Source organism: Streptomyces sp. SYSU D01066-1 (assembly GCF_054956795.1).
On sequence record NZ_JBUDHV010000041.1, the window covers coordinates 1 to 56,985 of the forward strand.

General features: G+C 71.4%; 49 protein-coding genes and 2 pseudogenes (1 of these 51 only partly in view). 18 read left to right on the top strand and 33 right to left on the bottom strand.

From position 1 onward, the window contains the following. Positions 1-293 precede the first annotated feature (293 nt). Positions 294-1,907, top strand: a complete 1,614-nt coding sequence (locus ACY1JF_RS27400; protein WP_462707944.1) for an IS1182 family transposase — start codon at positions 294-296, stop codon at positions 1,905-1,907. A gap of 584 nt (positions 1,908-2,491) precedes the next feature. Here the strand turns inward: ACY1JF_RS27400 and ACY1JF_RS27405 are convergent. The 4 genes from ACY1JF_RS27405 to ACY1JF_RS27420 all read right to left on the bottom strand — a co-directional run bounded on the left by ACY1JF_RS27405 (position 2,492) and on the right by ACY1JF_RS27420 (position 9,405). After that, a complete protein-coding gene (locus tag ACY1JF_RS27405) occupies positions 2,492-4,264 on the bottom strand; it encodes a DUF5605 domain-containing protein (protein ID WP_462707945.1) in 1,773 nt (590 codons plus the stop codon). Positions 4,265-4,397: 133 nt separating this feature from the next. Beyond that, positions 4,398-6,668, bottom strand: coding sequence for a family 78 glycoside hydrolase catalytic domain (locus ACY1JF_RS27410; RefSeq protein WP_462707946.1), 2,271 nt, complete (start codon positions 6,666-6,668; stop codon positions 4,398-4,400). Positions 6,669-6,787: 119 nt separating this feature from the next. After that, entirely contained in the window at positions 6,788-8,068 is a 1,281-nt protein-coding gene (locus ACY1JF_RS27415) for a glycoside hydrolase family 1 protein (protein WP_462707947.1), read from the bottom strand. 20 nt (positions 8,069-8,088) lie between these two features. Beyond that, complete coding sequence (locus tag ACY1JF_RS27420; protein WP_462707948.1) at positions 8,089-9,405, bottom strand: MFS transporter; 1,317 nt, start codon at positions 9,403-9,405, stop codon at positions 8,089-8,091. Positions 9,406-9,595: 190 nt separating this feature from the next. Between ACY1JF_RS27420 and ACY1JF_RS27425 the strand changes: the two genes are divergently transcribed. Next, the gene (locus ACY1JF_RS27425; protein WP_462707949.1) at positions 9,596-10,249 is read left to right on the top strand and encodes a TetR/AcrR family transcriptional regulator; all 654 of its coding nucleotides are present in this window, start codon (positions 9,596-9,598) and stop codon (positions 10,247-10,249) included. 29 nt (positions 10,250-10,278) lie between these two features. Here ACY1JF_RS27425 and ACY1JF_RS27430 read toward each other — a convergent pair whose 3' ends face one another. From ACY1JF_RS27430 to ACY1JF_RS27470, 9 genes are all read right to left on the bottom strand, one after another. Then, the gene (locus ACY1JF_RS27430; protein ID WP_462707950.1) at positions 10,279-10,560 is read right to left on the bottom strand and encodes a transposase; all 282 of its coding nucleotides are present in this window, start codon (positions 10,558-10,560) and stop codon (positions 10,279-10,281) included. A gap of 927 nt (positions 10,561-11,487) precedes the next feature. Beyond that, a complete protein-coding gene (locus ACY1JF_RS27435) occupies positions 11,488-12,627 on the bottom strand; it encodes a phosphotransferase enzyme family protein (protein ID WP_462707951.1) in 1,140 nt (379 codons plus the stop codon). Then, a complete protein-coding gene (locus tag ACY1JF_RS27440; RefSeq protein ID WP_462707952.1) occupies positions 12,624-13,415 on the bottom strand; it encodes an ABC transporter ATP-binding protein in 792 nt (263 codons plus the stop codon). The genes ACY1JF_RS27435 and ACY1JF_RS27440 overlap by 4 nt, the downstream gene beginning before the upstream one ends. Continuing rightward, complete coding sequence (locus ACY1JF_RS27445) at positions 13,412-14,392, bottom strand: ABC transporter permease (RefSeq protein ID WP_462707953.1); 981 nt, start codon at positions 14,390-14,392, stop codon at positions 13,412-13,414. The genes ACY1JF_RS27440 and ACY1JF_RS27445 overlap by 4 nt, the downstream gene beginning before the upstream one ends. After that, positions 14,389-15,474, bottom strand: coding sequence for an ABC transporter substrate-binding protein (locus tag ACY1JF_RS27450; RefSeq protein WP_462707954.1), 1,086 nt, complete (start codon positions 15,472-15,474; stop codon positions 14,389-14,391). Before ACY1JF_RS27450 ends, ACY1JF_RS27445 begins: the two co-directional genes overlap by 4 nt. A 56-nt stretch (positions 15,475-15,530) precedes the next feature. Continuing rightward, positions 15,531-16,487 (bottom strand): ABC transporter substrate-binding protein, encoded by a 957-nt coding sequence (locus ACY1JF_RS27455; protein WP_462707955.1) that lies wholly within the window; start codon positions 16,485-16,487, stop codon positions 15,531-15,533. A 48-nt stretch (positions 16,488-16,535) separates the two neighbouring features. After that, positions 16,536-17,912, bottom strand: coding sequence for an LLM class flavin-dependent oxidoreductase (locus ACY1JF_RS27460; protein WP_462707956.1), 1,377 nt, complete (start codon positions 17,910-17,912; stop codon positions 16,536-16,538). A 194-nt stretch (positions 17,913-18,106) separates the two neighbouring features. After that, entirely contained in the window at positions 18,107-18,253 is a 147-nt protein-coding gene (locus tag ACY1JF_RS27465) for a hypothetical protein (protein WP_462707957.1), read from the bottom strand. A 321-nt stretch (positions 18,254-18,574) separates the two neighbouring features. After that, positions 18,575-19,285 (bottom strand): GntR family transcriptional regulator, encoded by a 711-nt coding sequence (locus ACY1JF_RS27470; protein WP_462707958.1) that lies wholly within the window; start codon positions 19,283-19,285, stop codon positions 18,575-18,577. 255 nt (positions 19,286-19,540) lie between these two features. Here ACY1JF_RS27470 and ACY1JF_RS27475 point away from each other — a divergent pair, with 255 nt between their 5' ends. Then, entirely contained in the window at positions 19,541-20,545 is a 1,005-nt protein-coding gene (locus tag ACY1JF_RS27475; RefSeq protein ID WP_462707959.1) for a sulfurtransferase, read from the top strand. Between the two features lie 285 nt (positions 20,546-20,830). After that, a pseudogene (locus tag ACY1JF_RS27480) lies at positions 20,831-21,283 on the top strand (IS110 family transposase); the annotation flags it as partial. Positions 21,284-21,590: 307 nt separating this feature from the next. Here ACY1JF_RS27480 and ACY1JF_RS27485 read toward each other — a convergent pair. Further along, entirely contained in the window at positions 21,591-22,499 is a 909-nt protein-coding gene (locus tag ACY1JF_RS27485) for a LysR family transcriptional regulator (protein WP_462707960.1), read from the bottom strand. A 136-nt stretch (positions 22,500-22,635) separates the two neighbouring features. Between ACY1JF_RS27485 and ACY1JF_RS27490 the strand changes: the two genes are divergently transcribed. The 6 genes from ACY1JF_RS27490 (at position 22,636) to ACY1JF_RS27515 (ending at position 28,371) form a co-directional block, all read left to right on the top strand. Then, complete coding sequence (locus ACY1JF_RS27490) at positions 22,636-22,719, top strand: putative leader peptide (RefSeq protein WP_462707996.1); 84 nt, start codon at positions 22,636-22,638, stop codon at positions 22,717-22,719. Positions 22,720-22,928: 209 nt separating this feature from the next. Beyond that, entirely contained in the window at positions 22,929-24,047 is a 1,119-nt protein-coding gene (gene sfnG, locus ACY1JF_RS27495) for a dimethylsulfone monooxygenase SfnG (RefSeq protein ID WP_462707961.1), read from the top strand. 101 nt (positions 24,048-24,148) lie between these two features. Next, positions 24,149-25,366: an acyl-CoA dehydrogenase family protein gene (locus ACY1JF_RS27500; RefSeq protein ID WP_462707962.1), complete on the top strand. Its 1,218-nt coding sequence runs from the start codon at positions 24,149-24,151 to the stop codon at positions 25,364-25,366. Between the two features lie 57 nt (positions 25,367-25,423). Further along, positions 25,424-25,978, top strand: a complete 555-nt coding sequence (gene ssuE, locus ACY1JF_RS27505; protein WP_462707963.1) for an NADPH-dependent FMN reductase — start codon at positions 25,424-25,426, stop codon at positions 25,976-25,978. A gap of 3 nt (positions 25,979-25,981) precedes the next feature. After that, complete coding sequence (locus ACY1JF_RS27510) at positions 25,982-27,166, top strand: SfnB family sulfur acquisition oxidoreductase (RefSeq protein ID WP_462707964.1); 1,185 nt, start codon at positions 25,982-25,984, stop codon at positions 27,164-27,166. Positions 27,167-27,228: 62 nt separating this feature from the next. Continuing rightward, entirely contained in the window at positions 27,229-28,371 is a 1,143-nt protein-coding gene (locus tag ACY1JF_RS27515; protein ID WP_462707965.1) for an LLM class flavin-dependent oxidoreductase, read from the top strand. Positions 28,372-28,558: 187 nt separating this feature from the next. On the opposite strand, the pseudogene ACY1JF_RS27520 reads toward ACY1JF_RS27515, so the two are convergent. Together ACY1JF_RS27520 and ACY1JF_RS27525 are read right to left on the bottom strand one after the other, a co-directional pair. Beyond that, positions 28,559-29,210 (bottom strand): annotated as a pseudogene (locus ACY1JF_RS27520) (zinc-binding dehydrogenase); the annotation flags it as partial. A gap of 237 nt (positions 29,211-29,447) precedes the next feature. Then, on the bottom strand, positions 29,448-30,524 hold the full coding sequence (locus ACY1JF_RS27525) for a LacI family DNA-binding transcriptional regulator (RefSeq protein WP_462707966.1): 1,077 nt from the start codon (positions 30,522-30,524) through the stop codon (positions 29,448-29,450). A 593-nt stretch (positions 30,525-31,117) separates the two neighbouring features. Here ACY1JF_RS27525 and ACY1JF_RS27530 point away from each other — a divergent pair. The 5 genes from ACY1JF_RS27530 to ACY1JF_RS27550 all read left to right on the top strand — a co-directional run bounded on the left by ACY1JF_RS27530 (position 31,118) and on the right by ACY1JF_RS27550 (position 37,829). Beyond that, positions 31,118-32,062: a carbohydrate ABC transporter permease gene (locus tag ACY1JF_RS27530; RefSeq protein ID WP_462707967.1), complete on the top strand. Its 945-nt coding sequence runs from the start codon at positions 31,118-31,120 to the stop codon at positions 32,060-32,062. Beyond that, positions 32,052-33,146 (top strand): carbohydrate ABC transporter permease, encoded by a 1,095-nt coding sequence (locus ACY1JF_RS27535; protein WP_462707968.1) that lies wholly within the window; start codon positions 32,052-32,054, stop codon positions 33,144-33,146. The genes ACY1JF_RS27530 and ACY1JF_RS27535 overlap by 11 nt, the downstream gene beginning before the upstream one ends. Next, positions 33,127-34,314, top strand: coding sequence for an ABC transporter substrate-binding protein (locus tag ACY1JF_RS27540; RefSeq protein WP_462707997.1), 1,188 nt, complete (start codon positions 33,127-33,129; stop codon positions 34,312-34,314). Before ACY1JF_RS27535 ends, ACY1JF_RS27540 begins: the two co-directional genes overlap by 20 nt. Positions 34,315-34,386: 72 nt before the next feature. Continuing rightward, positions 34,387-35,811 (top strand): Gfo/Idh/MocA family protein, encoded by a 1,425-nt coding sequence (locus tag ACY1JF_RS27545; protein ID WP_462707969.1) that lies wholly within the window; start codon positions 34,387-34,389, stop codon positions 35,809-35,811. A 47-nt stretch (positions 35,812-35,858) separates the two neighbouring features. After that, positions 35,859-37,829 carry a right-handed parallel beta-helix repeat-containing protein gene (locus ACY1JF_RS27550; protein WP_462707970.1) on the top strand — a complete coding sequence of 657 codons (1,971 nt, stop codon included), beginning with the start codon at positions 35,859-35,861 and terminating at the stop codon, positions 37,827-37,829. 398 nt (positions 37,830-38,227) lie between these two features. On the opposite strand, the gene ACY1JF_RS27555 is transcribed toward ACY1JF_RS27550, so the two are convergent. From ACY1JF_RS27555 to ACY1JF_RS27600, 10 genes are all read right to left on the bottom strand, one after another. Beyond that, positions 38,228-38,878, bottom strand: coding sequence for a CoA transferase subunit B (locus ACY1JF_RS27555; protein WP_462707971.1), 651 nt, complete (start codon positions 38,876-38,878; stop codon positions 38,228-38,230). Further along, positions 38,875-39,633, bottom strand: coding sequence for a CoA transferase subunit A (locus ACY1JF_RS27560; protein WP_462707972.1), 759 nt, complete (start codon positions 39,631-39,633; stop codon positions 38,875-38,877). The genes ACY1JF_RS27555 and ACY1JF_RS27560 overlap by 4 nt, the downstream gene beginning before the upstream one ends. Before the next feature lie 14 nt (positions 39,634-39,647). Continuing rightward, complete coding sequence (locus ACY1JF_RS27565) at positions 39,648-40,427, bottom strand: SDR family NAD(P)-dependent oxidoreductase (RefSeq protein WP_462707973.1); 780 nt, start codon at positions 40,425-40,427, stop codon at positions 39,648-39,650. Next, on the bottom strand, positions 40,424-41,179 hold the full coding sequence (locus tag ACY1JF_RS27570; RefSeq protein WP_462707974.1) for an SDR family NAD(P)-dependent oxidoreductase: 756 nt from the start codon (positions 41,177-41,179) through the stop codon (positions 40,424-40,426). The genes ACY1JF_RS27565 and ACY1JF_RS27570 overlap by 4 nt, the downstream gene beginning before the upstream one ends. Next, on the bottom strand, positions 41,176-42,147 hold the full coding sequence (locus tag ACY1JF_RS27575; protein ID WP_462707975.1) for a fumarylacetoacetate hydrolase family protein: 972 nt from the start codon (positions 42,145-42,147) through the stop codon (positions 41,176-41,178). Before ACY1JF_RS27575 ends, ACY1JF_RS27570 begins: the two co-directional genes overlap by 4 nt. A gap of 252 nt (positions 42,148-42,399) precedes the next feature. Beyond that, on the bottom strand, positions 42,400-43,332 hold the full coding sequence (locus tag ACY1JF_RS27580; protein ID WP_462707976.1) for a VOC family protein: 933 nt from the start codon (positions 43,330-43,332) through the stop codon (positions 42,400-42,402). A gap of 5 nt (positions 43,333-43,337) precedes the next feature. Next, positions 43,338-44,336, bottom strand: a complete 999-nt coding sequence (locus ACY1JF_RS27585; protein ID WP_462707998.1) for an amidohydrolase family protein — start codon at positions 44,334-44,336, stop codon at positions 43,338-43,340. Between the two features lie 5 nt (positions 44,337-44,341). Next, positions 44,342-45,466, bottom strand: a complete 1,125-nt coding sequence (locus ACY1JF_RS27590; RefSeq protein ID WP_462707977.1) for an FAD-dependent oxidoreductase — start codon at positions 45,464-45,466, stop codon at positions 44,342-44,344. 23 nt (positions 45,467-45,489) lie between these two features. Beyond that, positions 45,490-46,452 (bottom strand): cyclase family protein, encoded by a 963-nt coding sequence (locus tag ACY1JF_RS27595; protein ID WP_462707978.1) that lies wholly within the window; start codon positions 46,450-46,452, stop codon positions 45,490-45,492. Then, positions 46,449-47,450, bottom strand: coding sequence for a fumarylacetoacetate hydrolase family protein (locus tag ACY1JF_RS27600; protein ID WP_462707979.1), 1,002 nt, complete (start codon positions 47,448-47,450; stop codon positions 46,449-46,451). The genes ACY1JF_RS27595 and ACY1JF_RS27600 overlap by 4 nt, the downstream gene beginning before the upstream one ends. A gap of 127 nt (positions 47,451-47,577) precedes the next feature. Between ACY1JF_RS27600 and ACY1JF_RS27605 the strand changes: the two genes are divergently transcribed. Next, on the top strand, positions 47,578-48,495 hold the full coding sequence (locus tag ACY1JF_RS27605; RefSeq protein WP_462707980.1) for a LysR family transcriptional regulator: 918 nt from the start codon (positions 47,578-47,580) through the stop codon (positions 48,493-48,495). A gap of 595 nt (positions 48,496-49,090) precedes the next feature. On the opposite strand, the gene ACY1JF_RS27610 is transcribed toward ACY1JF_RS27605, so the two are convergent. Further along, the gene (locus ACY1JF_RS27610) at positions 49,091-49,552 is read right to left on the bottom strand and encodes a nuclear transport factor 2 family protein (RefSeq protein WP_462707981.1); all 462 of its coding nucleotides are present in this window, start codon (positions 49,550-49,552) and stop codon (positions 49,091-49,093) included. Between the two features lie 730 nt (positions 49,553-50,282). Here ACY1JF_RS27610 and ACY1JF_RS27615 point away from each other — a divergent pair. Next, positions 50,283-50,963: a TetR/AcrR family transcriptional regulator gene (locus ACY1JF_RS27615; RefSeq protein WP_462707982.1), complete on the top strand. Its 681-nt coding sequence runs from the start codon at positions 50,283-50,285 to the stop codon at positions 50,961-50,963. An 84-nt stretch (positions 50,964-51,047) separates the two neighbouring features. On the opposite strand, the gene ACY1JF_RS27620 is transcribed toward ACY1JF_RS27615, so the two are convergent. Further along, positions 51,048-51,302: a hypothetical protein gene (locus tag ACY1JF_RS27620; protein ID WP_462707983.1), complete on the bottom strand. Its 255-nt coding sequence runs from the start codon at positions 51,300-51,302 to the stop codon at positions 51,048-51,050. 46 nt (positions 51,303-51,348) lie between these two features. On the opposite strand from ACY1JF_RS27620, the gene ACY1JF_RS27625 reads away from it, so the two are divergent. Continuing rightward, complete coding sequence (locus tag ACY1JF_RS27625) at positions 51,349-51,789, top strand: hypothetical protein (RefSeq protein ID WP_462707984.1); 441 nt, start codon at positions 51,349-51,351, stop codon at positions 51,787-51,789. A 185-nt stretch (positions 51,790-51,974) separates the two neighbouring features. On the opposite strand, the gene ACY1JF_RS27630 is transcribed toward ACY1JF_RS27625, so the two are convergent. The 5 genes in view from ACY1JF_RS27630 to ACY1JF_RS27650 are tightly spaced (at most 49 nt apart) and all read right to left on the bottom strand, a layout consistent with a single transcriptional unit that may run on beyond the window. Then, the gene (locus ACY1JF_RS27630) at positions 51,975-52,853 is read right to left on the bottom strand and encodes a sugar phosphate isomerase/epimerase family protein (RefSeq protein WP_462707985.1); all 879 of its coding nucleotides are present in this window, start codon (positions 52,851-52,853) and stop codon (positions 51,975-51,977) included. Further along, on the bottom strand, positions 52,850-53,869 hold the full coding sequence (locus tag ACY1JF_RS27635; protein ID WP_462707986.1) for a Gfo/Idh/MocA family oxidoreductase: 1,020 nt from the start codon (positions 53,867-53,869) through the stop codon (positions 52,850-52,852). The genes ACY1JF_RS27630 and ACY1JF_RS27635 overlap by 4 nt, the downstream gene beginning before the upstream one ends. A 49-nt stretch (positions 53,870-53,918) precedes the next feature. After that, positions 53,919-55,343 carry a sugar porter family MFS transporter gene (locus ACY1JF_RS27640; protein WP_462707987.1) on the bottom strand — a complete coding sequence of 475 codons (1,425 nt, stop codon included), beginning with the start codon at positions 55,341-55,343 and terminating at the stop codon, positions 53,919-53,921. 9 nt (positions 55,344-55,352) lie between these two features. Next, a complete protein-coding gene (locus ACY1JF_RS27645) occupies positions 55,353-56,300 on the bottom strand; it encodes a TIM barrel protein (protein ID WP_462707988.1) in 948 nt (315 codons plus the stop codon). A gap of 25 nt (positions 56,301-56,325) precedes the next feature. Continuing rightward, positions 56,326-56,985, bottom strand: the 3' portion of a protein-coding gene (locus ACY1JF_RS27650) for a CoA-acylating methylmalonate-semialdehyde dehydrogenase (protein ID WP_462707989.1). It continues 834 nt past the right edge of the window; 660 of the gene's 1,494 nt are visible here — the last part of the coding sequence; the start codon falls outside the window, past its right edge; it ends in the stop codon at positions 56,326-56,328.

The window sequence follows — 56,985 nt, forward strand, 5'->3', positions numbered from 1 at the left end:
ATCTCGGCCAGCAACGTAGCGAGACTCCCGCGATAACCGCGGTCTCATGCCTGACCAGCAGAAATCACACATGAGGTTCGGAAAGAGAACGGCCTCTGAGCTTGACTCTGTCGGGGATCTTGGAGTTTCCCGGTGCGGCAGCATGGTCGACGGGATGATCGGGGGAGTTCCGCCGACCGTTGCAGCTGTCGAGGTGCCCGTTGTCCCTGCGCCCCCGTTCCGGTGAGCACGTTCCGCCTCTGACCGCGCGGGTCGCGCGGGCGAGCAACCCGGGTGGGACGACGGCGATATGGGTGCGGGACCGGCTGGATGGGCTGTGGTGCGACGAGGACTTCGCGGACTGGTACCCCAGGGACGGGCGGCCGGGTCTCTCGCCCGCTCAGCTGGCCACCGTCTGTGTGCTGCAGTTCCTGCTCGGTCTGTCGGACCGGCAGGCCGCCGAGGCGGTCCGCTGCCGCATCGACTTCAAGTACGCGATGGCCATGGAGCTGGACGATCCCGGCTTCCACCACAGTGTGCTGGGCGACTTCCGCGATCGTCTCGCCGAGGATGGCCGTGCCGACCGCCTCCTCGACCTCGCACTGGCCCGCCTGAAGGAGGCCGGTCTGGTGCGCGAGCGCACCACGCAGCGCACCGACTCCACGCACGTCTTGGCCGCGGTGCGTGACCTGACCCGCTTGGAACTGGTCACCGAGTCGGTTCGCGCCGCACTCGAAGAGGTCGCAGGCATCTCTCCTCATCTGCTGGACGAGCTGGTCGACGAGGGCTGGGGGCTGCGCTACGGCCGGCCGGTCCGCCTGGGGAAGAACCCCACCAAGCCCATGACCAGGATTCTTGCCACCGGCAACGACGCCGTCCGGCTTCTGGAACACCTCTACCGGCACGGAGCGGACCGCATGTCCGGTCCTCGCATCCAGGCATTGCGGCAGATCATGGTGCAGAACTATCACCGTGATGCCGCGGGACACCTGCGCTGGCGCACCGCCGAGAAAGAAGGCGGGGCGGGTCTGCCGCCGTCGTCGCGGGCGATCGTCTCGCCTTACGACACCTCGGCTCGCTACGCGAGGCACGGACACATCATCAGCTGGAAGGGGTTCGCCGCTCATCTGACCGAGACCTGTGCCCCCGACGGCCCCAACGTGATCACGGATGTCGCCACCACCGCGGCCACCACCCACGACAGCCAGGTCCTGCCCGGCATCCACACCCGCCTGGCGCGTCGCGGACTGCTGCCCGCCGAGCACCTGGTCGACGCCGGCTACACCTCCCTGCCCCACCTGGAACAAGCTGCCCGTGAACACCAGGTCACCGTCTCCGGGCCGCTGAAGAGCAACCCCACCCGCCAGCACCGCCGCGACGAGGGCTTCGCCCGGGACGACTTCCACATCGACTACGACAAGCAGCAGGTCACCTGCCCCCAGGGACAGGTCAGCGCGGGCTGGCACGGCCCCTACCCGACCTCCTCGCCCACCGCCGCCCCGCTGATCGTGGCCAGGTTCACCAAGAGCCAGTGCCGCCCCTGCCCGGCACGCACGCAGTGCACCAGCACCGCCGACAGCGCCCGCACCGTGGGATTTCCCCCGCGCGAGCTCCGTGACCTGCAACTCCGCGTCCGCGCCGAACAGCAGACGCCCGAGTGGAAGACCCGATACGCGGTCCGCTCCGGAGTGGAGAGCACGGTCAACGAGTTCGCCCACGGACACGGCATGCGGCGCTGCCGCTACCGAGGACAGGGAAAGGCCCACATCCAGCACGTCCTGACGGCCATCGCCGTCAACATCGAACGCCTCGGCGGACTGTCACCCGCTGAGGAAGCCCCCATACCCCGCCAGCCGACTGCCTTCCAGAACTACCTCGACCAGCGCGAGATCCCTCGCCTGAAGTCCTGGCGCACCCTGGGCAGTTGACTCCGACCGGCCCAAGATCCCCGACAGAGTCAAGCTCAGGCACCCGCCCAGTTTGACATCTCGCAGGCATGGGCTGACATCCGACGGGCCTGATCAAAGCTGTACGCATGGCCGGAGGGCGTCATCAGCGGGCGCAGATAGCGGCACATTCGTGGGGCACGGATGACGGCCGTCGCGGCGTACGCACGGTAAGTGATCTTGGGATGGATCACCCGTACACGCTCACCGACCGGACCCGTCAAGTGCCGGTAGCCGCCCCGCATATGGGTCCGGCCCCACCCCCGGCCCCTCCCCCACCACCGCCCTCTCATAGAGGTTCTCAGTCTAGATGCAGCAGTCTTATCCAACCTGCAAGACCGCAGGTCAAACAGCCCGTCGTGTCTCTAGAACCCGTCGCGATGTATGTGCGGTACCGCAGGTCAACGACAGACGGTCACAGCAACATCAATGAGACCTCACACCCGGTCCTCGCGTCGATGCGCTGCTGCCTTCGATCAGCACAGCTGCCGGCCGGTCCGAGCCGATCACGCACGTGATGCGTTCTCGGCCCGTCCGGACACTGCCCCTTTCGCGTATCCCTGCGGTCAGCCCTCGGCTCGGGACGTCACGCGCCTCAGCCGTACGGCCATGTACTCGCGACCGGGCAGATTCGCCTTGATCCGGCCTCGCGCCAGGCCCGGCTGGGTCTGGACGGTCATGTTCCAGGTGTCGATGACGTCGACCTCCCACCGCGAGTCCTGCGGGAGTTGGATCCAGCGGAAGGCGGAGCAGCCGAGGCCGAGATAGATGATGCGGTGATCCTCGTCGCCGCCGCACGGAACATCCCAGGGAGGGGAAGGCAGGGCCTCGATCCGGCCGCTGGGCACCTCGGCGGTGATGCGCGCCAAGAAGCGGATGCGCTCGGCCGACTCACCGCGCAGTACGCCTCCCTTCGCCCACCAGATGACTTCCTCTTCGTCGTAGTAGGTCTCCCCGTGGTTGACGTAGCCACCGCGCACGGCGCCCTCCCAGCATCGGCGCACGAGTTCACGTGCGCTGAGGTTCCCCCAGGTCGCGTCGGTGTCACCCTCGTAGCCGCACTCGTCGATGACGACCGGCTTGCCGTATTCCTCCCGCCACTGGGTGGTGTTCTCCGCGGTCCGGTAGGTGTCGACCCGCTGGATACTGCAGTGCGTGACCCAGGGGCGAGTGTGGTCGTAGAACCGCAGCCCGTTGTGGATGGAGGTGAGGTGACCGACGTGGTCCTCCCGCCCCACGACGTCCGCGATCCGCTCCCAGTCCTCATCGGTCTTGTGCGACAGCAGATCGTACTCATTGGCCAGTGCCCACCACACGTTCCGGTGCGCGGCCAGACGTCGCACCACGTATTGCACGAGGAGGTCGTCCGCCCAGGCCGGCATCGCGGAGAAACCCCACCGGTCGTAGGGGTGGAAGAGGATCAGATCCGCTTCCACTCCGATCTCCTGAAGTTGCTCGACGCGCCGCTCCAGGTGCTGGAAGAAGGCGGGGTCGAACCGGCTGAAGTCGAACGCTCCGTCGGAGTCGGGCACGTACGGGAAGAGTGACGGCTCGTTGGTGTTGTAGAAGTACGACTTTGGGAACACACACATCCGGAGTTTTGTGAATGGTGCGTCGGCAAGCGTGCGAAGTGTGGTCTCCTGCAGTTCCAGCGGCTGGTGGGTCCAGGCGTACGCCGTCGTACCGAGCGGGAGATACGGGGTCCCGTCCTGGTAGGCGAAGTGATAGGTGTCGCGTACGACGACCTTGCCCCGGTTGCCCGTCGACGGTGCGCCTGCCTCTACCGATCCGGTCAGTCCGTCCAAGGAGCGGGCGTTGGAGCGGGTTTCGAACGTCCAGGTGCCGGCGTCGGAGGGCTGGAACCGGATGCGGTAGGTTCCTCCGCCGTCGTAGAAGCCGCCGACCCGCACCTTTTCCGCGCCCGGGCGCTGGAAGACGGCGTCCAGCTCCACCTCGGTGAAGGGGTTGCCGTGGCTGGGGCCTTCCACCACCACCTCGGCGATTCCCCATTGCTCGGCATCGGACACGCTGGTCACCTTCGCCGAGGCCCGGGCGACGTCGGATGCTTCGTAGTCCGTGCCGGGTCGGCGGGGAGCCTCTTGGGGAACGCGCACCGGCGGGTTCGACGGCAGTGCCGCGAGGTCCCGCCACAACTCCTCCAGGGACGCGGGAGTCTCGCCGAGCGGAGTGTGGAAGGCCAGCATCTTCCCGAGGGGGACGGAGGGGAAGATCGTGAAATCGGGAGCATCGAGAATGCCTGGGATGTGGCGCTGCAGAACGGTGGCAGCCTCCTGCGCGGCCAGCAGGTCGGCCAGTGGCGTATCGGGGCCGAAGGGCATCGGTTTCTCCTGTCGGATGAACGGCAGATCGGCTGGGTTCGGCGATCTCTCGTAAGGAGACCTGTCCTGACCTCGCGGTTTCGGACACCGGGTCAGCGTCCGGAACTGTTTGACAAGCTTTAGCCAGGGCTTGTCATGCGGAGGTCGTCGGGGTGCGGCGCTCGTGTCGGCCCGCGCCGACGACCTCCTCCGCCGCGCCCGGCAGGCGCAGCACCGCCTCGGTGCCCTCCGGGACCGTGACGTCGACCGTGAGGGTCCCGTCGGTCATCGTCCACCGGACGGCTGCGGTGCCGTACGGCGTCTCCAGGCTGGTCATGGCCTGGTCTAGGCCGCCGCCCGGCCGGGGGGCGACCAGAATGCGCCGGTAACCCGGTTCGAGGGGGGCGAGGCCGCCGATCACCCGGTGCATCCAGTCGACGACGGCGCCCAGCGCGTAGTGGTTGAAGCTGGTCATCTCGCCGGGGTTGATGCTCCCGTCGGGAAGGATCGAGTCCCAGCGCTCCCAGATGGTCGTGGCGCCCATGGTCACCGGGTACAGCCACGACGGGCTTTCGGTCTGGAGCAGCAGCCGGTAGGCGGTGTCGAGGTGGCCGGTCAGGGAGAGCGCGTCGGTGACGAAGGGGGTGCCGGCGAACCCGGTGGAGATCCGGTGCCCGAACTTTTCGACCAGTTCGGCGAGGCGTCGGCCGGCGAACTCCTGGTCGGCTTCGTCCAGTACGCCGAAGACGATGGCCAGCGCGTACACGGTGGTGCAGTCGCTTTTGATGACGCCCTCGGTCACGTAGTGCCGGTTGACGGCGTCGCGCAGACCGTCGGCCATCGCCCGGAACTCGTCGGCCGCGGCGTGCTCGCCGAGCACCTCCGCGGTGCGGGCGACCAGGTCGGCCGTCCGGTAGGCGCACAGGGTGGCCACCACGTACCGGTCGGCCTTGGCCGCCCACGGCTGGTCCGGTGCGGCGTCGGGGTCGAGCCAGTCACCGAACTGCATGCCGGTGTCCCACAGTCCGTTCGGTGAGAGCTTGCCGCGGACTCGGCGGGTGTGGGCGAGCATCGAGGGGAACGCCTCGCGCAGCACCTGCGCGTCGCCGTACGCCATCCACAGGGCCCAGGGGACCCAGACGCTGGCGTCGCTCCACAGGGCGGAGGTGTCCGGTTCGCCGATGCCCTCCGGCGGGTCGATGTACTTCAGTACGTCGGGTACGACGTTGGGGACCAGGCCGTCCTGGGCCTGCTGTTCCAGGGCCAGGTCGCGCAGCCAGTCGCGCAGGAAGTCACGGGTGTCGAAGAGGAAGGCGGCGCTTGGTGCGAACGCGGAGAGGTCGCCGGTCCAGCCGAGGCGTTCGTCGCGCTGGGGGCAGTCGGTGGGGACGTCGAGGAAGTTGCCGAGCATGCCCCACACGGCGTTCTCGTGCAGCCGGTCGAGCAGTGGGTGGGAGGTCTCGAAGCGGCCGGTGCGGCGCAGGTCGGAGGAGACGACGACCGCGGTGAGCCCGCCGTGCTCGCGCAGCGCGTCCGCGCCGCCGGGCCAGCCCTCGATCTCGGCGTAGCGGAAGCCGTGGAAGGTGAGGGTCGGTTCGAAGACGTCCACGCCGCCGGAGAGGGTGAAGCGGTCGGTGGCCTTCGCCGTGCGCAGCGGACGCACCCCCAGTTCGCCGTCCTCCAGCACCTCCGCGTGGCGCAGGGTCACCACCTGTCCGGCCTCGCCGCGGACCTCGGCGCGGACCCAGCCGACCAGGTTCTGCCCGAAGTCCACCAGTACCTTGCCGCTCGGGGAGGTGAACACCTCCCGCGGGGCCAGCTCCGCGTGGCGGCGCACCGGCGGGCCGATGTAGGGCTCCAGGCGGGCGAGGTCGTCGTCCAGTACGCGCACTCCCGCCCATGTGTCGGAGGCGAATCCGGCCGACAGCCAGCCGTCGTCGTAGCGGCGGGCGTCGATGTCCTGCCCGTCGTAGAGGTCGTTGGCGGTGGTCGCCGACGGTCCCGCCGTCCAGGTCGCGTCGGTACCGGTGACCTGCTCGTGGCCGTCGGCGAACCGTACCCGTAGCTCGGCGAAGCCGGCCAGTTCGTCGCCGTAGAACGCCGAACCGCCGTTCCAGGTCAGTCGGCCCCGGTACCAGCCGTTGCCCAGGGCGAGGCCCAGGACGGTGGTGGGGGCCACCAGGGAGGTCACGTCCAGTTCCGCGTACCGCACCCGCCACTCGTAGCTGGACCAGCCGGGGGTGAGCAGGTCCTGTGAGGCCCGCCGGCCGTTGACCCATGCCTCGACGACTCCGAGGGCGGACAGGTACAGGGTCGCCGAGACGACCTCGCCGTGGCCTTCGTCCAGCCGGACCTCGCCGCGCAGCAGGGGGGCTCCGCCGAAGTCATCGTGGGGGGTGATCAGTCGGGCGTGCCAAGGGGACATGGGGGGCTCCGGGGTGGGGCGGGCGAGGGGTTGGGTGGGTGGTGGGGCGGTCAGGGGGGCCGGCGCTCCGGGATCCCGGTCAGGTGGGTCCGTGGGCGTCGGCTCCCGGTTCGGGGGCCTCAGGCGGGCTGAGCGGCCGGGGCGGCGGCTTCGGCGCCGTTGGTCCGCGCGGTGCCGCCGAGCCAGTACGCGCTCGGCTTCGGGGTGCGGAGCTGGGTGTCGCGGTCGACGGCGACGAGGCCGAACTTGGGGCGGTAGCCGAAGACCCACTCGTAGTTGTCGAACGCGGTCCAGGCGATGTAGCCGCGGACGTCGATGCCGTCGGCGAGGCATGCCGCGACGCCGGCGACCGCGGTGCGCAGGTAGGCGAGGCGCTGGGTGTCGTCCTCGGTGGCGAGGCCGTTCTCGGTGACGAGGACCGGGATCCCGGCGACGGCCGCCGCCTGGCGGATCGTGGCCTCCAGTGCCTGGGGGTAGATCTCCTCGCCCAGCTGGTTCACGGGCACGCCGTCCGGTACGGGGGCCGGCCCGTCGACGTCGAAGACGTGCCGGCCGTAGGTCTGCACGCCGACGAAGTCGTCGTCCCGGGAGGCCAGCAGGTACCGCTCGTTGACCTCGCGTCGCACCCGCTCGGCACGCTCCTCGCCGCCGGGGGCCGCCTGGATGTCGGAGTTGGCGAGCGTCCAGCCGACCGGGAGGCCGGGGCGGCGCGACTTGACGGCGGCGGTGCCCGCGCGGTGGGCGGCGAGTTTCACCTCGAAGGCTGCCTCGGTGGCCGTGAGCTGGAACGGTGCCACCCGCCGCGCCTCGATGCCGAGCCGTTCGGCCGCCGCCGCCCACATCGGCGTCGACGCCCGCTCCTCGGGAACCTCGCCGCCGATGCCGACGGCCGCCAGCAGCGCCGGCAGGTTGGGTTCGTTGAGGGTGCAGACGACGTCGACGAGATCGCCGAGGTGTTCGGTGACGACTTCGCAGTAGCGGGCGAAGCGCGCGGGCGTGCCGGGGTCCTCCCAGCCGCCGGCGGCGAGCAGCCAGCGGGGTGAGGCGAAGTGGTGGTAGGTCACCACGGTCCGCAGTCCGTGCTCCCGGCAGGTCTCCAGGACCCGGCGGTAGTGGGCGAGCGCCGCCGCCGAGAACTGTCCTTCCACCGGCTCGATCCGCGCCCACTCCAGTGAGAACCGGTAGCTGGTGAGGCCGAGGGAGGCGAGCAGCGCGATGTCCTCGCGGTAGTGGTGGTAGTGGTCGACCGCGTCGCCGGACGGTTCGGTGAAGATCGAACCGGGGAGTTGCTCCAGGAACCAGACGTCGCTGTTGACGTTGTTGCCTTCGACCTGGTGGCCGGCGGTGGCGACGCCCCAGTGGAAGTCGTCGGGGAAGGGGGAGTGGGGGGTGGTGTTCATGGTGTCCTTCCGCGGGACGTTCAGCGGACGCCCTTGACGAGGGTGACGGTGAAGCTGCCCACCAGGCACAGGGCGGCTGCCCCGAACCACAGGGCCTGGTAGTTGTGGCCCGCGCCGAGCGCCAGGACGGTCGGTGCGACGGCGGGCACGAGGATGTTGGGGATGTTGAGGGCGAGGCCGAAGACGGCCATGTCCTTGCCGGTGTCGCGGGCGTCGGGCAGGACCGCCGCGCAGAGCGCCAGGTCGGCGGTGAGGTACATGGCCTGGCCCATGGCGAAGACCACCCAGGCGACGATGAACTGCGCGTACGTGGTGGAGGTGCCGCCGGTGACCAGGGCGACCGACATCAGCACGGCGGCGAGCGCGACCAGCGGTTTGCGGCGGCCGGTCTTGTCGGACAGCCAGCCGGAGCCGATGAAGAACAGCACGCTGACCGGGGCGGAGATGAGGGAGAGCGTGCCCGCCTTGGCGCCCGCCTCGGCGATGGGCATGTGCAGGCCGTCCATCATGAAGTAGACGAAGTACGAGAACAGCGCCGTCATCGCGATGCCCGCGAGGAACCGGGAGAACCAGACCCAGCCGAAGTTGGGGTGCCGGCGCGGGTTGACCACGAAGGTGCGGGCGAGTGCCTTGAGGTCCAGCGGGGGCACCTCGCTGCGGAGCTTGACCGGGTCCTTGTAGAGGAGGAGCAGCGGCAGGCTGAGTACCAGGGCGAACAGGACCGGGGCCGTCATCATGAGCAGCGGGGTGCCGAGGAGGGCGGAGGCCAGGTAGGAGCCGGCCGACAGGGCGAGCGCGCCGAACATGCCCATGACGCCCATGACCCGGCCGCGCTTGTGCTCCGGCAGTCCTTCGACGGGGATCACGGCGTAGGCGTTGAAGCCGATCTGCGCGCCGAGGATGGCGACCAGGTAGGCCACGACGACGACGGCGGCGGAGGTCGTCGTGCCGATCACGGCGGTGCCGAGCAGCGCGACCAGGAGGCAGCCGACGATCCAGGGGCGCCGTCGGCCGAAACGGCTGGTGGTCCGGTCGGACAGGGCGCCGGCCAGGGGCGCGGCGATGAGCAGGCCGAGGGCGCTGATCGAGACGGCCGTGCTGTATGTGGCGTCCTTGGAGACCGGGTCGATGTCCGCCAGGCGCAGGGACAGGGCGGTGCTCAGGGTGAGCGACATGATGTACATGCCGACCGCCGCCACCATGATCATGGCCATGAGCCTGCGGGGTGAACCGCCGGCCGTAGTCGCCGGGGTGTCGGTGGGGTCCGTCGTGGTTGCGGGCACCGGCTCGCGGGGTGCTGGATCGTCGGCCTTCATCGCGGTGGTGAGGTCACTCATGTGGATCTCCTTCGGACCGGAGCCGCCATTGGCTCGGGGTGACCGCTGAGGCACCTGCCTCGGAGCAGGAACGTAAACTAAAGTTCACCGCAATGGAATATGTTCAACCGGTTTCTTTGACCGTTGTGGCAAACAATGTGGTGCGCTATCGTCTGGAGAACCCAGGTGGGGGCGTGGAGGAGTGGGCCGCATGAGTCAGCAGACGCGGGTGCCTGCCCGCCGGGGCAGGCGCGCGCCGTACGCGAACGGCGAGCGCAAGCGGGCGGAGTTGGTGAACGCGGCTTTCCAGGCGTTCGCGGAAAAGGGCTACCAAGGGCTCTCCATCCGGCAGATCGCCGAGAGCATCGGCACCAGCCACACCCTGCTGCTGCACCACTTCGGCAGCAAGGAAGCCTTGCTGGAGGCCGTGCTCAGACGCCGCGAGGAGATCGAGCGGCCCTGGCGGGACACGCTGATCGAGAAGCGGGGCCTGCTGCGGGCCGTCCCCGAGGTCATGCGCCACCACGAAGCGATCCGCGGCGTCATCCGGCTCGACCTGACCCTGCGGGCGGAAGCCGACGACCCGGGCCATCCGGCCCACGCGTTCATCCGCCGCCGGGACGCGGAGTTCGTCGAATCGGTCCGCGAGGAACTGAAACACGAACGCGCCGAGGGCCGGCTCAAGCCAGACCTCGACGTGAGCGTGCTGGCCCGCCAGATCACCTCCCTCATCGAAGGCGTCCAGGCCGCCTGGCTCTACGACGAGTCCATCGACATGGCCGGTCACCTGGAAGCGTTCATGGCACTCATCTCCCTCCCCGCAAGGAACCGAACGGCACCAGATCCATCAGATCAACGGCCCTGACCCGCAGCCGGTGATGACAGAGAGCGCCGCTACCCGAGGAGGATGCGGTGGCGAAGCAGGAGGAATCCTGCTCCTCCGTACACCTGGCGCGCGATCCGCTTGGTCTTGGTGTGGACTCCCTCGGCGGGACCGTTGCTGTACGGAAGCGTGAGCGCGGCGGTCACGGCATCGCGGTCACGCTCCAGACCCCGGGCGAAGAGATACGGATGGGACAGGTCGACGCCGCGGACCTGGACGATCCAGCACGAGAGCGCGTCGGCAATGCCAGCGTGTCGGCAATGCCGGCATGGGACACAAGGAGCGAGGCACAATCACTGATGCCTGCGACAAGTTGGATTACCTCGGAGCAGGCACCGATGAGCTTGGACAGGAACTCGTCCTCCTCCGCCTTGAGGCCGCCACGCATAGTCAGCAGCACCCGAGTAAGCCGGCGGTGGGAGATGTTCCTCAGCAGGTGAACGACACAGGTCTGGGCAATCGTCGGATCCGCCGATCATTGAACACTCCCGTCTCGGGCTCGTGTGGGCGGCCACGGAAGAAGCAGCGTGATGACCGCGCCGGAGGAGGAGCGGCGCGTGCAGGAAGCCGCGCGGCGGCATGCCCGCACCAGCGCCTTCACGGAGACGGAGATAGGTGGTCCCGGTTCTGTTGTCCGCCTCCTGGGACGCAGCAGGCACGGGAGCGGGTGGAGGCGGCGAAGACGCAGCTCGGCATGGAGCTGTGCGCCCGCATCCGCTCCAGAACCGCCACGGCCGGGCCGTTTGTGACGGCTCTTGGACGGTGTCGCAGAGCCAGATGACGATCGCGGTGACGGTCAGGGTGGCGTCGAAGACGTCGTCGCGCTTGCCGTGACGGGTGACCACCACGCGGAACTGTCTCCCCTTGTCCACGCACCGCTCGACCGCGTTGCGGCGGTGCCGGGCCTTCTCCCGCGCTGCCGGGCGACGGGTATCCGCCTCGCCGAGGAGACCGACGGCCGCTTCGGCCCGGCCCCGGCCTCGGCCGACGACGGTCAGGACCGGGGCATCGGGACGCGCGTCCTCCCGATGGTCACGCAGGTGGCACGGCTGCCGGACAGAACGAGGATCCTCCTGCGGGGGGCGCGGCCGCAGACCGTCACCAGGGCCATCCGCTCCTGCGGCAGGAATGGCCTGCGACGGGCCGGTGCGTCCGCCGGGACGGATAGGCGCGGTCGCCGGGCGTGGTGCTGGATGCGGGTTCTGGGCCCGGGTCTCCCGTCACCTCCTGGCCAGCCCGTCGGCCGTCTCGCGCAGTCGGCTCAGGGCCGCCCGTCCCGGTTCCGTCGTGAACCAGCGGGTGTGGTTCGTGAAGTACGCGCGGGCCAGAGCCGTGTTGGCGGCCGAGCGGGTGACCTCGTGGAAGTAGTGCATCTCGGACAGCGCGTACTCCGCGTTGACCAAGGGCAGCATCAGCGGCAGGGCCTCGGCCTCGGCGTTTGTGAGGGGGCGGGTCGCGGCGTAGCCCTTCAGCAGGGCCGTCATGTGCGCGTGGTGGACGGGGACCTGGCCGCCGGGCAGCTCCAGCCAGCCGAAGACGTTGCGTTCCAGGGCCACCGCGAGGTCGTGGACGGCCGTGGTGCGGTCGCTGAGGTTGAAGTCGAGCACCGTGGCGACGGTGTCCGTGCCGCCGGCGGTGCCCCACAGCAGGTTGGAGGCGTGCCAGTCGTTGTGCGTCCACAGCGGTTCCAGCTCGTGCAGGACGGGGGCGAGTTCGGCGTGGAAGGGGAGGTGCCAGCGGAGCAGGTCGGCGTCGACCGGGTCCGCTCGCAGCGCTTCCCCCAGGGCCGGCCGCGCGGCCGTGTAATCGGCCAGGGCTCCCCTGGGATCGGGGGCGGCGAAGATGCCGAAGGAGGACACCAAGGGCTTCGGGCGGCGCGCCGGGGCGTCGTAGCCCTCCGAAGCCAGGTGCAGGCGTGCCAGGGCCCTGCCCGCCTCGTGTGCGTGGCGGGGCGAGGTGAACGGGGTCCAGGACAGGGCGTCCTGGTAGAGGTCCCTCCCCTGGCCCATGGAGTGCGCCTCGTAGGTCCACTCGCCGCGGGAGGCACTCGTGAGGACCTCCACCACCGGGGCGCCGTTCGCCCGCAGGTGGCGCAGGAACGCGTGCTCCTCCGCCAGGTCCTGCGGCGTCCGGACGCTCACGTGGTGGCGTTTGAGGAAGACCTCGTGGCCCTCGTGCTCGACCACGGCCGCCGCCGACAGCGGGCGGGGGCTGTGCCAGCGCAGCCGTACGGGTCCGCCGCCCAGGACGTCCGCCGCCTCCTGGGCGGTCAGCGGGGCCCAGTCGGGTTCCACCCGGTCGTAGCCGAGGCCGTGGGTGGCCGGGGCGGCGGGGGCCGTGTCGTCGCGGACGCCGGTCACCGTGCGGCTTCCGCGGGGGCGGCGAGGGCCGCGAGGACGCATGCCTCGACCGTGGCGGCCGTGGCCGGGTCCAGGACGCGCGGCCCGTCACCGGTGTGCGGCGGGCGGGGCACCTCGATGCGCGCGGTGACCGAGGCCGGTCGCGGGGACAGAACGTGCACGGTATCGGCCAGCAGGACCGCCTCGCGGATGTCATGGGTGACGAGTACGACCGTCCAGCGGTAGGTGTGCCACATACGGGCCAGCCAGCGCTGGAGGTCGTGGCGAGTGAGGGAGTCCAGCGCGCCGAACGGCTCGTCGAGCAGCAGCAGCGGCCGCTCCAGCACGACGGTGCGCAGCAGCGCCGCGCGCTGGCGCATACCGCCGCTGAGTTGGTGGGGATAGCTGCCCTCGAAGCCGTCCAGGCCGAACGCCTCGAACAGGCCGGCGGCACGGCGCCGGGCCTGCGCCTTCCGTATCCCCTGAGCCTCCAGTCCCAGCGCGGTGTTGGCCAGGATCGTCCGCCAGGGAAACAGCAGGTCCTTCTGCGGCATGTACGCCACCCGCCCGGAACGGGTGCGCGGCGGCTCCCCGTCGACCAGGATCTCGCCGGCCGTCGGCGCCTGCAGGCCGGCGATCAGATTGAGCAGGGTGCTCTTGCCGCTGCCGCTCGGTCCGATCACGGCAGCGAACTCGCCCGGTGCCACGGACAGTTCGAGACCGCGCAGGACGTCCAGGCCGTCGTAGCGCTTGCCGACGCCGCGCAAGCGCAGCCGGGGCTCCGGTGCGGGGCCGGGTGGGGTGGTCATGGGTGTTCCTTTCGCCGGGCCGTCCGCTCCCAGGGCAGGACGAGGCGTTGGAGGAGGTACGTCGCAGCGAACAGGACGATGCTCAAAACCGCGGTCACGGCCACCGCCGCGAAGACCAAGTCGGTGCGGAAGGCGCTCTTTTGCGCCTGCATGTAGATGCCGAGCCCGTTCTCCGCGCCTGCGTACTCGGCGAACACCGCGCCGACCACGGCGTAGGTGACGCTCACGCGCAGTCCCGCGAAGAAGTACGGCATCGCGCTGGGCACCCGCACCATCACGAACGCCCGCACCCGGCCCGCGCCCAGCGAACGCAGCAGCCGCATGGCCTCCGGATCGGCGGAAGCGAAACCGGCAGCCAGGTTCGCGGTGAGCGGGAAGAACGTGGCGAGCGTGACCACCAGCATTTTCGGGAAGAGACCGAACCCGAACCAGATGATCAGCAGCGGTGCCACCGCCACGATCGGGATGGTCTGGGAGGCGACCAGCAGCGGGTACAGGCCGCGGCGGGCCCAGACAGAGAAGTCCAGCAGGACCGCCACCACCCAGGCGGCGGCGAACGACATCCCAAAGCCGGCGATCGTCTCCTGGAGGGTGGGCAGCGTGGCGTCCCACAGGGCCTGCCGGTTCTCCCAGCCCTGGGTGAGGACCCGCCAGGGGCCGGGCAGCACAGTCGGGTCCACGGCCGCGGTGGTGGTGTAGAGCTGCCAGACGGTGAGGAGCGCGGTGACGACGAGCAGCGGGGGCAGGACGACGGAGGGCGAGCGTGTCCCGGCGCGGGCGGCGGGCGCGGCGCCGGGCGGGCGGGTGCCGCCCCGGCCCGGCGCCCCCGCTTCCGTCCCCGGCCCCGGCCCCGGCCCTGTCCCGGTCCCGGTTCCGGTCTCGGTCTCGGTTCCGGTCCCGGTCCCGGTCTCGGTTCCGGTCCCGGTTCCGGTCCCGGTCTTGGTTCCGGTCCCGGTCTCGGTGGGGGGCGCGGTCATGACTTCTCCGGCAGGTAGTCGTTGGTGAACCAGGACGACGTGTCGGGCTTGGCGGTCAGCTTCTTGCCATTGGCGTCGCTGAGCAGATCGGACTCGTATTCGAAGTCGGCGAAGGCCTGCCAGCGGTCGGCGGACTGGGTGCCGAGGCTGCCGTCGGCGTCCTCGTAGTAGGAGTCGGCGAGCATCTTTTCGCTCTCCCGTACCAGTTCGGTGTTGGTCAGGACGCTCTTGTTGGCCTTGATCAGCAGGTCGGCGGCCTTGGAGGGGCTGTCGACGGCGTAGGCGTACCCGCGTTCCACCACGCCGAGGAACTTCTTCGCCGTGGCGGTGTTCGCCTTGAGGTACTGGTCGGAGGAGGCGATGAGGGTGGAGTAGATGTCCGGGAAACCGTAGTCGCCGAGTTCGAAGTTCTTCAGCGGCTTGCCCTTGAGCTTCGCCTCCAGCCCCTCCCAGGTGGGCATCGGCATCGCGAAGTCGGCCTTGCCCGCGTACAGCGCCGAGTAAGCGGAGGTGCTGAGCGTGACGGACGTGAAGTCGCCCTTGCCGCCGTCGTTCCTGATGACCGACTGCAGCAGCGGCTTCTCGTAGGCGGCGCCGAATCCGGCGTACGTCCTGCCGTCCAGGTCCCTGGGGGAGTCGATGTCGTCACGTTCGGCGGAGACCGCGATGGTGACGTTGGTCTTCTGCGTCACCGCGTAGACGGAGGTGATGTCCTGGCCGGCGGACCGGGCAGCGGTGATGCCCTCCTGGTAGGAGATGCCGAAGTCGGCTTTGTGGCCGGCGAGGAGTGTCTCGGGGGACGTCGAGCCGTAGGGCACGATCTTCAGGTCGATGCCGGCGTCCTTGAACCAGCCGAGCTGCTGGGCGACGTAGATGCCGGTGTGGTTGGTGTTCGGCGTCCAGTCCAGGGCGACGGTGACCTCGGTGAGCTTCCTGCCGCCGTCGTCGGAGGTGGAGGAGGAGCCGGAGGAGCAGGCGGTGGTGGCGAACAGGGTGCCGGCGGCGGTGGTCGTCAGTACGAGACGAAGGGCTCTGCGCGGGACGCGAAAGGGGTACGGGGAGTGGAGGCGAAAGGGGTTCACTGGCCGGGCTCGTTTCTGTGACGGGAGGATGGTGGTGCCGGGAGGGGGCGGTGGCGTCACGCGCCGGTGCGAAGGACCGGGGCGGGAGCCGGGGCCGCGGTGTTCCACGGCAGCAGGCCGGTGAGGTAGGCGTCGCGCCAGCCGTCGGCGGTGGGCAGGACACCGCGGTCGGCGAGCCAGTGGGCGTAGGGGCCCATGCGGTGCTCGGCGATGACGCCCCAGCGGCCGTCGGGGTCGGTCCAGGTCGGTGCCACGAGCGCCAGCGAGCGGGCGATCAGGGGGCGCGGGAAGTAGGGGATGACGCGTTCGAGGAGGGCGAGGGTGGCGGGCTGGTCGGCGGCAGCCTCGGCGTAACCGCGGGCGGTGGCGGCGAGGAACCGGCCGACCGCCCCGGGGTCCGCGCGGACCGTCTCCTCGTGGGCCCCCAGCAGGTAGCTGTGGTAGCGAGGAGCGCCGATCTCGTCCACGGGCCAGGTCAGGCGGCGTTCCTCGGGAAGGTCGCCACGCAGCGCGTCCCAGGACCAGTAGACGCCGAAGGTGGCGTCGGCCTCGCCCGCCTCCAGGTCATCGACGGTGAGTTCACGGTATCCGGCGTCGACGGTGATCACGGCATCGGGGTCGCCGCCGTCCGCGGCGACCAGGTGCCGGACCAGGGCCCGGCCGCGCGGGGTCGGGTTGTACGCCAGGCGCCGTCCGGCCAGGTCGCGGGGGCGGGTTATGCCGCGGCCGGTGACGGTCTGCACGGCTTCCAGGGCACGGTGATTGACGGCGGCGACGGCGACCAGGGGCTGTCCATGGGCACGGCGCACCAGGAGCCGGTTGGGCGGGAAGAGACCGAAGTCGGCCCGGCGGCGGGCGAGGTACTCCAGGGTGTCGCCACGCCCGGGGTCCTGCACGGACAGTTCGACGTCGAGTCCGGCCTCCCTGTACCAGCCGCGTTCGCGGGCGACGAAGAGGCCGGCCGAGTTGGGCCAGGGGTGGAAGTAGTCGAGCATGACGCGGATGTGGGACACGACGGCTCCGGGGATGGGACGGGGTGAAAAGGGGTGCGGCGGGGCGGGTCAGGAACGGCGGTGGCGGGCGCCCGGGTGGTCAGCGGGCAGCCGGGTGCGGCCGGCGCCGAGGGTGTGCTCGCGCAGGGTGGTGCCTTCGTACTCGGTCCACACCCGGCCGCGGCGCTGGAGTTCGGGGACGACGAGGTCGACGAAGTCGCGCAGGGTGACGGGCGGTACGGGGTCGGCGATGTTGAAGCCGTCGAGGTCGGCCTCCTCCGCCCACCGCTCCAGTTCGTCGGCGACGGTGCCGGGTGAGCCGACGAGGACCGGTCCGCCGCCGCCCACTCCGACGAACTCGGCGATCTCGCGCGGGGTCCAGGTGCGGTCGGGGTCGAGGCGGGTGAACACTTCCAGCAGGCCCCGGATGCCCTCGGTGTCGGCGTACTGCAGGGGGGTGTCGGGGTCCAGTCGCGACAGGTCGATGCCGAGGAGGGCGCTGTAGCGGGCGAGGCTGCCCTCCAGGGAGGAGTAGGAGCGGTACTCCTCGTACTTGGCGCGGGCCTCGGCGTCGGTGGGTGCCGTGATGACCGTGGCGATGGCGAAGAAGCGGACCCTGCGGGGATCGCGCCCGGCGTCGGCGGCGGCGGTGCGGACGGCGTCCACGAGGGTGCGGGCCAGGGCGGGACTGTACGCGGACAGGAACACGCCCTCGGCGTGGCGTCCGGCGAAGGCCCGTCCGGCGGGTGAGGTGCCGGCCTGGTACAGCACCGGGGTGCGCTGCACGGACGGCTCCGACAGCGCGATGTCCGGGACGGTGAACCAGCGGCCCTTGTGGTCGACGGGATGCACCTTGGCCGGGTCGGCGAACACCCCCGAGGCCGCGTCGCGCACCACGGCGTCGTCCTCCCAGCTGCCCTCCCACAGCTTGTAGACGACCTCCATGAACTCCTCGGCGATCTCGTACCGTTCGTCGTGCGGGATCTGCCGGGTCAGTCCGAGGTTGCGGGCGGCGCTGTCCAGGGCGGAGGTGACGATGTTCCAGCCGATCCGCCCGTTGCTGAGGTGGTCGAGGGTGGTCATCTTCCGGGCGAACGCATAGGGCAGTTCGTAGGTGGAGGAGACGGTGACCGCGAATCCCAGGTGGGTGGTGGCGGCAGCGAGTGCGCTGATCAGGAGCAGCGGGTCGTCGGTAGGGGTGTTGATGCCGTCGCGCAGGGCGGCGTCGGTGGACCCCCGGTAGACGTCGAGGGGGCCGAGGGCGTCGGCGATGAACAGGGCGTCGAAACAGCCGCGTTCGAGGATTCGTGCGGTCTCCGTCCAGTGTCCGAGGTCTCGGTAGCGGTGTGCCTGGCTGTCGGGGTGACGCCACAGGCCCATCGCGGTGTGTCCGACGGTCGACTGGCGCAGGCCGTTGAGGCGTATACGGCGCGGGGAAGAGGTCACGGGAGGCTCCGGTTCAGCGGAAGTCGCGAGGGGAAGAACGGACGAGGGCGCGCGGGAGGGCGCGCGGGAGGGGGCGCGGGAGGGGGCGCGGGACAGGCGGGAGGGGCGGGGCCGGGGGCCTCGTACGGCCGGGGCTCGCGGATGTGCGCCCGCGCGGGCGGGGCGTGCGGCGGGAGGGCGGCGGCGGGCGCGGATCAGCCGGCGGTACAGAAGGCGCTGGCGCAGCGTCCGTGGTCGATGTGACGGCGCAGCGTGAGGAGACGGCCGCGGCCGTCGAGGGGAGAACGGGAGGAATGGGAGCGGTGGGTGGACGGCGCACCGCGCGGCGGCTGCTGGGTCATCCGTGGCTCCTTTCCTGATTCCGGACGGCCGGTTGCCGGACGGCGGGGCGACGGTCCTCCGGGGACGGCCGCGGTGGGGGATGACGGTGGTCCGCGCCCGGCGCGGAAGTCTCGGTGGCCGCGTCGATCGCGGGGGCTCGGGGCCCTGTGGCCCCGTGGTCTCGTGGTCGAGACGCGCGAGGAATGCGAGGGACGCGGGGAGTTCTGGTTGTGTTTGTCAGTGAATCCTCTGCCGAGTGGCGGTGATCCTAACACCCCTTCGTGCAGGCTCCACCGGGCGTCCGCATCCCGGCGCACCGTCCCCGCGGACGGGGCCGCCGCTCACAGCGGCACGTCCGCGTCGTCCTTGACCAGTGCGCTGATCCGCTGTTCCAGGCTCCGGCGCAGGTGTGCGCGGGCGGCTTCGCGGGCGCGGTCGGGGTCGTGGTCGTGCAGAGCGCGCAGGATCGCGTCGTGTTCCCGCTGCTGCTCCTCGACGCCGCCGAACGGGGACGGCGGGCCGCTGTCGTAGATGCGGAGCCTGGCGGTGAGCCGGACCAGGAGTTCGGTGACGGTGGCGTTGTGCCCCGCCTGCCAGAGCAGTTCGTGGAAGCGAAAGCTCGCCGTGCGGGCCGTCGCTGTCCCGTCACCGGCCTCGGCGGAGAGGATCACCTCGTGCTGGCGGCGCAGCCGGGCGAGGTCCAGTTCGGTGGCGCGCAGGGCGGCACTGCCGGCGGCCTCGGCCTCCAGCGCGATGCGTGCCTCGTAGATCTCCACGACGTCCTCGGCCGTACCGGAGCGGACCCGGAACCCGCGCTGGGCGCGTTCCAGCAGACCGTCGTGCTCCAACAACGCGAGGGCTTCGCGCATGGGGGTCCGCGAGACGCCGTAGTCGCTGCTCAGCACGGTCTCCATCAGCGCCGAACCGGGAGGGAACCGGCCCTCCATGACGTCCCGGCGCAGCCGCCAGTACAGCTCCGAACCCGAGGGCGGGACCTCGGCGGGGGCGGTCTGCGTCTCGGGTGCGGACGCGGACGGGGTGTGTCGCGGCATGGCGGTCCTCGACCGGTCGACGGGACCCGGCCCGGCGGCCGGGCGGCAACCGGAACCGGGGGTGCGGATACGGACAGGAAAGACAGTACAGGAAACGTATTCATACGTATACGCTCTTGTCTCGTCGCCTCGATGTGAGCGGGCGACGATCTGCCCCGGGCGGGCGCACGGTCACGCGCGACCGCCACGGGATCCCCTCCCCCGGCCCCCCGGTCTGCCGGTCTTCGGCACCGGGCCTGTACGAAAGGCGGCGGCATGACGCAGGGCACGCCCGGCACCCACGGCGGAGACGTGCACGGCGGGGGCCCGTTGATCGGCGCCGGTGAACTCGCCCGCCTGCTTGCGGGAGATGCGGCGTCCCCGGCAGGAGAGGCCGGCCGCCGCGTACTGCTTCTCGATGCGAGCGTCGCGCTCGCGCAGCCCGAGCACGACGGCGACTACCGGGCCGACTCGGGTGCCGCCGCCTGGGCCGAGGGCCACATACCGGGTTCACGGCACGTGGACCTGCTGACCCGGTTCACGGACAGGACGGCGCGCTACCACTTCGCCCACCCCTCCCGCGAGGCGGTCCGGCGGGAACTCGCCTCGCTGGGCGCCACCGAGGACACCACCGTCGTCCTCTACGACCAGGGTCCGCTGCAGTGGGCGGCCCGGCTGTGGTGGGTCCTGCGGGATGCCGGGGTGACGGCGCGCGTCCTGGACGGCGGACTGCCGGCCTGGGCGGGGGCCGGCTTCCCCGTGACCCCGGCGGCCGGCCAGGACACCACGGAGCCGGCCACAGGCACCGCGGCCGCGGCAACCACCCCCTTGATCCCACCAGGCGACCCCTTCCCCCGCGCGTCGGCAGGCGACGCCGGCCGGCCGTCACTGTGGATCGGCAAGGAAGACGTCCGCGCCGTCAGCGAGGGACACGCCCCCGGCACGCTCGTGTGCGCGCTGGGCACCGCGCACTTCGAGGGCACCACCCCGACCCGCTACAGCAGGCGGGGCCGCATCCCCGGCAGTGTGAGCCTGCCCGCCCAGGACGCCGTGGCCTGCGACGGACGGCTGCTGGACGGCGCCGGACTCGGCGCCTACGCGGAGCGGCTGGCGCACGGCGCCGCGGGCCCGGTCGTCCTGTACTGCGGCGGCGGCATCTCCGCCTCCCTCACCGCGCTCGCCCTCACCCTGGCCGGGCGGGAAGAAGTGGTCATGTACGACGGCTCACTGGAGGAATGGACCGTCGATCCAGAACGCCCTGTACTGACCGGCCCCCACTGACCGGCACCACCGACCGGGGCGAGGCCCGTCATCTTTTCCCCGGTCCTGCAGGAGGGCCGCTGGCCTCCGGGCCCGGCATGGCTGTTGCCCCCTGTCGACGAGATGACCTGGGGGTGGTGTCACCGGGTCCGAGCGGCGCCGTCACAGACGCTGATCACAGGTCCGGCCACCGCCCGGCCGGGCGCAATGCCAGGCCGCTCACGGGCGGCAGGTCTGCATGACGTGGACGCGCGAGAACGCCCCCGACCGCCGAGGCCGGCACGCACCGACGCATGTGGGGACACGGTGATCAGCATCGACGGGGTGGGCGTCTTCCTGGGGCTGGACGTCGGCAAGCAGACGCATCACGGCCACGGCCTGACCCCGGCCGGGAAGAAGGTGTCCGACAAGCAGCTGCCGAACAGCGAACCGAAGCCGCGGGCTGTCTTCGACAAGCTCACGGCCAAATCCGGCACCGTCCTGGTGGTCGTGGACCAGCCCGCCTCCATCGGCGCCCTCCCACTGACCGTCGCCCGCCACACCGGCTGCCAGGTCGCCCACCTGCCCGGACTGGCGATACGACGGATCGCCGGCCTCTACCCGGGCGAGGCCAAGACCGACGCGAAGAACACTGTGGTCATCACGGACGCTGCCCGCACCATGCCCCACACCCTGCGCACCCTCGACCTGACCGATGAGGTCACCGCGGAACTGGCCATGCTGGCCGGCTTCGACCAGGACCTCACAGGCTCGGTCACCGTCTTCTCCGAGGACAATGCCAGCGCGACCGCGTCCCGCTTGAACTCGGCCGTGTACCGCTTGCTCGTGTCGCTCTTCGTGCTCACTTACCCGGACTGCTTCCTCCAGGACCCGACATCCCAGCAAGCGGCTGTCCAACTCAAAGGAGGGACTTCACCCGCAGCCCAACAGGCGTGCCACTCACAAGTGAAGCTGACCGAGCCCCAGCCTACGCCCATCGTGCGCACGGGTGCGGTCCGCCGCGCGGCTGTCGAGACGGTCCTGGAGAAGCTACCCGCGCTGCCCCTTCGTTCCGCGTGTTCAAGTGTCAAGCGGCGCCGTCCAGTTCGCGGGCCCGGTGAACGAACGCCTCGTGCAGGTCCTGCGCGGCCTGTGGCACGGAGTCCGCCTTGCGGCGCTGGAGCGTGAGCAGAACCCGGGGGACGTCACCGGCGAGCGGACGGTAGGTGATGGTGCCGATCCGCTGCAAGGGGTCGCCGACCACGCTGAAGTCCGGCAGGACGGTCACCCCGAGCCCTTCGGCCACCATCAGCTTGCCCATCTCCGCGCCGTCCGTCGAGTAGGAGAAGGCCGGGACCGCGCCGCCCAGCAGCCGGTGTACCAGGCGGTGCATGACGTAACCGGAGCGCATCGCGACCAGCGGCTCCGCCAACAGGTCCGGGACGGTCACGACGGAGCGCGAGGCGAGCGGACTGTCGGGCCGCATGCACACCACGGGCCGGCCCCGCAGCAGCCGGGTGGAGTCCAGGCCGGCGGGTATGTCGTCGCCCTCGAGGTGGTTGACGAGTCCGAGGTCGAAGGCACCCTCGGACAGGGCCCGCTGGATCTCCATCTGCTGCGCCCCCACCACCTCGACCTGGGTCAACGGATGCTCCGCCCGGAACGTCCGCACCGCCGGCACGAGCAGCGACACGGTGGCCGCGTTCACCGTGCCGACCCGCACCATGCGGCTGATCCGGTGCTGCTCCCCGGCCGCGGCGCGCAGCCGGTCCACCGCCTCCAGCACCCGCACGATGTGCGGCAGCAGCTCCCTGCCCTCCGCGCTCATCGTCGCCCCGGACCGCTTGCGGTCCAGGAGGTCGACTCCCAGCTCCCGTTCCAGGTTCCGGACGGTCTCGCTCAGTGCGGGCTGCGAAAGACGCAATTCCTCCGCCGCCCGGCGCAGCGAACCGAGCCGGGTCACCGCGGCTATGTATTCGAGCTGTTCGGTTCGCATTCCGTCATCGTGCGTGCGAATTGACGGGCCGTTCAAGGGTTTCCCTGTCACAGGTTCGTGAAATCCCATGGTCAGCGGCCTGGAATGAGTTGGGTTTCCCTTGACGGCCCGTGCGGTGGCCTGCCACCATCGACGCATGAAGAAGCGACTGGGACTCACGCGGCGACGCCATGTCGACCTCGCACGCGTCTCCAGCGCCTCCTGTCGCGCCGCGGCCTGATCTGCGATCCGCCGCCTTCTTCCACCACGTTCGTACCGGCTGACCGGCTCACCCGCCCGCTGAGCGACCGGCCCGGCCCCGGCGCGGCGTGCCGTCACAGGCCGGCCCGGCTCCCCTGGTGGATCCGCGCCATAAGCCCTGCCCCGCGCTCTGCCCCGAGCCCACGCATATCACCCGTGCATTCTCATGTACCGTAACAGGAGTTCCACATGCCCGCGCCCGTGAAATTCGCCTACTGGGTACCCAATGTCAGCGGCGGTCTGGTCACCAGCACCATCGAACAGCGCACCGACTGGGGATACGAATACAATCGGGAACTCGCCGTGCTCGCCGAGAACAACGGATTCGAGTACGCCCTCAGTCAGGTCCGGTACATGGCCAGTTACGGCGCCGAGTACCAGCACGAGTCGACCAGCTTCAGCCTGGCCCTGCTGCTCGCCACCGAGCGGCTGAAGGTCATCGCCGCCGTGCACCCCGGTCTGTGGCATCCCGGCGTCCTCGCCAAGCTCGGCGCCACCGCCGACCACCTCTCCCGGGGCCGCTTCGCCGTGAACGTCGTCAGCGGCTGGTTCAAGGGGGAGTTCACGGCGCTCGGTGAGCCCTGGCTGGAGCACGACGAACGCTACCGGCGCGCCGAGGAGTTCATCCAAGCCCTGCGCCAGATCTGGACGGAGGACCACACCGAGCTGGCCGGCGACTTCTACCGGCTGCGCGACTTCTCCCTCAAGCCCAAACCGCTCAACACCCCCGAGCGTCCGCACCCCGAGATCTTCCAGGGCGGCAACTCCACCGCGGCCCGTGCCATGGCCGGACGGGTCTCCGACTGGTACTTCTCCAACGGCAGGGACTTCGACGGCGTCGTCGAGCAGCTCAACGACGTCCGCGCCGCCGCCCTCCAGGCCGGACGCACCGCACCGAGGTTCGGCCTGAACGGCTTCCTCATCGCCCGGGACACCGAGGCCGAGGCCCGCGACACGCTGCGCGAGATCGTCGCCAAGGCGGACCGGGAGGCCGTGGACGGCTTCGGCGCCGCGGTCAAGCAGGCCGGGCGGTCCACCGCCGACGGCAAGGGTATGTGGGAGGACTCCGCCTTCGAGGACCTCGTCCAGTACAACGACGGTTTCCGCACCGGTCTGATCGGCACCCCCGAGCAGGTCGCCGAGCGGATCGTCGCGTACCGCAGGCTCGGCGTCGACCTGCTGCTGCTCGGCTTCCTCCACTACCACGAGGAGGTCGCCTACTTCGGCGAGCGGGTGCTGCCGCTGGTGCGCGAGCTGGAGGCGCAGCTCGGCGACGACGAGCCGGAGCCCGTGACCGTATCCGCCTGACCGTCCGTACCCGAACCACGTCCGCCAGCCATCTCCACCGCCCGCCTACACCGACCACGCCCACCCGCCGCAACAACGCGCACCACGAAAGAGGTCACCGCATGAGCACCTCCGTCCTCCCCGACTGGGCGACCCGTCCCGTCCCGCGAAACGCCGAGGAGTGGATCGCCCGCGCCACCGAGGTCGCCTCGGTCCTCGCCACCGACGCCGCCGCCCGCGACCGGGCCGGTGCCACCCCCTACGCCGAGGTCCAGCTGTTGAAGGACTCCGGCCTGGTCACCCTGCTGGGCCCGGTCGAACACGGAGGCGCGGGGGAGAACTGGATCACCGCCTACCGGGTGGTCCGCGAGGTCGCCAAGGCCGACGGCTCCATCGGCCAGCTCCTGGGCTACCACTACCTGTGGAACTGGGCGGCCCGGCTGGTCGGCACGCGTGAGCAGTGGGAGCACGTCGAGGCCGAGGCCGCCCGCAACCGTTGGTTCTTCGGCGGGGCCGTCAACCCGCGGGACACGGACGTCGTCGTGACCGAGGACGGCGACGAGCTGGTGTTCACCGGCCGCAAGACGTTCTCCACGGGCAGCAAGGTCTCCGACGTCACCGTCCTGGAAGGTGTCTTCGAGGGCACCGACCGGCACGTCTTCGCGATCGTGCCCTCCGACAGCCCGGGCCTGACCTTCCACGACGACTGGGACAACATCGGCCAGCGGCTCACCGAGAGCGGCGGGGTCACCCTCGACGGGGTCCGCACCCCCTGGTCGTCGGCGGCCGGCTACGTCGACGGCGAGTTCACCCCCCGCGTCTACAACACCCTCAACGTCCCCACCATCCAGCTGGTCTTCGTCAGCTTCTACCTCGGCATCGCGGGCGGTGCCCTGCAGACCGCGGCCACCTACACCCGGGAGAAGTCCCGGTCCTGGCTGCACGGCGGTTACGACCGCGCCGTCGACGAGCCGTACGTCATCGACACCTACGGCGACCTCACCTCGAAACTGTGGGCGGTGGAAGCCCTCGCCGACGCCGTCGCCGCCGAGGGCCAGCGGCTGCACGACGACCCCGACGCGGTCACCGAACAGGCGCGCGGCGAGTTCGAGGTCCGGGTGGCCGCGGTCAAGGCCCGTGCCACCGATGTCGCCCTGGAGATCTCCAGCCGGATCTTCGAGGTCACCGGCGCCCGCTCCACCGCCACCGCCGAGGGCCTGGACCGCTTCTGGCGCAACGTCCGCACCCACACCCTGCACGACCCCGTCGCCTACAAGCGGCACGAGGTCGGCCGCTGGGTTCTCGAGGGCACGCTGCCCGAGCCCACCTGGTACTCCTGACCGCCACGGGGCGCCGCACCCGGGTGCGGCGCCCCGCCTTCCCGAATCGAGAAGCCCATGGCCACCGTCCTGTCCGTCTCCGGCAGCCCCTCCGCCTCCTCCCGCACCAACCGCCTGCTGCGCCACCTCGACCGGCGGCTGACCGCCCAGGGCCACCAGGTGATCCCGCTCGACGTCCGTGCGATCCCCGGTGAGGCCCTGCTCGGCGCGGACTTCCGGCATCCCGCGATCGTCGAGATCACCGAGTTGTTCGCGGCGGCGGACGGGGTCGTGGTCGGCACCCCCGTGTACAAAGCCTCCTACTCCGGGGTGCTGAAGGCGCTGCTGGACCTGCTCCCGCAGTACGCGCTGGCCGACAAGACCGTGCTGCCGCTGGCCACCGGCGGGTCCACCGCGCACGTCCTCGCCGTCGACTATGCGCTGCGGCCGGTGCTCAGCTCGATGGGCGCCGCGCACATCGTGCAGGGCTGGTTCACCCTCGACACGGACATCACCGTGGACGAGGACGGCTCCGTGACCGTCGCTCCGGCCGGCGCGGCGGCGCTGAGCCGGGTCGTGGACCAGTTCTCCGCGGCCCTGCACCGTACTCCCCTGCTGACTTCGGCGGGCTGAGCCATGACCGCACACGTCATCGCCGACGACGCCGAGGCCCTCAAGGTCGCCGCGGCACTGGCCGAGGAGTTCCGGACGGGTGCCGCCGAGCGCGACGCCGAGCGCCGGCTGCCGCGCGCCGAACTCGACCGGCTCTCCAGGTCAGGTCTGCTCGCCGTCACCGTCCCCGCGGAGCACGGCGGCGCCGACGTCTCGGCCGTCACCCTCGCCGAGGTCTTCCGGCTGCTGGCCACCGCCGACGCCAGCATCGCGCAGATCCCGCAGAGCCACTTCGCCTACGTCAACGTCATCCGCCGCCAGGGCACCGCCGAACAGCAGGCGTTCTTCTCCGCCGAACTCCTCGCCGGGCGGCGGCTGGGCAACGCCCAGTCGGAGGCGGGCACCCGGCACGTCCAGGACTTCCGTACCCGCCTGACGCCCCGGCCGGACGGCTTCTTCCTCCTGAGCGGCGTCAAGAACTACTGCACCGGCGCCCTGTTCGCCCACTGGATCCCCGTCCTGGCCCTCGCCGAGGACGACCGGCTGCACGTGGCCTACGTGCCGAGCGAGGCGCCGGGGGTCACGGTCGTGGACGACTGGGACGGCCTCGGCCAGCGCACGAGCGCCAGCGGCACCGTACGGCTGGCGGACGTGATCGTTCCCGCCGACCGGGTCCTGCCCCACCACCTCACCTTCGAGGGGCCGCAACTGCACGGCGCCGTCGCACAGTTGCTGCACGCCGCGATCGACGCCGGCATCGCCCGGGGAGCACTCGACGAGGCGGCCGGCTTTGTCCGCACGAAGAGCCGCCCCTGGTTCGAGAGCGGTCTGGAGACGGCCGCCGAGGATCCCCTGCTGATCCAGCGCTTCGGTGAACTCGCCATCGGGGTACGGGCGGCAGAGGCGCTGCTGCGGGAAGCGGCGCGTACCGTGGATGCCGCCCGTGCCGACCTGACCGACGACACGGCGGCGGCCGCGTCGATCGCCGTGGCCACCGCCAAGGTCCAGGCCGCGCAGAGCGCGGTGGAGGTCGCGAACGCCCTCTTCGAGGTCTCCGGCACCCGGTCGGCGCTCGCCTCCCTCAACCTGCACCGTCACTGGCGCGACGCCCGCACCCACACCCTGCACGACCCGGTGCGCTGGAAGATCCAGCACATCGGACGCCACGTCCTCACCGGCGCCCGGCCGCCCCGCCACGGCCTGCTGTGACCTCCTCGCCCGAGACGCGCCCGGCCGGCGCGGCCCTACTGCTTCCCCACACGGAGACCGACGTGTCCCTCACCTTCCACTGGTTCCTGCCCACCAACGGAGACAGCCGCGACGTCGTCGGCGGCGGCCACGGCACGCCCGCCAGGTCCCTGGGCCGGAGCCGGCCGCCGACGGTCGCCTACCTGAGCCAGATCGCCCGCGCCGCCGAGAGCCTGGGCTTCGAGGGTGCGCTCACCCCGACCGGCGCCTGGTGCGAGGACGCCTGGCTGACCACCGCGATGGTCGCCCAGCACAGCGAGCGGCTGAAGTTCCTGGTCGCCTTCCGCCCCGGCCTGACCTCCCCCACGCTCGCCGCGCAGATGGCCGCCACCTTCCAGCAGCAGACCGGAGGCCGGCTCCTGCTCAACGTCGTCACCGGCGGCGAGAGCCACGAACAGCGCGCCTACGGCGACTTCCTCGGCAAGGACGACCGCTACCGCCGTACCGGGGAGTTCCTGGAGATCGTCCGGGCCCTGTGGGAGGGCAGGACCGTCGACGCGCACGGTGAGCATCTGCGGGTCCAGGACGCGAGACTGGCCAGGTTGCCCGACCCGGTGCCCGAGGTGTACTTCGGCGGTTCCTCGCCGATCGCGGGCGACATCGCGGCCCGGCACAGCGACGTGTACCTCACCTGGGGCGAGCCGCCGGCCCAGGTCGCCGAGAAGATCGCCTGGGTGCGCGGCCTCGCGGCGGCCCAGGGGCGCACCGTGCGTTTCGGCATCCGGTTGCACGTCATCACCCGGGACACCTCCGAACAGGCGTGGGCCGAGGCCCGCCGCCTGCTGGCCGGATTCGACGAGGCCACCGTGCGGTCCGTGCAGACGGGACTGGCCCGCAGCGAGTCCGAGGGCCAGAAGCGCATGCTGGCCCTGCACGGGGGCAGCACCGACCGGCTGGAGATCCACCCCAACCTGTGGGCCGGCATCGGCCTGGTGCGGGGTGGAGCGGGCACCTCCCTGGTCGGCAGCCACGAGGAGGTCACCGAACGGATCAGGGAGTACGCCGCTCTGGGCATCGAGGAGTTCGTGCTCTCCGGCTACCCCCACCTGGAGGAGGCGTACTGGTTCGGTGAGGGCGTCCTGCCCCGACTGGCCGCGGCGGGGCTGTGGACACCCCCGCCCGGCACGCCCGCCACCGCTGCCGCCAGCGTGCCGTTCGCCGGCTGACCGTGCCGGGGCGGCCACGCCCGCACGGCTGAATCGGTCGTCCGCGCGACAGGCACGGCTTCGGGCCCGTGGAGGCCGGCATGGTGTCCGGCAGTGAGTTGTTGTCGGGCGAGGCGGGCGGCCTACGGGGTCCCAGGACGTGCTTCTCCAACCGCAGACGCGGGGGAAAGGTACTGCACGCACCGGGTCAGCTTGCGGACGGGACTTCCGTACGGTCTCGCACGATGATCTTGCCGAACTTCTCACCGCGCAGCATTCCCAGGAACGCGTCCACGATGTGCTCGAAGCCGTCGACCACCGTCTCGTCCAGAGCGAGCCGCCCGCTCCTCAGGTGTGGCACCGCGAACTCGTACAGCTCTTCCCGCACATCACGGCAGTCGCGGTCCAAGCAGCCCTCCATGCGGAGGCTCTTCTCCACGATATCCGCGTAGTCGAAGCGCGGCGACGTACGAGGGGTGTTGTACTGGCTGGTCGTGCCGACGCGGACGATGCGCCCGAACTCGCGCAGTGCTCCCACCGCCGCGGCCAGTTGCTCGCCGCCGACGTTGTCGACGAACACGTCGATGCCGCCTGGCGCGACCTTGCCGAGCAGGTCGGCGGCGGTTGTTCCGTCCTGGTAGTCGAAGACGGCGTCATAACCCACGTCCCGCGTGAGGCGGCCGGCCTTCTCCGCCGGTCCCGCGCTGTCCACGAGCCGTCGGCGCCGAGCAGTCCGGCGAACCGCCCGGCCGCCGTGCCACCCCGCCCGCCGCTGCCGGCACGAACAGGTCCTCGTCTTCCTGGAGCCGGGCGATCGGGGTGAGGCCCGCATAGGCGGTCGGACCGGTGCCGCCGTTCACCACTCCTGTGCGGCGGTCAGGATCCGCCCTGCGGAAACCGGCGCCGTCGACGACGGCGGGTAGGGCAGGAGCTCTGGTCGCCGGCCCGGCCCGGCCGGGTCGGTGCAGGTGGACGACGCGCGGGTGACCGGCCGCACGGAGCGGGGCGACGGCGACCTTCTCCACGACAGCTCGATGCCCGGCGGGGCTGCGGGGAGCGGTGCCCGCGGCCGACGCCGCGGGAGGTTCCGCGAGGGCCTATCGGCCGGGAGGCGCGGTCGACTCCCGCCACACCACCTGGGTGATCGGGCCGTCGTCCGCAGGCTCCGGCTCCCCGCGCAGTACGGCCAGCAGCCGCCCGACGGCACGCCGGCCGAGGCGCTCGTGGTCGACCCTGACGCTGGTGAGCGAGGGCATCATCACGGCGCCGAGCGGATTGTCGTCCCAGCCGGTGACGCTGAGGTCCTCCGGCACGCGCCAGCCGCGCTCCAGGGCGCCGCGGACGGCGCCGGCCGCCAGCAGGTCGTTCGCGCCGATCACCGCGGTGACGCCGCTGTCGGCCGGGAGGTCCAGGATGCCGCGGCGCGCGGTCTTTGCGGACCAGGCGCACTCCAGCACGGCGTACGACTCCAGCCCCAGGCGCGCGATCGTCTCCAGGTAGACCTGGCGGCGGGAACGGGCCGAGGTGTGCGCGGGGTCCCCGGCCAGGTGGACGAAGCGCCGGTGCCCCTGCCGCGCCAGGTGCTCGACGATCTCCGCCGTCGTGGTGGCGTCGGCGAGTTCCCCGATGCTGCGCATCCGGTCGTCGTACTCGGCGCAGACCACGATGGGGATACCGCCGCTCAGCGCCCGTTCGGGGAGGGCGGGCAGCGGCGTCAGGGCGAGGATGCCCTCGAAGACGCCGTAGTCGGCGAGTTCGAGGACGCGACGGTCCCGGGACTCCATGGGGTCGCCCAGGATGACGACCTCGACGTCGTACCCGGCCTCGCGGGCCGCCTCGGTGGCGCCGGAGAACAGTTCCAGGGAGCTGATCGCGGTCCCGGAGGGCATGAGGACCGCCAGCCGGCCGGTCTTGCGGTTGCGCATGGCCCTGGCCGCCAGGTTGGGCCGGTAGTCGAGCTGGGTGATGGCCAGCCGGATGCGCTCCTGCAACGCCTGGTTGATCGTGCTGTCGGACCGCAGGTAGCGCGAGACCGTCTGGTGCGACACCCCTGCCAGCCGTGCGACCTCTCTGATCGTCGGCCGCCGCGTCGGCGCTTGACCACTCACCCGGTCGGTCCCCCCCTGTCCAGTCGCGGCACGGTTCGTGGGCTGTCCACAGCCCGCCGCCGACACCCGCTCCCCCTGGGGGGCGGGGCACGTCGGGCTCCGAGGCTACCAATACGCCCGTCTTCCGTTCACCGCTTGGTGATCGTTCACTCATGGGAGTGCACTGGTTGATGCGCGGAGGATTGACGGCTCATGGGAGCGCCCCTAGGGTCTCCCTCGCGTTCGGGTGACCGTTCACTACCGATCCACTGAGCACTGCCCCGACCCGCAAGCACGGTGATTCCCGCACCCCTGTCCGGCTTCGCTCCGGCCGAGCGCTCCCTCGGCCGGCACCTGGCAAAGGCCGCCCGCCGCGGTGTCCGCCGACGGGAGCGGCATGTCGGTGTATTGCCCGGCCGCTGCTCCACGAGCGCACCCGGCGGTCCGGCACACCCGTCCCCGCCCGTTCCGCCGCGCGCCTTCCCCGCTCACCACCTCCCTCCACCCGCAACCCGCCCTCCCCGCCAGGCTGGACGAGCCTGCCCTTCCCGAAGGATGAGAGCCGTGAACGACCATCCGGTGCCGAGCACCCGAGAACCGCTCACCCCAGGCCCCGTCGCGTCCCGTCGGCGCTCCGCGCGTCCCTCGCCCCGCACCACTGGGTGTGAGGGGACCGCGCCGTGAGCATCGCCGGACTCCGCCGTGCCTCCGCGCGGCGCCCGCGGGAGCTGTCCCGCACCGAGCGCCGGTCGGGGAAGCGGGACGACAAGGCGGCGGCCGTCTTCCTGCTGCCGTGGACGATCGGGCTGGTGGGTCTGACCGCCGGCCCGATGCTGGTCTCGCTCTACTTGGCCTTCACCGACTACAACCTGCTCCAGGACGCCCGCTTCACGGGCCTGGACAACATCACGCACATGGTGCACGACACCCGTCTGCACCAGTCCCTGAAAGTCACCTTCAGCTACGTGGCGTTCGGGGTGCCCTTGCAACTCGCCGTCGCCCTGGGGCTGGCCCTGGCGCTGGACCGCGGGCTGCGCGGCCTGGCCTTCTACCGCTCCGCGCTGTACCTGCCGTCCCTGCTCGGCGGCAGTGTCGCCATCGCGGTGCTGTGGCGGGTCGTCTTCGGCGACGACGGTCTGGTCAACGACGTCCTCAGGGTGTTCGGCGTCGCCTCGCGCAGCTGGGTGGGCGATCCGGGCACCGCCCTGGGCACCGTGATCCTGCTGCACGTGTGGACCTTCGGCTCCCCCATGGTGATCTTCCTGGCCGGGTTGCGTCAGATACCCCGTGAGTACTACGAGGCCGCGTCCACGGACGGAGCCTCCGTCTGGCGGCAGTTCCGGTCGATCACCCTGCCGCTGCTGACACCGATGATCTTCTTCAACCTGGTGCTCGGCGTCATCGGCTCCTTCCAGTCCTTCACCCAGGCGTTCGTCGTCTCGGGCGGCACCGGCGGGCCGGCCGACTCCACCCTCTTCTACACGCTCTACCTCTACCAGGAAGGCTTCGGTTCCTTCCGGATGGGTTACGCCTCCGCGCTCGCCTGGCTGCTGCTGGTCATCGTCGGAGTCTTCACCGCCATCAACTTCTGGGCCTCGAAGTACTGGGTGTTCTATGACGACTGACAACCTGCCCCATGACCTCGCGGTGGCACCGGCCACCGCGGCCCCCGTACGCCGACGCAGGCTGCGCCGCGCCTCCCCCGTCCTGCGGCACGCGCTCTTCATCGCCATGGTGGTCGTGGCGCTGTACCCGGTGCTGTGGATGGCGGTCAGTTCCCTGCGTCCGGACGACTCCATATTCACCGACTCCGGCATCTTCCTGGACACGTTCGCCGTCGAGAACTACGGCAACGGCTGGAGCGCGCTGACCCACCCCTTCGGTACGTACCTGGTCAATTCGGCGGTGGTGGTGCTCGGCGCGGTCATCGGCAACCTGCTCGCCTGCTCCATGACCGCCTACGCCTTCGCCCGGCTGAGCTTCCGCTTCAAGCGAACCGCCTTCGCGGTCATGCTGCTCACCATCATGCTGCCGATCCACGTGGTGATCGTGCCGCAGTACGTGCTCTTCGCCCAGCTCGGCTGGATCAACAGCTTCCTGCCGCTGGTCGTGCCGAAGTTCCTCGCCACGGACGGGTTCTTCATCTTCCTGATGGTCCAGTTCATCCGCGGTCTGCCGCGCGAGCTGGACGAGGCCGCCCGGATCGACGGGGCCGGCCACCCGAGGATCTTCCTGCGCATCATCCTGCCGCTGATGACGCCGACCCTGGCGACCGCGGCAATCTTCACGTTCATCTGGACCTGGGGTGACTTCTTCACCCAGCTGATCTTCCTGACCGACCCCGCCATGTACACGGTCCCGGTCGCCCTGCGGTCGTTCGTGGACGCCCAGTCGGACTCGTCGTACGGGTCGCTGTTCGCCATGAGCGTCCTGTCCGTCATCCCGGTCCTGCTGGCCTTCGCCTTCGGCCAGCGCTACCTCATCCGTGGCATCGCCACGACCGGCGGCAGGTGGGCGCGGCCCGCTCACCGTCATCGCGAAAGGAAGAGACATGGTGTTCCAGCGCACGGGCCGCGCAGTGGCCCGCACGCTCCTGGCCGCCGCACTGGCCGCCCTCGCCCTCACCGGCTGCGCGGTCGGCAAGGACACCGGCCCCGACCGGCTGAGCGAGGGCCCAGTCACTCTCCGTCTGGACTGGTGGGGCAGTGACGAACGGCAACGGCTCACAGCGGAAGCAGTCCGGCTCTTCGAAGAGAAGTACCCCCGGATCGACGTCGAGCTGGAGTACTCCGACTGGACCGGCTACTGGGACCGGCTGGCCACCATGGCGGCGGCCGGAAACCCGCCGGACGTCATCCAGATGGACCAGCTCTACCTGTCCTCGTACGCCGGCCGCGGAGCCCTCCTCGACCTGGACGAGTCCAAGTACCTCGACCGGGACCGGCTCTCCGCGAAGGTGCTCGACACCGGCCGCTACAAGGGCACCCTGTACGCGGTCCCGAGCACCGTCACCGTCACCGGGATCGCCGTCAACACCACGATCCTCGACCGGCTCGGCCTCGAACTGCCCGACACCCGGACCTGGACCTGGGACGACTACGACGCCTTCGCGGGGGAGATCGCCCGCGCCTCCGGCGGCGAGGTCGCCGGCACGATGCCGCTCACCGGCCAGGCGGTGCTGGAGATCTTCGCCCGCCAGCGCGGCGACCAAGTCTTCAGCGCCGACGGCCGTGTCGCCCTGCCGGCGAAGACCCTGATCGCCTTCTGGAACAGCAACACACGGCTGATCAAGGCCAAGGCCACGCTGAGCGCCTCCCGACTGGCGGACGCCGCCGCACTCCCCCTCGACCAGTCACCGCTCGCCACCGGCAAGACCGCGATGTCCCCCGTCTTCGCCAACCAGCTCTCCGCCTACGCCGCGGCCAGCGGAGGAGACACGTTCACCATGGTCGGCCTTCCCTCCGACCCGGGGAGCGCAGCCAGGAGCCAGTACGTCAAGTCGTCGCAGTACTGGTCGGTGTCGGCCCAGACCCAGCACCCCTCGGAGGCCGCCCTGCTGGTCAACTTCCTCACCGGCGACGAGCAAGCCGCCAGAATCCTCGGAGTCGAGCGCGGGCTGCCGGCCGTCCCGGCCCTGCGCGACACGATCCGCGCCTCCCTCACCCCGGAAGACCGGAAGGCAGCCGCGTTCGTCGAGTCGGTCGAGAACGGCCCGGTCGGCTCGCCCCCCGCCATCACGCCTACGGGCGCCAGTGACTTCGAGACCGCCCTCACCAGGTACGGGCAGGAGGTCATGTTCGGCCAGCGGACGGCCGACGACGCGGCCAGGGCTTTCCTCAAGGAAACCGCGGACAAGATCTACTCCGCCGGAGGCTGACCCGCTCCTGACCGTCCCGCGCACACCCCCATCACACGCCCACGCACCACCCACCATGTCATGGAGTCACACATGCTCACGGGTTCCGCCCCGTCCGCCCGCTCCCTGCCCCGGCAGGAAGGCGGGAACCGCCCACGCCGCTACGCCGTTTACGGCACCGGGCACCGGGCCTCGATGTACATCGACGCGATGCTGCACGACTTCGCCGACGTGGCCGAGCCCGTCGCCTGGTGCGATCCCAACGACACCCGCATGAGCCACTACACCACCCTGGCCCGGGCGGCCGGCCGTGCCCCGGCGCACTACCACCCCGACCAGTTGGAGGCGATGCTCCGCCGGGAGCGGATCGACGTCCTCATCGTCTGCTCCCCCGACCACACCCACGCCGACGCCGTCCGCACGGCCCTGCGCGCCGGGGCCGACGTCGTCTGCGAGAAGCCGCTGACCATCGACGAGGCGGGCCTGCGCGCCATCGAGGAAGCGGCGGCCGGCTCCGAGGACCGGCTCACCGTCACCTTCAACTACCGTTACTCGCCCCGCAACTCGGCCCTCAAGCAGGTCATCGCGGACGGTGCGATCGGCAAGGTGCTCTCCGTCCACTTCGAGTGGCTCCTCGACACCGTGCACGGGGCGGACTACTTCCGCCGCTGGCACCGGCAGAAGTCATCCTCCGGCGGACTCGCCGTACACAAGGCCACCCACCACTTCGACCTGGTCAACTGGTGGCTCGACGACACGCCCCGCACCGTCCACGCCCTGGGCGGCCTGCGGTTCTACGGCGACCAGGGCGCCGGCCGCCCGGCAGGTCCGCGCCCGGCCCTGGGCCGCGACGCCGCCGCCGACGACCCCTACGGGTTCGACATGTCCGGTGACGACCACCTGCGCAGCCTCTATCTGGACGCCGAAGCGGAAGACGGATACCTGCGCGACCGCGACGTCTTCGACCAAGACATCGACATCGAGGACACCCTCAGCGTCCTCGTCGGCTACCGCGGCGGCTGCTCCATGGCCTACTCCCTGACCGCCCACAGCCCCTGGGAGGGCTACCGCGTCAGCGTCAACGGCTCCCGCGGCCGGGCCGAACTGGAGGTGGTCGAACGCGCCCACGTGGCGTCGGGAGCGGCCTCGGACCTCCTCGCCTGGCGCACCGGTGTTCCCGACGACGCGCCTCCCGCGCGCCCCGCCGTCGACCCGAGCGTCGCCCCCGGCTCCGGCCCCGCCGCCGACGGTACCCGCACCGAAGGCAGCCGGTTCGTCGTCCAACAGCACTGGGGCATCGCGCGGGAGATCCCCATCGAGGAGAACAGCGGAGGACACGGCGGCGGTGACGGTCTGCTGCTCGTGGACGTCTTCCGCGGCGCGGGCGAAGACCCGCTCCGGAGGCGGGCCAGCTACGAGGACGGGCTGCACAGTGTCGCCGTCGGTGTCGCCGTCAACCGCAGCCTGCGCACCGGGCGCCCCGTGCGCATCACCGACCTGGGCCTGGGCCGAGGATGAGGCCGGCTCTCCCGCAGGCCGTCAGCGAGAAGAGAGGAACAGCAGTCATGACAGAACCGAGACGCTCGACGAGACGCCTTCTCCTACCGCTCGCCGGTATGGCGATGGTCATCGCCGCGGGACCCGCGGCACCGGCACAGACGCCGCCGAAGGCACCGGCACACGCCTCCTTCACCGGATACACCGGCAAAGGCGCCCTGGAGGCCGAAGGCCGGGAGATCGTCGAGAACGGTGCTCTTCGCGTCGTGAAGGGCGCGGCTCCGGCGAGCCGCCGGGGCTCCACGTACTACGTGGACTCCGCGCGCGGGAACGACGCCGCAGGCGGCAGATCGCCGGTGACCGCGTGGAAGACGTTCGCGCGCGTCAACGCCAAGAAGTTCCGTCCCGGTGACCGGATCCTGCTCAAGGCGGGCAGCTCGTGGTCGGCCGAGGGGAACGAGGTCGCCAAGGAGGCCTACGACTACACCCGGTGGACGGACGGCGAGCCGACGGACGTCATCGGTCCCGAGCCGACCTCGCTCCTGTCGCCGCGGGGCTCCGGTGAGGCCGGCAGGCCCATCGTCCTGTCGAGCTACGGCGAAGGCGCAGCCCCCGAGCTCAACGGCCGCGGCGTCGTCAATGACGTGCTGCAGCTGACCAACCAGTCCCACTGGGACATCTCGAACATCGAGATCAGCAACGTCGCCGACGGCTTCGACCCGTCGACCTTCGAACCCGGCGCGAACGAGGGAAAGCTGCCCGGTGAGGAGAACCCGAAGACCGGTGACCTGCGCGGCATCCACGTGCAGGCGGAGAACGCCAAAACGCTCACGGGCTACTCCATTCACGACGTCTTCGTCCACGACGTCGGCGGCGTCATGTGGTCGATCGGCAACAGCGGACTCGACCGCTCGAAGCGTACCGGCGGCATCCTCTTCGAAGGACTCAAGGGCGACGCGCACACGGTCTCGCAGCTCTCCGGCATCACGGTGCAGGACAACGTCATCGCCAACACCGCTTTCGCGAACGTCGCCTTCAAGCAGTTCTCCGGCATGGGCACGAACCGCTACAAGGACGTCGAACCCGGCTGGGGCGACCGTGCGGCGGGCAAGGCCGCGACCGACGGCACCGTCATCGAGGACCCCGACTGGCGTCCCCACCACGACATCGAGATCTCGGGGAACTACCTGACCAACCGGGACACCCAGTACGGCTGGGACTCGCTCTACCTGACCAGCGTCCAGCGCGCGACCGTCGAGGACAACCTGATCGACGGGGCGGGGGTCTCCGGCATCGAGATGTACTACTCGGACAACGTCGTCGTCCAGAACAACGAGGTGGCCGAACTGGAGACGCGCGTCAACGCCGCCGACTCCAACGGCATCGACCCGGACCGCGGCGCGACGAACATCCTGGTCCAGGGCAACTACGTGCACGACTCCGGCGAGGGCATCCTGCTGTGCGGCTTCGGCTTCGGCACGGCGGTGGTGCGCTACAACATCATCCAGGATATCGGCAGGAACTACGTCAACCCGCACGGCGACAGCGGCGTGAACGTCATCCACAACAACCTCATGTACAACACGCGACAGCCGCTGAAGGACAACACCGTCGGGTTCTTCGAGTCCTCAGGCAGCGCCGGCACCTACCTGACCGCCAAGAACCCGCATCACGTTCTGAACAACGTGTTCGTCAACACCCGCGCAGACGTCACCGCCGCCCTGTTCCGCACCGGCTACCCAGGGGTCCGCTTCAGCAACAACGCGTACCACGGCCCGCAGGTCACCGCACCGGACGCGGACCCCGACGGCATCACCGAAGACCCCCTGCTGGGCGGGGATCCGGCCGACGACATCACGAACGCGGCCCCCGTCTCCGGCGATTCACCACTGGTCTCGGCAGGCATCCCCGTGGACCTGCCCACGATCGCGGCCGGGTTCGACGTGACCGGCATCGCCGACACCAGCCGGCTGCCGGTCCGAGTCGACTTCTTCGGCTCCCGCCTGACCACACCGCCCACCGTGGGACCGGCCTCGTAACAACCCGCTGCCGCCTCGGGCTCGCTCACCTCGAAGCGCTGCGTGTGGTGCGGTCGGCAGCAGGCGGACCTGCTGCCGACCGCATCATGGACGGTTCCGCTGACCGGCGGGCGCGGCGCGTCGCCGGTGCGGCGCCGCCCGATGACGGGGCATCCGGTGGCACCGCCAGCACGCTGTCGGGCGTTGCCCAGCCGGGGTCCTCGGGACAGCTCGTCGGGGTGGATCTCACCGTGGCGCCGCCCGGCCGCGTCGACCGGCGCAGTGAACGGCCGGAGGACGCGTCACCGGGACTCCGTCGAGTCTTCGAGGCGCGCCAGGTCGGCGGTGACCGGGCCGGCGTCGCGTTCGAACGCGACGCCGCTCGTCTCCGGTCGGCGGCGGAGGGTGAGGACTGCCGGTCAGCGAGCGGCTCGGACGCCGCCCACGCGCAGGGCGGCGCCGGTGCGGGCGGTGACGTCCTCGGCCCGGACGCCGGGGGCGGTCTCGACCAGGGCGAGGCCGCCGGGGGTGACGTCGAGGACGCCGAGGTCGGTGATGATCCGGTGGACGCACCTCTCACCGGTGAGGGGGAGGGTGCACTCGTCGAGGATCTTCGGGGTGCCGTCCTTGGCGGTGTGTTCCATGAGCACGATGACGCGGCGGGCGCCGTGCACGAGGTCCATGGCACCGCCCATGCCCTTGACCGTCTTGCCGGGGATCATCCAGTTGGCGAGGTCGCCGCGGGCGGAGACCTGCATGGCACCGAGGACGGCGGTGTCGATGTGGCCGCCGCGGATCATGCCGAAGGAGAGCGCGGAGTCGAAGAAGGCGGCGCCCGGCAGCACGGTGACGGTCTCCTTGCCGGCGTTGATCAGGTCGGGGTCGACCTGGTCCTCGGTGGGGTAGGGACCGGTGCCGAGGACGCCGTTCTCGGAGTGCAGGACGACGTGCACGCCGGACGGGAGATGGCCGGGGACCAGGGTGGGCAGACCGATGCCGAGGTTGACGTAGGAGCCGTCGGTGAGTTCCGCGGCGGCGCGCGCGGCCATTTGGTCTCGGGTCCAGCTCATGGGCGTACGGTCCTCTTCTCGACGGGCTTGTCGGCGGCCTGTTCGGCGGTGAGCGCGACGACGCGCTGGACGTAGACACCGGGCAGGTGGATCTCGTCGGGGGCCAGCTCGCCGGGCTCGACGAGTTCCTCGACCTCGGCGACGGTGACGCGGCCGGCCATGGCGGCGAGCGGGTTGAAGTTGGCGGCGGCGCGACGGAAGACGAGGTTGCCGTGCCGGTCGCCGCGCCAGGCCCGTACCAGGGCGAAGTCGGTGGTGATGCCGTGCTCCAGCACGTACGGCCGGCCCCCGAACTCCCGGGTCTCCTTGGGCGGGGAGGCGACGGCCACCTCGCCGCCGCCGGGCGCGTACCGCCAGGGCAGGCCGCCTCGTGCCACCTGGGTGCCGACGCCGGCCGGGGTGTAGAAGGCGGGGATGCCCGCGCCGCCGGCCCGCAGCCGTTCGGCGAGGGTGCCCTGCGGGGTCAGCTCCACCTCCAGCTCGCCGGTCAGATACTGGCGGGCGAACTCCTTGTTCTCGCCGACGTAGGAACCGGTGACGCGGGCGATGCGGCCGGCCGAGAGGAGGACGCCGAGGCCGCGGCCGTCCACGCCGCAGTTGTTGGACACCACCTCCAGACCGGTCGTGCCCTGTGCGTACAGGGCACGGATGAGCACTTCGGGGACGCCGCTGAGACCGAAGCCGCCGACGGCGAGCGAGGCGTCGTCGGGGATGTCGGCGACCGCCTCGGCGGCGTCGGCGCGGACCTTGTTCACGAGCTGATGTCCTCTCAGGTGGCGGCACCGGGCAGGACGGTGGACCAGCCGCCGTCGACGACCAGGTTGGCGCCGGTGATGTACGCGGCCTCCTCGGAGGCCAGGAAGACGGCGGCGTCGACCACCTCGTCGGGCGAGCCGACGCGCCCCAGGGGGATGTGCCGGGCGATGTCACGCATCGGGTGGTCCTCGGCGAGCAGATCGCCACGGGTGGCCTCGGTGTCGATCACCCCGGGGCTCACGCAGTTGGCGCGGATGCCGTACGGGGCGCCCTCCGCGGCGAGTTGCCTGGTCAGCGCGATCACCGCGCCCTTGGCGGCCGAGTGGGCGGTGCGCCGGTTGGTGAGCGAGCCGGTCAGCCCCGCGGTGGAACCCACGGTCAGCACGCAGCCGCGGCTGTCCATCAGGTGCGGCCAGGCGGCCCGGACGGTCAGCCACACCGAGTCCAGTTCGGCGCGCACGGTGAACGCGAAGTCCTCGTAGGGCTGTGAGCCGATCGCGCCGAAGCGGACGGCGCCGGCGTTGGCGTGGACGATGTCGACGCCGCCGAACGCGTCGACGGCCTCCGCCACCCACGCCCCGACGCAGTCCTCGTCGGTGACGTCCAGCGGGCCGGGCGTGAGGATCGTGCCGCCCTCCCGCGCGACGATCCGCTGGGTCTCGAGGGCCCCCTCGTGCAGCAGGTCACCGCCCACGACGAGCGCGCCCTCGGCGGCGAAGCGTATCGCGGCGGCCCGGCCCTGGCCGCGGGCGGTGCCGGAGATCAGAGCCACCTTGCCCTCCAGCCGCTTCACGACTCCTCCGGACGCAGTGCGTCGGAGACGGACTTGACCCCGCCGTGCGCCGTCAGACCGCCGTCCACCGGGATCTCCGCGCCGGTGATGAACGACGACTCGTCCGACAGCAGGAACACCACCAGCGGCGCCACCTCGGCCACGGTGCCGGTGCGCCCGAGCGGGGTCTCCCGCAGGTTGGCCGCGCGGAACGCCGGGTCGGCGGAAGCGGTCATCTCGGTCTCGATGTAACCGGGGTGGACGGTGTTGACGCGGATGCCGCGGGGGCCCAGTTCCAGCGCGGCGGTCTTCGACAGGCCCCGCAGCCCCCACTTGCTCGCGGTGTACGCGACCGGGTAGTGGGCGGTGAGCGCGGCCGAGGACCCGACGTTGACGATCGAGGAGCCCGGCGGCATCAGCGGGCTCAGGTGCTGGATGCCGAGCAGCGGGCCGGTGACGTTGACCGAGTGCACCCGTTCGAAGTCCTCGGCCCGCACGTCGCCGACCCGGGCCCGCCAGGTGACGCCCGCGTTGTTCACCAGGCCGTGCACCTGCCCGTACGTCTCCCGCAGTTCGGCGGCCAGCTCCGCCCACTCCTCGCCGCTGCTGACGTCCAGGCGGCGGCAGCCGGCGCTCGGCCTCACATCGGTGGCGATGACCCGGGCGCCCTCCCGGGTGAGGGTCTCGGCCTCGGCGGCGCCCTGTCCGCGGGCGGCGCCCGTGACGACGACGACCTTGCCGAGCAGCCTCTTCGGGTGCGGACCGTCGTTCACGGCCGCTCCCGGCCGCGCCGCCGGCCGGCCGGCAGGGACACCGGGTCCAGGCCGGGGACGACCGTGTTCGCCAGGGTGCCGAGACCCTCCACCGTGAGGGTGACGGTGTCGCCCGGCTTCAGCGGCGGCGGTGTCCGCTCGCCGTGCCGGCCCCACAGTTCGGCCAGGCAGCCGCCGTTGCCACAGGTACCGGAGCCGAGGACGTCACCGGGGACGACGCGGGTGCCGCGCGAGGCGTAGGCGGTCATCTCCTCGAAGGTCCAGCTCATGTTGGACAGCAGGTCCTCGCCGACCTTCTCGCCGTTGACCTCGGCGGTCAGCGCGAGCCGCAGGAAACCGTCGGCGTCCCGGCAGGGCTCCAGCTCGTCGGCGGTGACCAGGTACGGGCCCAGGGTGGTCGCGGTGTCCTTGCCCTTGCAGGGGCCGAGCCCGACCTTCATCTCGGCGCCCTGCAGGTCACGGGCGGACCAGTCGTTGAACACGGTGTAGCCGACGATGTGCTCGCGGGCCTGTGCCGGGGTGAGGTCGCGGCCCTCTTGGCCGATCACCGCACCCACCTCCAGCTCGAAGTCCAGCACGGCCGAACCGGGCGGTACCGGGATGTCGTCCCGATGGCCGTAGATCGCGTGCGGGTTGGTGAAGTAGAAGGTCGGTGCCGCGTACCACTGCTCGGGGACCCCGGCGACACCGTCGACGGAGCGGCGTACGCCTTCGACGTGCTCCTCGAAGGTGACGAAGTCCCGTACCGACGCGGGCCGCAGCGGGGGCAGCAGCCGTACCCGGGAGACGTGCGGGCCCGGCGGGACGTCGAGGGCGGCGTGGCCGGCGGCGAGCAGTCCGGGCAGTCCGTCGGCCTGCGCGAGCAGGGCGGTCAGCGAGGTGACACCGGGCAGCGGGTACAGGGTGCCGTCGTCCTCCACGACGGCCACGCGGTGACGGTGGCGGTCTTCGTAGGCGGCGAAACGCATGATGCGACTCCTGGGCGAGGTGGTCGGTCGAGGGGGATGCGCATGAGGTCGGGGCCTATGGCGAGGCGGCCCCGGTCGCCGGTCCCGCGGGCACAGGCGCGGGTCGCCGCGGCCCGCTCGCGGCCGGGGAACCGGGCCAAACCGGCCGGCGCCACGTGGCTGAGGACCACGCGGCGCACTCCCGCCGCCGCACCGTGCGGCGGGAGTGCGTGCCGGGCGTCGTGACGCCGCGGGAATCCGTCAGAAGCCCCCCTAGACCGGCGGGGCGACGAAGACGCCGCGGTCGGGGTCGTTGAAGGACTCCTTGGCGACGAGTTCGTTCATGGGGTTGGCGGTGCCCCACTGGTCGGTGACCTCGGGCTGGGAGAAGTCGTAGACGTGGGGGTGCCAGGTGTCCTCGTCCAGGCACTCCAGTTCGGTGGTGTACTCGACGGTGTTGCCGTGCGGGTCGAGGAAGTAGGTGAAGGTGTTGTCGCCGGCCATGTGCCGGCCCGGGCCCCACACCTTCTTGAAGCCGGCCCGGATGACGCGTCCGGAGCCCCGCATGTACTCGTCGATGCCGCGCATCTCGAAGGAGACGTGGTGCAGGGAGGTGTGCGGACCCTTGGCCAGGGCCATGGAGTGGTGCTGGCTGCTGATCCGCATGAAGTGCATGACCTCGCCCATGTGCGGGGAGGACAGGGTGTCCGACAGGGCGAAGCCGAGGTGGCGCTCGTACCACTCGCGGGTGTGGCCGAGGTCGGGAGAGTTGAGGACGACGTGGGAGAGCTTGACCGGGATGGACTCCTTCTCCTCGATCTTGCGGTGCTGCCGCACCTGGACATCGGCGGAGACCTCGATGGTGCGGCCGTCCACGTCGAAGAAGCGGAAGCCGTAGCCGCCGCCGGGGGTGTCGACCTTCCCCGGCCGGGAGATCAGCTGGACACCGCCCGCGAGCAGCCGCTCGGCCAGGGTGTCGACGTCGGCGGCGGACGCGGCGCCGTAGGAGACGAGGTCGAGGCGCTTCTCCTCGGCCTTGCGCAGCCGGACGACGTACTGCTCGGGAGAGCCCTCGGCGGCCAGGAAGGAGATGCCGGAGTCCTCGGCGATCTTGGTCAGGCCCCAGACGCCGGCGTAGAAGTCGAGCTGTTTGTCGTAGTCGGGCACGGCGAGGTCGACGTGCCGCAGGTGGGTCAGCAGGCGCATGATGGTCAGTCCTTCCGGAGGAGGGCGGCGGCGTTGCCGCCCCGGACGGCGTGGAAGTCGGAGTTGGTGAGGCGGGCGGCGCGCAGGGCGCCGACGGGGTCCTCGCTGCCCATGTCGAAGGGGAAGTCGGAGCCCAGCAGGACCCGGTCGGCGCCGGCCGCCCGGACCAGCTCCCGCAGGACGTGCGGATCGTGCACGAGCGAGTCGAACCACAGCCGCTTGAGGTAGCTGCTGGGCAGGTGCGCGCAGCCGGCGCCCGCGTCGGAGCGGGCGGTCCAGGCGTGGTCGGAGCGGCCGATGTGGGTGGGCAGGTAGCCGCCGCCGTGCGCGGCGATCACCTTGAGACCGGGGTGCCGGTCCAGCACACCGGAGAAGATCAGGTGGGAGAGCGCGACGGCGTTCTCCACCGGCTGCCCGACGGTGTTGGACAGGTACCAGCGGTCGAGGCGTTCGTCGAGGGTGCAGCCGAAGGGGTGCAGGAACAGCAGTGCCCCGGTCTCCTCGGCCCGCGCCCACAGGGGAGCGTAGTCCGGGTCGGACAGCTCCCGGCCGGGGGCGTGGCTGGAGATCTCCACCCCGAGCAGGCCCTGTTCCAGGGCGTGGTCGAGGGCCCGCACCGCCGGCTCCGGGTGCTGGAGCGGCACGAGTCCCAGGCCCCGCAGCCGGTCGGGGGCGGCCGAACAGTGCGCCGCCGTCGCCTCGTTGGCGAGCCGGTACACCTTCTCCGCGGTCTGCTCGTCCGCCCAGTAGTGGTAGTGCGACGGCGAGGGGCTGACCAGTTGCACGTCCACCCCCTGCGCGTCCATCGACGCCAGCCGGGCGCTGACGTCGGTGAGCAGCCGGACGCGGTCGCGGACCATCGGCCCGCTCACCGCGAGGGCCTCGGAGCCGTTGCGGCGGGCGTCCAGCGTCTTGGCCTCGGCGTGTCCGGGCAGTCCGGCGACGAGCGCCTCGACCTCGGGCAGCAGGACGTGGGCGTGCACGTCCACGGTGGGCGCGGCCACGGCGGTCACGGCAGCTCCCGGAGCATCGTCATCGTCCGGCCCATCAGACCGTGCACATCGGCGTCGCGCACCCCGTCGAGCTGCCACTGACCGATCCGCACGGAGGCTTCCACGACCGGGCGGACCCGGGCGATCCGCCGTTCGTAGTACGCCTGGAACAGGGCGTCGTCCCAGTCGTCGGTGTCGGTCAGCATCTGCGCGAGCACCCAGGCGTCCTCCAGGGACAGCGCGGCGCCCTGGGCGAGGGTGGGCGGGCAGCAGTGTGCGGCGTCCCCGGCCAGCACGACCCGGCCGCGGTGCCAGGAGCCCTCCACCAGCATCCGGTCGAACCAGGTGTAGTTGACCTTCGCCGGGTCGGTGATGTGCTCGGTGATCTCGGGCCAGAATCCGCCGTAGTGCCGGGTCAGGCGGCGCATCTCGTCGGCGTAGGACTGCGGCGGGATCAAGGCCCGGTCGCGGTTGTCCTCGACGACGTAGGCGTAGATGGTGTCCTCGCTGGTGGGGCAGTAGCCGGCGATGTAGGCCGGGCCGCCGTAGGCGAGGTCGGTGCGGGTGACACCGGCCGGACGCGGGGCCGCGATGCGCCAGATGGCCATGCCGGTCGGTTCGGGCTTGGCGGTGATGCCGATCGCGGCGCGGGTGGCGGAGCCGAGGCCGTCGGCGGCGACCACCAGGTCGTAGCGGTGCTCGGAGCCGTCGGAGAGGCGTACGCGGGCGCCGTCCGGGTCCAGGATCTCCGCGGTGGTGCCCAGCCGGACCGAGGCGCCGCCGGCGCGCACGGCGTCGATGAGGATCTGCTGGAGCCGGGGGCGTCGCATGCCCACGGCGGCGGGCAGGTCGTCGCCGCCGGTGCGCAGGTCGTCCTGGACGTGCAGGACGGTGCCGTCGGGGGCGGTGATGCCGACCGAGCCGAAGCCGAACCCGGACGCCCGCACCTGCTCCCAGACACCGAGTTCGCGCAGGACCCGCAGGGCGTTGCCCTGGAGGGTGATGCCGGAGCCGGCGGTGGCGTTCCAGTCGTCCTTGGCCTCGACCAGGTCCACCGCGAATCCGGCGCGGCGCAGCAGGATCGTCACGGCGTTGCCGGCCGCGCCGCCGCCGATGACGAGGATCTTGCGGGATTGGGGCATGGGGAACTCCCTTTTTCCTCTGTTTACTTGACGGCGATCGGGTTGACGGGTGAGCCGACCGCGCCGGTGATGGGCAGGGGCGCGGCGGTGAGCCAGAAGGCGTACTCGCCGTCGGCGGCGCAGTCCGCGGCGAGGGCGTCCAGGTCCCACATCTCGCCGATCAGCAGACCGATGTGCGGGATGGCGATCTGGTGCAGGGGCTGGAAGGCGTGCTCGAACTCGTTCGGGCGGACTTCGAAACCCCAGGTGTCGGTGGCGATCGCGGCGATCTCGGTGCGGTGCAGCCAGCCGGCCGTGGTGAACGACAGACCGGGGGCGGGACCGCCGGCGTAGTCGCCCCAGCCGTCGCGGCGTACCCGGGTGAGCTGGCCGGTGCGCACGAGCACGATGTCGCCGCGGCCGACGGCCACCCCGTGTGCTTCGACGGTTGCGGCCAGGTGCTCCTCGGTGATGGCGAAGCCGTCCGGCAGCTGCCCGTCCTCGCCGACGACCCGGCCGACGTCCAGGAGCACCCCGCGTCCGGCGACGTGCGGGGCCATGTGCTCGATGCCGGTGACCAGGTCGCCGTCGGAGGTGACCACCCGTTCGGCCGGGCGGCCGTTCCACGCCTTGCCGTGGTCGAAGATGTGCCCGAGCCCGTCCCACTGGGTGGAGCACTGCAGCGGCATCGCGATCACGTCGTCGGCGCCGCCGATGCCGTGCGGGAAGCCCTGGTTGCCGAGCGCGGCGTCGGTGCCGGTGTCCAGCATGGTGTGCACCGGGTTGGTGCGCCGCCGCCAGCCCTTCTGCGGGCCGTCCGTGTCGAAGCGCTGGGAGAGGGAGAAGCTGACGCCCCGCCGGACCAGTGCGGCGCCCTCGCGGCGCTTGGCGTCGTCGAGGAAGTTGAGGGTGCCGAGCACGTCGTCCTCGCCCCAGCGGCCCCAGTTCGAGCACGCCTTCGCGGCCTTCGCTATCGCCCCCTCGGGATCGGTGCGGTCCGGCGTCATCGAGCCGCCTCCGCCACGCACCGGGTGCGCTGGGCGCCGAGCCCGGTGATGGCGGCGTCCATGACGTCGCCGTCGCGCAGCAGCCGGCCCCAGTGCATGCCGTTGCCGGCCGGGGAGCCCGTGAGCACCAGGTCGCCGGGCAGGAGCCGGGCGGTCCAGGAGGCGTAGGAGACCATCCGCGCCACGTCGAAGATCATGTCCTTGGTGGACTCGTCCTGCATGGTCTCGCCGTTGAGCTTCAGCGTGAGCCGAAGGTCGTCCGGGTGCGCGATCGAGGCGGCCGGCACGATCCAGGGACCGAGCGGGGTGAAGCCCGGGGCGTTCTTGCTGCGCAGCCAGTCGGTGCCGATCTGCGGCATGTCCCGGCGGAACACGGTGGCCCGGTCGGTGAGGTCGTTGGCGATGGTGTAACCGGCGACATGGCCGAGGGCCTCTTCCACGGACACCCGGTGGGCCGGGCGGCCGATCACCGCGGCCAGCTCCAGCTCCCAGTCGGGCTTCTCGGCCCAGGACGGCAGCACCACGTCGTCGTAGGGACCGGTGATCGCGCTCGGCAGGCCGATGAACACGTACGGCAGGTCCTCGGCGGCCCGCCGGTCCATGATCTCGGCGGCCTCCGCGCGGCGTTCCGCCTCCGGCCGGTCGTCGCCCGGGGCCCGGTGGGCGACGTGCAGATCGATCACGTGCTGCCGGTAGTTGGCCCCGGACTGGAACACCTGGCGCGGCTCCACCGGAGCGTGCGTCCGGAACTCCGCCAAGGTCCCGACTACGGGGCCGGCGGCGTCGGCCAGCGCGGTCAGCCGGGGCAGCACCGCGTCCCAGCCGTCCAGAACTCCCCGCATGCTCAACGCGGCGTCGCCCAGGGCGGACCGCAGGTCGATCACCTGGGCGTCGGCAGTGACAAGAGCGGGGAAGGCGGGGCCCTCGGGAGCGGAAAGGGTGGCCAGGGCGAAGGGTCCGGCGAAGAGGGCGGACGCGGCTTCAGGTTTCACGGACATGTCCTCCTGATTGCGATGGCACTAATCTGGACGCGCCACCCGCGATCTGGGAAATAGATCTTGTGGATGACGGCCATCCATGAGGCAAATTCGCGCAGCTCAGCACCGGACAGCTAGGAAAGTCACCGTGAATCTCAGTCGCCTGGACCTCAACCTCGTCGTCGCCCTGCGCGCACTGCTGGAGGAGCGCAACGTCACCCGCGCCGGGCAGCGCGTCGGGCTCAGTCAGCCGGCGATGAGCGCCGCGCTGTCCCGGCTGCGCCGGCACTTCGACGACGACCTGCTGGCCCGGGTCGGCGGCCACTACGAACTGACCGCCCTCGGCCAGGTTCTCCTCGATCGCGCGTCCACCGCCTACGAGTTGCTCGAGCGTCTCTTCGCCAGCCAGGCGGACTTCGACCCGGCCCGGGAGAGCCGCGAGTTCGAACTCGTGGCGTCCGATTACGCGGTCGCCGTCTTCGGCGCCGAACTCGCCCGGGTCGTGCACCAGGAGGCCCCCGGCATCAGGCTGCGTTTCGCCCAGACGCCGACCGCCGTGGTGGACGCCACGGACACCCTGCTCAGCACCACCGACGGCCTGCTGATGCCGCACGGCGTCATCAACGGTTTCCCGGCCACCGACCTCTACCGGGACCGGTGGGTCTTCCTCGTCGCCGACGACCACCCGACCGTCGGTGACCGGCTGACCCGGGAAGACCTGGCCCGGCTGCCTTGGGTCACCTACCAGCGCACCTACGACGCGCCGGCCGTCCGGCAACTGGGCATGCTGGGCATCGAGCCCCGCGTCGAGGTCTCCGTCGACAGCTTCCAGCTCATGCCGCTGCTGGTCAGCGGAACCCGGCGCATCGCCCTTGTCCAGGCCCGGCTCGCCCGGCTCCTCGCACCGCTCGCCGCCGTCCGCGTGGTGGAGCCGCCCTACGAGGCGGTGTCGCTGAGCGAGGCGTTGTGGTGGCACCCGGTGCACACCCACGACGCGGCCCACATCTGGCTGCGTGAGACCGCCGCCCGGGTCGGCAGGCGGATGGCCGACGGGTCCGGGGGCTGAGCGAGTCCCACCGCACGTCCCCGACAGCCCTGAGCGGACCCGGTCAGTGCGCGGGAGGCGCCGTGGCCGGCCGGCGGACGACCATCCGGGTCGCAGCGCGATGCGGCTGTGCGGGTGCCTGATCCCGTGGGCCGTGTCCTCGATGGGCAGCCGGCCGGCCCGCCGTCCCACGCCGGATGCCCACCGCCGCACCGAGGTGAGCGGTACCACGGCCGACGAGGCGGACCCGATGTCGCCGTAGCCGACCCCTGCGGGCGACCGCACGGCCCGCAGCGGGCGGCGAGCCGTGCGGTCGCTGCCGCGCCGGCCAGAAGGCGGCCCTGAACCGGTACGCGCGCGACGCGCTCACCGTCCTGGACCGCGTCGGGGAGGGGCACGAGGCGGTCCGCCGCCACCGCGTGGAGGACCGCCTGCCGGCACGTCACCGCCACACCCTCGCCGTCCGCGCCCGGACGACCACCGCTCCGTGCCGTCCCTCACCAGGTTCGCGTCGGCGCTGGGCCGTGGACGCGGGTCCTGTCGGGCAGGCACGTGGCCGCCCCGGAGCGGGTGCCGGAGGAGTTCGCCCGCACCTTTGCGGCGTGGGCCGCCACGGTCAGTGGATGAGGGGCTCACCCGACAGGTAGCGGATCTCCAGGGTGACGTGGGTGAACCGCCAGCCCTCCGGGGTACGGCGGAGCCGGCACAGGTACCAGCCGGCTCCGTCGGCGTGCCGGAAGGGGTCGTCGGCGTCCAGGACGTGGGCGGCCACCAGGTAGGAGCGGGTGGTGGCGGTGTCCCCGTCGACGGTGACGGCGTGGTTGGTGCTGAGGTGGTGGGTGCCCGCGTACCGGCCGAGACTGCCCGCGACGAACTCGGCCAGACCGGCCCGGCCGGTGTGGGAGATGCCCGGGGCGATGGCGAGGACGCCGTCCTCGGCGTAGTTGGCGGCGTATCCCGCCCAGTCCTTGTCGTCCAGGGCGCGGGCGAAGTCGATCAGCAGATCGCTGATCGCGGCACGGTCGACCAGCCACTGGAGCTGCTCGGCGGGGCTGGTCGGGGGGTTGACCGGCGGCATGGGCGCTTCCTCCCGTAGGCCGGCGGACGTGTTCCGCCGGTCGGTGGGGTGGGGCAGCGACGGTTCAGTGCTGCCAGTGGTGCGGGGGCGTTCTCCTGAGCCGGCCGACCTCCGTCTCCCGCATAGAGCGCGGGAACTGAGCACGGGAACCGGACGGGAAACCGGCCCTCGGGCGGGCCCGGCCGTGGACCACGTCGAGGAGGGCGGTGTCCGCCGCGCCGTAGACGGCGGGCGGCCCGGCGCCGCGGCCGGCGGGTCCCCCGGGGGGACGGCGGGCCGCTCCGGATGGACGGCGACGGCGGTGGGGACGGTGCCGAGCAGGGCGAACACCTTCTTGGGCCGCTCCTCGGGGTAGTCCAGTCGGCCGGTGTGGAAGAAGGACTCGAAGCGGCCCGGCCGGGGCTCGTGAGGGGTGCCCGGACGCGGCACGGACGGGTCGGCGGCGGCCGGCTCGGCGACGGCCTCGCCCCACGGTGCGCGGGCCGCCGGGTCCGGTGGCAGCGGGCCGGGCTCGCGGACGGTGACCGAGCGGCGCTGGGCGGCGGCGCGGAAGTCCGCGTGGCCGACGGCGGCTTCACGGCGTCGGGACGGTCGTTCACGGCGCGCTCCAGCGGCTCGAGACCCAGCACGACGGCGAGCGGTGCGTGAACAGTAGAATAAAAATTGAACGTGGCCAATAATTTTACTGGGCGGCGCGGGTCACACTCCACGGATCGTTACGCTGGTGCCGATGGAGAACAGTGCGGAGCCGGCCGTGGCCCAGGAGCCGACCGGCCGGACGAAGCGGCGACGGCGGTCCACGGGGACGTACGCGGCGGCCGACGCCCGGCGCGCGGCCATCCTCGACGCGGCCACCGCCCGCTTCTCCCGCGGCGGCTACCTCAACTCGTCCCTCGCCGCGATCGCTGCCGACGCCGGGACATCGGCGACCGTGGTCACGCACCACTTCGGCAGCAAGGAAAAACTGCTGATGGCGGTGCTGAAGGCCCGCGAGGAGCGCAACTACCTCAAGGTCCACGGGACCGTGCCGCACGACGACGTCCGCGAGCAGTTGCGCGCCGTGCTGGCACTGGCCGCGCACAACCTCACCGAACCGGGCCTCATCGAACTCTTCGCCCGGCTCTCCGTGGAGGCGACCGACGCCGCCCACCCGGCCCACGCCTTCTTCACCACCCGCTACCAGGGGGCCGCCCGCGCCCTGGCCACGGGGCTGCGCGGGGCGCTCACCGCCGGCCGGCTCCGGCCCGGCACCGACCCCGACCAGGTGGCCCGGGAGATCCTCGCCGTCTCCGACGGCCTCCAGGTGCAGTGGGCCCTCTCGCAGGGCCGCCTCGACTTCGTCGCCGACTACCGCGCCTACCTCGACCGACTCGCCCGGTCCCTGACGACGGACGGCCACGGCCTGGACTGACCCGCGCCGGGACACCGCGGAGCTCCCCCGCCGGCTCAAGCGCCGACGGGGGTACTGCGAAGCGTCACCGCTCCCGCGGGGAGGTCACGCCAGGAGGACGGCCGCCTGCCCGGCCGGGCGGTGCCGCCGCCAGACGATGACCGGGAAGACGACCAGCCCGACGACGGGCAGCGCGCACACGCTCCAGCCCGGCGCGAGCGGCGGGCCGGGCTGCTCCAGGACGGTGATGTCCTCGAGCGTGCCGGTGCCCTCCCCCTTGGGCCCGTCGATGGTGGAGATGAGGTTCCACCTGCCCGCCGCGGACAGCGACTGGGCGTCCGGGCAGTCACTGGACCTCACGTTCGTCCCCGAGGGCGGGACCGGCAAGAGGACCGGCACCCTCAGCATGACCACCACCGAGAAGAGCGTCCGGGCTCGCATCGGATCAGTGGTCTTCCTGGTCGGTGGCGGGCGTGCCGAGGCGCAGCAGCACGGCGACGCGCTGATCGGCCCCTCGGTGACCCGTCGCCTCCTCTCCCGGCTCACCGACGGCATCACCCCGCCGCCCGTTCCCGCCGCCCCGGACGGGCTCACCGCGCGGGAACACGTGGTGTTCCCGCTGCTGGCGCGCGCGTACGGCAACGCGGAGATCGCCGGCCGGCCCGGTGCCGGGGACGAGACGGTCACGACCCATGTGGCCCGCATCCTCACCGAGCCCGACCTGCGGGACCGGGTGCACGCGGTGGCCTGCGCCCACCTGCGTGACCTCGTCGGCCCGGCCCTGGGACCGCCCGGCCCGGTGCAGGGCGCGCAGCGCCGCGGACCGGCGGCGGGCCCGGGGCGCTGAGGACACGTACGCCGCCCCGGTCCACCACCGGCCCGCCGGGCACCGCCCGCGACCGGTCTGCGGGCCGTTTCGGCGGGAGCGCCCGCTGTTGGGCTCACGCCGACGGGCGGTCGGAGCAGCGGGGCGCCGACCGCCTGACGGCGCCACCGGAAAGAGCCGGACCGCGGCCCACGACGGGGCGGGCCTCATCTCGTGGAGCAGGCGCCCAGTTCCTTCCCGATGCGCTCCCGCATGAAGGCCGACGACTCCCGGGCCCGCTCCTCCCAGGCGAACACGCAGGCCGTGGCGACGCCGTCGAAGTTCAGCTCGCGCAGGGTGCCGAAGAAGGCGTCCCAGTCGACCTCGCCCTGGCCGATGTCCAGGTGCTGGTGGATGCGGGCAGCGGTGCCCGGGGGATTGAGGATGTAGCGCAGGCCGGAGGAACCCTTGTGGTTGAAGGTGTCGGCGATATGGACGTGCTTCAGTCTGTCGCCGGCGTAGCGCATCATCTCCGCGATGTCCGCCTTCGGGTCGGCGCCCGAGAGGTGGAAGGTGTGCGGGGCGCAGTAGAGGTAGTTCACCCAGGGCTTGTTGACGGCGCGAACGAGGTCGACGGCGGGGGTGTTCTCCTCGCAGAAGTCGTCCGGGTGCGCCTCCAGGTTGAGCGCGATGCCCTCGTGTTCGAACAGCGGCAGGAGTTCCTCCATCGAGCGCCAGAAGGCCGCCTCGCTCTCGGCGGCCCGCTCGGGACGGCCGTTGAACTCAGAGTTCATCAGCGGGCACTCGAGTTGTGCGGTGATCTCGATCATGCGCTTCCAGTAGCGCACGGCCGTCTGCCGTTCGGTCTCGTCGGGTGAGGACCACTTGTACAGCGGCAGCACGGAGGAGAGCTGGACGCCGTGGGCGCGCAGCGACTTCTTCAGCTCGGCGACGCGCTCGTCGTCGGCCCGCGGGTGCAGGAAGAAGGGCATGAAGTCGTCACGCGGGGACAACTCGATGTATTCGTAGCCGAGTTCGGCGACCGTGCGCACCATCTCGTCGATGGGCAGGGCGCGGAACATGTACGGGTCGATGGCGATCTTCACGCGGTGCCTCCGTAGAGCGCGGGGCGGGGCTTCATGTCGACGGTGACGACGGCGGAGTGGGACTCCAGCGAACGGACCGCGGCGTCGGTGATCACCGTGGCGGCGTAGCCGTCCCAGGCGGACGGGCCGGTGGGCTCGGCGCCGGCCGCCACCGAGGCGATCCACTCGCGGAACTCGGTGTCGAAGGCGTCCTTGAAACGGTCCTTCCAGTCCTGGAGCACCACGGTGCCGTGCCGGCCCGCGGCGCGGACTCCGACCCCGGCCGGGTCGGGCAGCCGTACCAGGCCCTGCTCACCGACGGTCTCGCACTGGATGTCGTAGCCGTACTGGCAGTTGACGAAGACCTCCAGGTCGATGCGGACGCCGCCCGCGGTCTCGAAGAGCATGAGCTGCGGGTCCTTCAGGTGCGCGAACCGCTTCGTCGTGGCGCGCGGCGTGATCACCTGTGCGGAGACGATCTCGTCGTCCAGGAGCCAGCGCAGGACGTCGATCTCGTGCACGGCCGTGTCCTGGGCCGCCATGGCGGAGGTGTACGACTCGGGGACGGTGGGGTTGCGGTGGGCGCAGTGCACGAGCAGCGGGGTGCCGATGTCACCGCCGGTGATGACCTCCTTCATCTGCCGGTACCCGGCGTCGAAGCGGCGCATGAAGCCGACCTGGACCAGGCGGCGGCCGTGGGCGCGTTCGGCCTCGACGATGCGCAGACAGTCCGCGGCGGTGGTGGCCAGCGGTTTCTCGCAGAAGACGGGCTTGCCGGCCGCAATGGCGCCGAGGACGTGTTCGGCGTGGGTGGGGCCCCAGGAGGTGACGAGGACGGCGTCCACGTCGGGCGAGGCGATCAGGTCGGCCCCGGTGGGCAGCGCGGTGGCTCCGCAGCCGGCCGCGACCTCGGCGGCGCGGGCCGCGTCGATGTCGGTGACCGCGCTGATCCGGGCGCCGGTGATGACGTCGGTGAGCCGCCGGATGTGGTCCTGGCCGATCATTCCGGCGCCGATGACGCCTACACGTACAGTCATGGCATGACCCTTCGTGGCCCGGGGACGGGCCATCGGTGGTGAGGGGGGTTCAGGAGAAACGGGCGCGCAGTTCCGCTTCGAGGGTTTCGAGGGTGCGGCCCTTGGTCTCGGGCACGTACCGCTGCACGAACGCCAGGGAGAGCAGGCCGGCCACCGTGAACAGGAAGAAGGTGGCGGAGATGCCGATCCCGGCGACCAGGGACGGGAAGAACAGGCCGATGGCGAAGTTGGTCAGCCAGAGCACCACCGCCGCGATGCCCATGCCGAAGGCGCGCATCCGGGTCGGGAAGATCTCCGACAGCATCAGCCAGGTCACCGGGGAGATCGCGCCCTGCTGGAAGGCGAGGAAGGTGACGGTCATGGCCAGTACGGCGAACGCCCGGCCGGTTCCTTCCGGCAGCGTCAGGGAGAAGACCCCGATCAGCAGCAGGGCACCGGTGGTGCCGAGCAGGCCCGTCATCAGCATCGGGCGGCGCGGTACGCGGCCCAGCAGCCAGATGCCGACGAAGGTGGCGAGGACCGAGATGACACCGTTGGCGACGTTGGCGGTCAGGGCGCTGTCCGAGGCCAGGCCCGCGTCGGTGAGGATCTGGGTGCCGTAGTACATGATCGTGTTGACGCCGGTGAGCTGCTGCACGATGGCGATGCCGAAGCCGACCAGCATCAGCCTGCGCAGCCACGGCGTGGTGCGCATGTCCCGCCAGCCGCCCGTCTTCTCCCGCTCCTCGGCGGCGGCCTGGGCGGAGACCTCCTCGATCTCGTCCCGGGCCCGTGCCTCGGCCCTGACCTGCCGCAGTACGGCGAGCGCCTCGTCGAAGCGGCCGTGGTGGGCCAGCCAGCGCGGGCTCTCCGGCATCACCAGCATTCCGAACCACAGGACGACGGCCGGGAGCGTCGCGATGACCAGCATGTACCGCCAGACGCCGCCGGACTCGCCACCGATGCGGGCGATGATCGCGTTGCAGGTGAAGGCGAGCAGCTGACCGCTGACGATCATGAGTTCGTTGCGGGTGACCAGGGCGCCGCGGCGTTCGGCCGGGGAGACCTCCGCCAGGTAGACGGGCACGGTCACCGATGCCCCGCCGACCGCGAGGCCGAGCAGGAACCGGGCCACGATCATGGCCTCGGTGGTGGGGGCCAGGGTGCAGCCGAGCGCTCCGGCGAAGAAGAGCACGGCGAGCAGGAGGATGGTGCGTCGGCGCCCGCGGGCGTCGGACAGCCGCCCGCCGGCCACGGCGCCGAGGGCCGCGCCGAGCAGCAGCGAGCTGGTGACCATGCCCTCGGTGACGGGGGTGAGGCCGAGGTCGTCGGTCATGTACGGCAGGGCGCCGTTGATGACCCCGGTGTCGTAGCCGAAGAGGAGTCCGCCGAAGGTGGCGATGAGGGTGATCATCCGCAGCCGGCGGCTGACCGGCCGGGGCGGGGTGCCGGTGGGCGTGGGTGATGCCGTGGTCGCGTCGTCCTTGACGTCCATGGCGGCCTCCTACCGGGAGTGGTTCGGGCGTCGGGTTCCGGTGAGGCCGCAGCCGGCCAGGTGCTCCCGGGTGGCCACCGCGATGGGCAGCGGCACCTCGGGCGCGCAGGGGTACAGGTCCTGCTCGACGATGACGAACAGCTCGGCGTCCAGCAGGGAGAGTTCGGCGACGACGTCGCCCGGGTCGGGGACTCCCGCGGGCGGTGACACGCACACCCCGCGCTTGACGGCCTCGCCGAACGACAGGTCCTCGGCGGCGACCTGCGCGAGCACCTCGGGGTCCATCTGCTTGATGTGGACGTACCCGACGCGCGCGCCGAAGCGGCGGATCAGGTCCAGGTTGTCGCCACCCCCGTAGGCGACGTGCCCGGTGTCCAGGCAGAGGTTGGTGTACCGGCTGTCGGACTCGTTGAGCAGCCGCTCGATCTCCGGCTGGGTCTGGATGTGGCTGTCGGCGTGCGGGTGCAGCACGAGCCGCACGTCGTACTCCTCCAGCAGCAGCTTGCCGAGCCGGTCGGCGGCCCGGCCGAAGCCCGCCCACTGCGCGGCGCTCAGCTCGGGCGGCTCGGTGTAGGCGCCGGTCTTCTCGTCCCGGAACATGGGCGGGATGAGGACCAGGTGGTGCGCGCCGGCCGCGGCGGTCAGCTCGGCGACCTGCCGGACGTGGGCCAGCATGTCGTCCCACGCCTCGGGGCGGTGCAGCGCGCCGAAGGCGGTGCCGCCGGAGACCTTCAGGCCGCGCACGGCCAGTTCCTCGGCGAGGACGGCGGGATCGGTGGGCAGGTAGCCGTAGGGGCCGAGTTCCAGCCATTCGTAGCCGGCCCGGGCCAGTTCGTCGAGGAACCGGGTGTACGGGACCTGGTGCTCGTCCTCGGGGAACCAGATGCCCCAGGAGTCGGGGGCGGAACCGAGGCACAGGTTGCCCGCGACGATGCGCGGGGATGGCGCCGTTGCCATGGTGTCTCCTTGAGAAGTGGGCGTGTCAGCTGGAGGTGGGGAAGTTGAATCCCGCGGCGACCTGCTGGGCCGGCCGGGGCCAGCGGCTGGTGACGACCTTGGGGCGGGTGTAGAAGCGCACGCCTTCGGGACCGTGGATCGGGGAGTCGCCGATGAGCGAGTCCTTCCAGCCGCCGAAGGAGTAGTACGACATCGGGACGGGCACCGGCACGTTGATGCCGATCATGCCGACGTCGACGCCGCGCTCGAAGCGGCGGGCCGCCTCGCCGGAGTCGGTGAACAGGGCGGTGCCGTTCCCGTACGGGTTGGCGTTGATCAGCGCGATGGCCTCGTCGAGGGTGTCGACGCGGACGACGGCGAGGACCGGCCCGAACAGCTCTTCCTGGTAGGCGTCCATCTCGGCGGTGACGTGGTCGAGCAGGGAGGGGCCGGTGAAGAAGCCGTCCTCGTGCCCGTCGACCTTCAGGCCGCGGCCGTCGACGACGACGGTGGCGCCCTGCGCGGCGGCGGTGCCGACCGCGTGCTCGACCCGTTCCTGGGCGGCCTTGGTGACCAGGGGGCCCATGTCGGTGCCGGCGGCGTCACCGGGGCCGACCCGCACCTCGTGGGCCTTGCGCTTGAGGATCTCGACCAGCCGGTCGGCCGCGTCGCCCACGGCGACAGCCACGGAGACGGCCATGCACCG

What these genes read in the sequence shown, in the direction of transcription:
- ACY1JF_RS27490 (WP_462707996.1), top strand. Translation starts at nt 22,636, where the DNA reads ATGAAGAAGCGACTGGGACTCACGCGGCGACGCCATGTCGACCTCGCA.
- ACY1JF_RS27595 (WP_462707978.1), bottom strand. Translation starts at nt 46,452, where the DNA reads ATGACGCCGGACCGCACCGATCCCGAGGGGGCGATAGCGAAGGCCGCG.
- ACY1JF_RS27425 (WP_462707949.1), top strand. Translation starts at nt 9,596, where the DNA reads ATGAGTCAGCAGACGCGGGTGCCTGCCCGCCGGGGCAGGCGCGCGCCG.
- ACY1JF_RS27600 (WP_462707979.1), bottom strand. Translation starts at nt 47,450, where the DNA reads ATGTCCGTGAAACCTGAAGCCGCGTCCGCCCTCTTCGCCGGACCCTTC.
- ACY1JF_RS27535 (WP_462707968.1), top strand. Translation starts at nt 32,052, where the DNA reads ATGACGACTGACAACCTGCCCCATGACCTCGCGGTGGCACCGGCCACC.
- ACY1JF_RS27440 (WP_462707952.1), bottom strand. Translation starts at nt 13,415, where the DNA reads ATGACCACCCCACCCGGCCCCGCACCGGAGCCCCGGCTGCGCTTGCGC.
- ACY1JF_RS27475 (WP_462707959.1), top strand. Translation starts at nt 19,541, where the DNA reads ATGACGCAGGGCACGCCCGGCACCCACGGCGGAGACGTGCACGGCGGG.
- ACY1JF_RS27410 (WP_462707946.1), bottom strand. Translation starts at nt 6,668, where the DNA reads ATGTCCCCTTGGCACGCCCGACTGATCACCCCCCACGATGACTTCGGC.
- ACY1JF_RS27545 (WP_462707969.1), top strand. Translation starts at nt 34,387, where the DNA reads ATGCTCACGGGTTCCGCCCCGTCCGCCCGCTCCCTGCCCCGGCAGGAA.
- ACY1JF_RS27575 (WP_462707975.1), bottom strand. Translation starts at nt 42,147, where the DNA reads ATGCGTTTCGCCGCCTACGAAGACCGCCACCGTCACCGCGTGGCCGTC.
- ACY1JF_RS27625 (WP_462707984.1), top strand. Translation starts at nt 51,349, where the DNA reads ATGACCACCACCGAGAAGAGCGTCCGGGCTCGCATCGGATCAGTGGTC.
- ACY1JF_RS27590 (WP_462707977.1), bottom strand. Translation starts at nt 45,466, where the DNA reads ATGCCCCAATCCCGCAAGATCCTCGTCATCGGCGGCGGCGCGGCCGGC.
- ACY1JF_RS27465 (WP_462707957.1), bottom strand. Translation starts at nt 18,253, where the DNA reads ATGACCCAGCAGCCGCCGCGCGGTGCGCCGTCCACCCACCGCTCCCAT.
- ACY1JF_RS27640 (WP_462707987.1), bottom strand. Translation starts at nt 55,343, where the DNA reads ATGGACGTCAAGGACGACGCGACCACGGCATCACCCACGCCCACCGGC.
- sfnG (WP_462707961.1), top strand. Translation starts at nt 22,929, where the DNA reads ATGCCCGCGCCCGTGAAATTCGCCTACTGGGTACCCAATGTCAGCGGC.
- ACY1JF_RS27635 (WP_462707986.1), bottom strand. Translation starts at nt 53,869, where the DNA reads ATGACTGTACGTGTAGGCGTCATCGGCGCCGGAATGATCGGCCAGGAC.
- ACY1JF_RS27445 (WP_462707953.1), bottom strand. Translation starts at nt 14,392, where the DNA reads ATGACCGCGCCCCCCACCGAGACCGGGACCGGAACCAAGACCGGGACC.
- ACY1JF_RS27555 (WP_462707971.1), bottom strand. Translation starts at nt 38,878, where the DNA reads ATGAGCTGGACCCGAGACCAAATGGCCGCGCGCGCCGCCGCGGAACTC.
- ssuE (WP_462707963.1), top strand. Translation starts at nt 25,424, where the DNA reads ATGGCCACCGTCCTGTCCGTCTCCGGCAGCCCCTCCGCCTCCTCCCGC.
- ACY1JF_RS27485 (WP_462707960.1), bottom strand. Translation starts at nt 22,499, where the DNA reads ATGCGAACCGAACAGCTCGAATACATAGCCGCGGTGACCCGGCTCGGT.
- ACY1JF_RS27580 (WP_462707976.1), bottom strand. Translation starts at nt 43,332, where the DNA reads ATGCGCCTGCTGACCCACCTGCGGCACGTCGACCTCGCCGTGCCCGAC.
- ACY1JF_RS27420 (WP_462707948.1), bottom strand. Translation starts at nt 9,405, where the DNA reads ATGAGTGACCTCACCACCGCGATGAAGGCCGACGATCCAGCACCCCGC.
- ACY1JF_RS27615 (WP_462707982.1), top strand. Translation starts at nt 50,283, where the DNA reads ATGGAGAACAGTGCGGAGCCGGCCGTGGCCCAGGAGCCGACCGGCCGG.
- ACY1JF_RS27405 (WP_462707945.1), bottom strand. Translation starts at nt 4,264, where the DNA reads ATGCCCTTCGGCCCCGATACGCCACTGGCCGACCTGCTGGCCGCGCAG.
- ACY1JF_RS27500 (WP_462707962.1), top strand. Translation starts at nt 24,149, where the DNA reads ATGAGCACCTCCGTCCTCCCCGACTGGGCGACCCGTCCCGTCCCGCGA.
- ACY1JF_RS27510 (WP_462707964.1), top strand. Translation starts at nt 25,982, where the DNA reads ATGACCGCACACGTCATCGCCGACGACGCCGAGGCCCTCAAGGTCGCC.
- ACY1JF_RS27550 (WP_462707970.1), top strand. Translation starts at nt 35,859, where the DNA reads ATGACAGAACCGAGACGCTCGACGAGACGCCTTCTCCTACCGCTCGCC.
- ACY1JF_RS27610 (WP_462707981.1), bottom strand. Translation starts at nt 49,552, where the DNA reads ATGCCGCCGGTCAACCCCCCGACCAGCCCCGCCGAGCAGCTCCAGTGG.
- ACY1JF_RS27645 (WP_462707988.1), bottom strand. Translation starts at nt 56,300, where the DNA reads ATGGCAACGGCGCCATCCCCGCGCATCGTCGCGGGCAACCTGTGCCTC.
- ACY1JF_RS27470 (WP_462707958.1), bottom strand. Translation starts at nt 19,285, where the DNA reads ATGCCGCGACACACCCCGTCCGCGTCCGCACCCGAGACGCAGACCGCC.
- ACY1JF_RS27415 (WP_462707947.1), bottom strand. Translation starts at nt 8,068, where the DNA reads ATGAACACCACCCCCCACTCCCCCTTCCCCGACGACTTCCACTGGGGC.